This window comes from Paenibacillus sp. FSL F4-0100, assembly GCF_037993005.1.
GTDB lineage: Bacteria > Bacillota > Bacilli > Paenibacillales > Paenibacillaceae > Paenibacillus_AQ.
In genome coordinates, this window is the sequence record NZ_CP150303.1 from 317469 (window position 1) to 375139 (window position 57671).

Below are 57671 nucleotides of genomic sequence, written 5' to 3' on the forward strand. Positions count from 1 at the left end.
AACGAAAACTTGGCGAAGGGATCGTCCTTCGCGCTTTCCTTCGGGGCTCATGTCGGGATCGGTACACTGCCGATCGTGTTCTTCGGCACGACCGAGCAGAAACAGAAGTACCTGCCGGATCTGTCGACTGGCGCGAAAATCGCGGCTTATTGCTTGACGGAGCCGACCTCCGGCTCGGATGCGCTGGGCGCCAAAACGACGGCACGCCTGTCCGACGACGGAGACTATTATATTTTGAACGGATCGAAGCTATATATAACTAACGCCGGATTTGCGGATATCTTTATCGTCTACGCCAAGATTGACGGAGAGCACTTCACCGCGTTCATTGTAGAGAAGGAGATGGAAGGCTTTACACTCGGACCGGAGGAGAAGAAGATGGGCATCAAGGGCTCGTCGACGCGTCCGCTCTTTTTCGAAGATGTGAAGGTGCCGAAGGAGAACCTGCTCGGCGAGATCGGCAAAGGCCACCGGATTGCCTTTAACATCCTCAACATCGGAAGGTATAAATTGGCAGCTGGCACCGTCGGTGCGGCAAAGGAATCCATCGAGCTGAGCGCGAAATATGCTAACACCCGTAAACAGTTCGATACGCCCATCTCGCAGTTCCCGCTCATGCGCAAGAAGCTGGCCGAGATGAACATCACCACCTTCGTGATGGAGAGTATGGTGTACCGTACGGCAGGTCTGCTGGAGGAAGCGATGCAGGACATCGATTACAACAACGAGGATGCCGGAATCCACTCGGCTGCCGCGATCTCCGACTATGCCATTGAATGCTCGATCAACAAGGTGTTCTGTTCGGAAGGACTGGATAACGTAGCAGACGAAGCGGTGCAGATTCACGGGGGCTATGGGTATATCCAAGAGTATAAAGTAGAACGCATCTATCGGGACTCCCGCATCAACCGCATCTTTGAAGGCACAAACGAGATTAACCGGCTCCTGATTCCGGGTACGCTTGTGAAGAAGGCCATGAAGGGCGAGATCGCGCTCCTGCAAAAAGCGCAAGGTCTCCAGGGTGAGCTGCTGCAGCTGGTACCTGGTCAAACCTTTGAAGGCACACTGGAGCAGGAAGCGCACTTCCTGGACATGAGTAAGAAGATTTTCCTCCTCGCAGGCGGTTTGGCGGTACAGAAGTTCGGGACGAAGCTGGAGAAAGAGCAGGAGGCCTTGTCTAATCTGGCGGATATGATGATTGATATTTATGCCCTCGAGAGTGCGCTGCTGCGTACCCGCAAGCAAATCGAACGCACCTCGGAGGAAAAGGCAGCCAGCATGATCGAGATGACGCAGGTGTTTGCATACGAGGCGTTCCAGCGCATTGAAGCACTCGCAAAAGAGACGCTGGCCTCGGTGGAAACCGGTGATATGCTGCGCATGCAGCTGTCGGTGCTCAAAAAACTGACGCGTTGCACGCCGGTCGATACGGTGGCCCTCAAGCGCAGCATAGCCGCCCGTGTCGTCAAGAACGAACGGTACACGGTGTAGCATCCGGCACCGAAAGAGATGTGAATGTAGCCTGAAAAGAGAGAGATTTTTCTTGGAGTAGGAAAGAAGGAGCATTCCTTAGGAAAGGGTTGGTTTTGTATGGATACAAAGCCTTGGCTGCCGTTTTATCCGCCCGAAGTAGCCCCCGCTTTTGATTATCCGAAACAGAATTTGGCATCATTTCTCGTGACGTCGGCACAGAAATTTCCGAATCGGCCGGCCATGTATTTCATGGGCAAAACGATCAACTATAGGAGTCTGTTGGAGTCGTCCTATCGTATGGCGAACGCGCTCCGCAGCAAAGGGATTAAGAAGGGCGACCGGGTAGCGATTATGCTGCCCAACTGCCCACAGGTAGTGATTTCGTATTATGGCGTGCTGCTCGCAGGAGCCGTGGCCGTTATGACCAACCCGCTCTATATGGAGCGGGAAATTGCACATCAGATGAAGGATTCCGGAGCTAAGATCATCATCACGATGGATATGTTTGTGTCCCGCGTTGAAAAAGTCATCGAGGAGACGGAACTGGAGCATATGATCGTCACATCTGTGGCGGATTATCTGCCATTCCCCAAGAATCTCCTCTACCCGATCAAAGCCAAGAAGGAGGGTCCCCTTCCGGTCGTCAACTATGGAAGCCGCGTTCATGCCTTTAAAAAGCTGCTTGCCAGTGCGCCGAATGACCCGATCTGCGAATCCGTGAAGGCAGAGAAGGACTTGGCTCTGCTCCAGTATACCGGCGGCACGACCGGTGTTCCCAAAGGCGTCATGCTGACGCATATGAATCTGATCGCCAATACTGTGCAGTCTGCGAACTGGTGCTTTCAGGTGGAGGATGGGAAGGAGCGCTATTTAGCGGTTTTGCCCTGTTTTCACGTATTCGGGTTGACGGTGCTGCTTAACCAGGCGATCTACCGTGCCGGCATGCTGATATTGGTTCCGAAATTCGAAGTGACGATGATTCTGAACCTGATCAAAAAAATGAAGCCGACGCTCTTCCCGGGCGCGCCGACCATGTATATCGCACTGATTAATCACCCACGGATCAAGGAATATGATCTGTCTTCGATCAATGCTTGCGTCAGCGGCTCTGCCGGGCTTCCGGTCGAGGTGCAGGATAAGTTCGAGGAGCTGACCAAAGGGCGGCTGATCGAAGGCTACGGCTTGACCGAAGCTTCCCCGGTTACCCATGTAAATCCGATCTGGGGAAGGCGCAAAATCGGTACCATCGGCTTACCTGTCCCGGATACGGATGCCAAGGTGGTCGATCCCGATACGGGTGAAGAAATGCCGGTCGGCGAGCCTGGCGAGCTGATCGTGAAAGGACCGCAGGTGATGATAGGGTACTGGAACCGGCCGGAGGAGACGTTCGATACATTGCGCAACGGCTGGCTGTTCACGGGCGATATGGCTACGATGGACGAAGAGGGGTATTTTACGATCATTGACCGCAAGAAAGACATGATCATTGCAAGCGGTTTCAATATATACCCTCGGGAAATCGAGGAAGTGCTGTATGAGCATCCATCCGTGAAGGAAGCCGTTGTTGTCGGAACGAAGGACGATTACCGCGGCGAAACCGTGAGAGCTTATATTGTGCTGAAGGATGGCGCGTCTCCGGACCCTTCGGGCCTCGAGAAGTTTTGCCGCAGTCAGCTGGCTGCCTATAAAGTGCCGCGTGAGTACGTGTTCCGCGATTCGCTGCCGAAGACAATGGTAGGCAAGGTGCTGCGCCGCAAGCTGCTGGAGGAGGAAGAGGAAGGCAGAACGGGCTGATGCGCAGAATAGCGGAGTAGGCACGATAAGCGATTCATGTTATCCCGCTGGAATGGATACAGTACTAACGACGTCAGAAGAAAAAAGGAGGCGGCCTGATGAATCATACCAATGCCAATCCGGAGACGAAGGCCGGACAGCCGGAATTCGATCGGGAGGCGTACATTGAAGCCATGACCCAAGCGGCGGAGCCCACCTTCTGGGGATATCTCGGCTGCAAGCTTGCGTCTGCCAGCTCGGAGGCGGTTGTTGTGACGCTGGATGCCCAGCCTCATCATATGAATATGGCGGGCATCGTGCATGGCGGCGTACTCTCCTCATTGATGGATAACGCCATGGGCATTGCCGTCATGCTGGAGCGCCCTGGCGAATCAACGGTGACGAGCAATTTGAATGTGCATTTTGTCATGCCAGCCAGAGCAGGAATCCTCACCGTAACGGCAAGCATCGTGCATCAGACGCACCGTTCGGTCACGACGGAATGCAGAATTACGAACGAGAAGGGCGAACTTGTGGCGATCAGCACAGGGTCCTTCCGAGTGAAATAAAGCAGCCTTGGCTGCTATGAAACAGGTGGTCTGCCAACGCTGGAGGGGCAGGCCATTTATTTTTTTGGTGAGCTGGAAATTTTGTGGGTGAGTAGTTTGAGTAACTATTGGTCAGTAGCTTCCCGTCAATTGAGCTTATGACAGGAGGGGGCGCTAACCCCCGTCCTCTTACACCACCGTACATGCGGGTCCGCATACGGCGGTTCCAAAAGGTTAACAAAGCTCCAGATCCACCCGCTACGGGGTCTTCTTTATGGGATTAAAGCAAAGAAGCAGAGATGGCATGTTCGTGGTTGGAGTTATGAAGTGATTCCCCCTTACCCCTTGTCAGGTCGATAAAGCTGTGGTACAATGAGAATGCTGTTTTTCATGTAGAATCTAGAATGTCTCTTAAGATAATAAATTCAGATGTTTACATACGTAGGAGGTGGAAGTCATGGTTGTATTTTTTGAAGTGTTGCTTGTTATTTTCTCCATCGGGTTGATTACTGTCGTTCTTCTCCAAAAAGGGAAAAGCGCAGGTCTTGCCGGTGCCATCTCCGGCGGTGCGGAACATCTTTTTGGTAAAACAAAGGCTCGCGGTATGGATCTCGTACTGCAGCGTACAACGGTAGGTCTTGCAGCAGGATTTATGATTTTGGCCATCGTTGTTGCTATGTTGAAATAACAATGAACGTTACCCTCGCTTTTTCACTCTTGGAAGAGCGGGGGTTTTTTATTTGCCTGAATTTTGGAATACATAGGTAAGGGCGGTGTTCGGAAGGATACCGGAGATTAAATTCGTGTATACTAGGGTATGAGTATATGAAGGTAAAGAATGGATAGCGGAACGATGAAATTGCAGGTTCCCCGAGGTGATAATGATGATAACTGAAGAAATATTACTGAATTTTATGCGGGAAACTGCATACAAACCGATGACGTACCAGGAATTGGAGCAGCATTTTGCCATTAAGGATGCTCATGAATTCAGGGAATTCTTGAAGCTGCTGAATGAACTTGAACAATCCGGAAAAATCATTCTGACCAGCACCCAGCGTTATGGCGTGCCGGAACGGATGAATTTGCTGCGCGGACGTCTGCAGGCACATGCAAAGGGTTTTGCCTTCTTGATTCCTGATGATCGCGAGCACCCGGATGTGTACATTCATGCGAATGACTTGAAGAGTGCGATGAATGGAGATATCGTGCTTATCCGGATCAGTTCCAAACAGAACGATGGCGGCAAAATGGAAGGCGAAGTGGTCCGTATCGTGACGCGCGCCGTCACCCAAGTCGTGGGTGTATTCCAGAACCATGAAGCCTATGGCTTCGTGCTGCCGGATGATAAGCGGATCAACCGGGATATTTTTATTCCGAAGCATGCGATTAACGGAGCCGTTGATGGCGTGAAGGTCGTGGTGAAGCTGGTCAGCTATCCGGAAGGAAGAGCTGCGGCGGAGGGTGAAGTTGTGGAGATTCTGGGTCACAAGGATGATCCGGGTGTCGACATTCTGTCCATTATCCGCAAGCATCAGCTGCCGGAAGGCTTTCCGGAGGAAGTGCTGGCCGAAGCGGATGCAGCGCCCGATGCCATTACGGAAGAAGAAATCGTACAACAGGGCCGTCGCGATTTGCGCGGTCTGAACATCGTGACGATTGACGGCGAAGATGCCAAGGATCTCGATGATGCGGTGAATGTGGAACGTCTGCCGAACGGGAACTACCGTCTGGGCGTTCACATTGCCGATGTCAGCTATTACGTACGCGAGCGCTCCGAGCTGGATAAGGAAGCTTACGATCGCGGCTGCAGCGTGTATTTGGTGGATCGGGTCATTCCGATGCTGCCGCACCGTCTGTCCAACGGGATTTGCAGCTTGAATCCGCAGGTGGATCGTCTGACGATGTCCTGTGAAATGGAATTCAACGAGCAGATGAAAGTCGTGAAGCACGATATCTTCACCAGTGTTATTCGTACGAAAGAACGGATGACGTACAATAATGTGCGCAAAATCCTCGTCGATGAGGATCCAGAGCTAATCGAGCGCTACGGTGACCTCGTGGAGGATTTCCGTTTGATGCGCGAGCTGGCGTTGAAGCTGCGGAACCGCCGGATGCGCCGGGGCGCGGTGGATTTTGATTTTGTGGAATCCAAGGTCATCGTGGACGAGAACGGCAAGCCCGTGGATATCGTCAAAAGAGAACGCTCCATTGCGGAGCAGATCATTGAGGAATTCATGCTGGCAGCCAACGAAACCGTGGCAGAGCATTTCCACTGGCTCAAAGTACCGTTCATCTACCGGATCCATGAGGACCCGGATCAGGAGAAGCTGCAGAACTTTATGGCGTTTGCGGCCAATTTCGGGCATCAGGTGAAGGGACGGGGCAACTCGATCCATCCGCGCGCCCTGCAAAACCTGCTGGAAGCCATTCAAGGAACGAAGGAGCAAACGGTGCTCAGCACGATGATGCTCCGTTCGATGAAGCAGGCGAAATATGATGCGGAGAGCACGGGCCACTTCGGTCTTGCTGCGGAATATTACTCCCACTTCACGTCTCCGATTCGGCGTTATCCCGATCTGGTCATTCACCGGGTCATCCGGGAAGTGCTGGAGAGCGGCGGCGCACTCGATGAGAAGCGCCATGAGCATCTGGCCGGCCGGATGGCTGACATCGCTCAGCAATCCTCCGAGCGCGAGCGTGTGGCTGTAGATGCGGAGCGGGATACGGAAGCGCTCAAGAAAGCGGAGTTCATGCTGGATAAGGTCGGCGAAGAGTTCGAAGGCATTATCAGCAGCGTGACCAGCTTCGGCATGTTCATTGAACTGGAGAACACGGTTGAGGGCTTGATTCGTCTCAGCGCGATGACCGACGATTATTATCACTTCGATGAGGGCCATATGGCGCTGATCGGGGAGCGGACCTCGAAGGTATACCGCATCGGTGATGATGTGAAGGTTCGCGTGGCGAAGGTGAACATGGATGATCACACCATCGATTTTGAGATGGTGGATATGAAGCCGCGCCGTCAAGGGCGCGGCGATGGCGACCGCGGCGGCAACGGCGGCCGCGGATTTGGTGCCCGCGATGGCGCAGCCCGCGGGGGTAAGGGCCGCGGCGGTAAGCGCGGCGCGGCTGAAGGCGGCGCGCCAGGCGGACGCCGCAGTGACAGCGCCGGCGGCCAGGGTGGCCGCGGCAAGCGCAGCGGCGAGGCACCAGCTGGAGCGGGCGCTGCTGCTGGTGCTGGTGCAGACGAGCAGCAGGCGTCGAACTTCGCCTTTGGCTCCGGCAAAGGCGGCTACAGTTCCGCAGGCGGCGGCGCACTAGGCTTCGACCGCAATGCTCGCAGCTCTGGCGGTGCCGGCGGGAAAAACCGACGCAAGAAGACGTCGGGCAGCGGCATTTTCATCGGCGAAGGTCCAACGCCGGGCGGCAATGCTGGAGGCAATTCCGGCGGAGGCGGCGGTGGACGCAAACGGAAGAGTAAGGGCGGAAACGGTACAGCCGCTTTTGTCCGCAAGAAGAAAAAGTAACATTCTCCTCCTGACTAACGCTGGAGGTGCTTGCCCCACCTTGCTTTTGGAGGCTGACGTTTGATACAATGGACTTCTGGTGAGATTGCAATTGGCGGTCTGCCGGAAGTCCTTTTTCCATTATCATTGTTGATGACAAGGGGTGAGACCATGGGTAAGAAAAGTGACGGGAAGGTTCTGGCCCAGAACAAAAAAGCTTCCCATGATTATTTCATCGAGGATACGTATGAAGCCGGGATGGTGCTGACCGGAACGGAGATCAAATCCATACGGAACGGCCGTGCCAATATTGGAGATGCGTTCGCAACCATTCGGAATGGCGAGATTCATATCCATAACATGCATATCAGCCCGTTCGAGCAGGGGAATCGTAACAATCCAACGGATCCTACGCGGACACGGAAGCTGCTGCTGCATAAGGAGCAGATCCGCAAGTTGCTGGGCCTGTCCAAGCAGGACGGCTACGCGATCGTACCGCTGAAGATTTACATCCGCAACGGCTATGCCAAATTATTGCTGGGCCTTGGTAAAGGTAAGCGTCAGTACGACAAGCGCGCCGATGCCGCCAAGAAGGATGCACAACGCGATATCCAGCGTGCACTGCGCGAGAAGCAGAAGATTGCAAGGTAATGGTATTGGGTAATCGCTCATATACATGATGAAAGCTAAGTTTGAGCTTCGTACGAGGCAGTTGCCAAGAAATGTTTGAGCGACTAACCTGGATGGCAGCTTTTAGCTGTGTTACCTGCAATGTATATATCATTTTGATGTAAAATGTGATATACTAAGTGATGTAAGAGAGATCAATAAGATCTTTGACAATCAGCATACAGTTGGCGCATTCTTCTTTCTTGGAGGGAAAGAGTCTGCGGCATAGATCGACTGCTATGGCTGAATATTCTTGATTTAATCCGATAGCCCTTTTTGGCAGGAACGCTAAGGTGCGAAACACCGGCATTTCTCCAACTTAAGGGGGCGTTTTTGGATTCGACGGGGATAGTTCGGGCATGAGTAGCGGGTAGTGGGGACGCGTCCACTTCATCAACGCTAAAGCCAATTAAACGGCAAACAACAAAACAACTACGCTTTCGCAGCTTAATAACCTGTGAGCGTGCTCTCGCTCTGTATCGCCCATGTACCGGGATGAGGGCTCAACTTTAGTGGGATACGCTGTCTAGTCTCCGCCTGGGGCTAGCTGAAGAAGACAATCAGGCTGACCTGAAGGGAATCCGGTGACAGGGAGTCTCTAGGGTGACATCAAATCTGTCACTACACCCGTAGAAGCTTGTGTTGTCGTTATCTTCGGACAGGGGTTCGACTCCCCTCGCCTCCATACATAACAATGATAGAGCCATCAGCCAGTGATCTGGTTGGTGGCTCTTCTGTTTATGATATAATAAGCGTAATTAGAAAACTGGAGGGGACTCAGGATGGTTGCCAATCGAGAGCAGCTCCAAGAAATTCTGAAAAAAGCGAATCAACATGCACGCAAGCAGGCCAGAGAGTCAGGGGCATCCATTTACTATATCAAGAATAATAAACGAGTACGTGAGGATGCTAACGGTAATAAGTTCGAAATCATTTATGATGCAACCGGAAAACGACATGAGTTCGAATATCATGAATAAGCTAAAACCAGTTATGACGGTTTTTGCAGGAACAAACGGGGCGGGGAAAAGCACGCTCAGTATGCAGATGAGAGCATGGTTGGGCGAGCTGGTTGACCCTGATCAGATTGCCCGTGAGCTAAAACCAGATGATCCAAGAAGTGTCGATCTTTCGGCGGGAAGAGAAGCGGTCAAAAGAATCAGATCGCTGATAAAAAGACAGGAGCACTTTGCAATTGAAACTACCCTATCAGGTACATTTGTTCTAAAGCATATGCAAATTGCTAAAGAAAGCGGTTATGACATCGTCATGTACTATATTGGACTTCAAGATGTGCAAATGCATATTGACCGTGTGGCCTCTCGTGTCGAGCAGGGTGGGCATTGGATTGCAGAAGAGGATATTCGTTTTCGATACGGTCAGTCATTGCAAAATTTAAAGCCTGCACTAGCCATTGCAGATCAGGTTTTTATTATAGATAACACAAACCAACCAACGATTGTTGCTGAAATCACAGAAAGTAAGCTGATATATTGCATAGAGAATATACCTGCTTGGTCTGCGAATGTTATTAAGGATCATGGTTGGTAGTGTAGTTTGGGGTGTTGTTATGGCAATTAGCTTAATAACCTTGCACGTGTGCTCTCGCTCTGTATCGCCCGTGTACCAGGATGAGGGCTCAACTTTAGCGCGGGATACGCTGTCTTGTCTCCATGAAGCTGAAGAAGACAATCAGGCTGATCTGAAGGGAATTGGGTGACAGGGAGTTCGAGTATCGCTTACGATGTTAGCATTGTTTCGCAATGCTCTCAGGTGACATCAAATCTGTCACCACACCATAGAAGCTTGTGCTGTCGTTATCTTCGGACAGGGGTTCGACTCCCCTCGCCTCCACCATGATGAACACCATCCGTATGAGGATGGTGTTTTTGTTTTATATTAATACTATAGGCTAGAACATGTCTTACAGGTGGAGTGAAATCGATGAATCATAGTCATGATGGAGAGGAACCACTGATAACGGTACTCAATATGGATGGTCAACAACTAACACCATGTTTGCCCCATCGGGCTTGGCGGGAAGTTGAGCGATCTCGAGCTGTCTGGGTTGATGAGCAGACGATCCAATTACTTTATAATCCGTTCTTATTTCGGGACTATCGAAAAGCCGCACTGAAACGAGATCGTCACACTTGTTTGTGGTGCGGACGATACGCCACGACAGTGGACCATATTATCCCCGCAAGCAAAGGTGGCTCGGATCTTCCGTATAACCTGATCGCTTCATGCAGCGAATGCAATACAAAACGAGGAAACCGTTCTGCATTATCCTATCTCAAAGAAAACGCGAACTTTGTTCCAAATCTTATGAAGCTCTACTGGCGTATCTTTATAGCTAAATACAGACATCGTCAAATGAAAAAAGGGACACTTGAGTAAAGGCTTAGATTTATGATTTGGGAATCGTGATGCAGTGAGCTTCAATGATCGCAGCCGTCTGTTGACGATCGAATTGATGGTTAACCATATCCACTGTAAATTTTCGGCTTTCTTGCATCCATCTTGAAGTGCAGGCCATTAAAGCGTAGGAGTACAACCAGTAGTAGGATACGCTGTCACATCTCCGCCTGGGGTGTGCTGAAGAAGACAATCAGGCTGACCTGAAGGGAATCCGGTAACAGGGAGTTCCTAGGGTGACATCAAATCTGTCACTACACCCGTAGAAGCTTGTGTTATCGTTATCTTCGGACAGGGGTTCGACTCCCCTCGCCTCCACATACCATTAGAAAAGCGACCCGATGAGGCCGCTTTTTGTTTCTCAGCTAATGTTGAAACTATGCATACTTTCTTCGATACTACGTATTCGGTTAACACTCCTATAAAAAATGAATATTTTCCACTTTAAGGATAAGTCTTACGATAATCCTCTCTCTGAACTGTTTAGTTTCTCCTTAAGAATAATTCATCAATATCGATATCAAAGAATCGATGAATAATCCCCAGAAGAAAATCTTGAATGGATTTTCTCTACTTCTTGTATTAACTCTAGTGCTTCTTCATAGGCCCCAAGTTCTCTTAGTAATTCAACGTCCTTAATTTTATATACTAGAATTGACCAATTCTCATTATGTTCAGTGCATATATCTTTGTTTTTCTTGAATTCATTAAATCTCTTTTTACTTAGTTTTTTAGGAGATGGAGCCCAATCTTTAGTGATATTTAAATGCTCAAACATCGAGAGATCGTCAGAAATAGAAGCCATTGAATAATGAGGGTCTCCAGAGTCTTCGTAAATAAATTTATATTCACAGAGGGAAAGATAATTTATTACTTTGTTTTCTTCGTTTTCATATCCAAGTTGATTTAGAAATTCTTTAATTTTAGGACCAACGTATAGACGATTAAATTGAAGAGGATCTAGTTGTTCGTACATTCTATACAATTTTCCTTCCCAACCATAATTTTTAAAATAGTAGGTTCCGAAGTCAGCATAATAAATTCTTTTTTCTGTTCCTTTATCATGATTAATAGTAAGTTTTAATTTGTCAGAATTACTTCCTAATAGTTTTTCCAAATATTCTTGATGGAATTCCTCGGAATCCCCACCATTCCTGAACTCCATGCATGTTATAAAAGCATAACAGAAAGTATAGATAGGAATGTGAAGGAAACGGACCCATTGTGAATCTTGAAGGATCAGATTATCAAAGACAACTTTATAAAGAGCAGGATCGTTTTTAAAATAGTGATTATATATGTCGCTTGATAAAAATTCCGATGCACGTATCACAGGTTCATCTTGATACATAAATAATAAAAAAGCTTCAGTACAGAAACCGACTAGGTTAATATGCTGTAATTCTGTATTTTGTAGGTGTATATGTTGGATCATGATTAAGCATAAGCTACTTTCTTGTTCGGGTAGACATTCAAGATCGCCCATTGATGCGAAGAGTAGTTGTATTGATACCCTAGTTTGTAAATAGTCATGAATATAATGGGAATGATTATTTGTTAATATCTCCTTTAACTCTTTTTTTAGAGAGGATCGAAGATCAGACCAAGTTATGAGTTCTAAGATCTGCTCATCCTCGAGTTCGATCTCATTAGGTCCAAAAAGCCAACTTTCAGCATCCTGTTTAACAACTTCAAATGACTCTTCTTTTTCATCCTTATAAATACTGTAGTCTTTCGTAACTCCAATCTGCTTTTCTAATAAGAACGGTTTTCGGCCACACAAAGAGGCTACTTTTTCTCCGAATTGGTTAGTGTATCGAAGGTCGAAATGGTGGAGTGTTTCTGGAATGTTATCGACAAGAAGATCAAGCTCCATATCCATATTTAAATAGTCAAGTAATTCTATTTCGGCCAATAGTATCGCTTTTAGTTCTTTTTTTATCTTTTTAAAATAAGTGTCATGGTAAGTACTATAATCTTCTGGAAAGACTTCTTGAAACTTTTCCATAGCCATATAATGATGTACACTAAATGCTTCTTTATAAAATTGATTTAGAATATCTTTTCCTATAAACGACATACCTTTATTAGTACACCTAACTATAATATCAGGTAAGTTATGAAGATCTACGTACTGTGCTTTTATATTTCCATGCCCCATAGTTGAACAGTAATTCTTAATTTCTCTTTCTAAAAAGTTGAAAAGTGAGGAATGTAGATGCGGATCACAGCAACAAAGCAAATGAAAGAACCTATTAAGCTCCTCTTCCCCACTAGGTAAATCATTTACCAAGTCAGGCCCCCAATTCCAGCTGCTATCGGGTTCGTTATGATAGCTATAAGGATAATCTTCGTAATGTAATATACATTGCTGCTCTATCATTTCCATGACATGTTTACTGGAGCCCACAGAAAAATGTTCCAACAGAAACTGAAGTTGATTGTAGTAAGCACAGCATTGTAAAAGTTCAGGAATAAATTGTTCAGTATGTTCTTTGATATATGAATACAAAAAATCCTGCACAGAAGGCATGCTGAATTTTAATAAAACTTCGTCTTCTTCATCACTATAAAAAGACTTAATCATAGTTCTTTCAAGTTCAGAGATACTGTCACTTAGCTTTTTTATTTCCATTCTGTTTGTACGAGTATCTATAAACTTTGCATAGCAGCATTTCATATCTTCGAGGTACATGGGAGTTGAAGAGATTAGCAATAGCATGGCTAAAATCTGTGCCTCTTGAGAAAGCTCCAAAAAAATATCCTCCCAGAATGCTCCAGGATTATCAAAATAATCACAAAGATCAGTATAATAGTCTTCTGGGGCAGAATCTTTATCTGGTACCTTGTTTAGGTAGAGGGCGAGTACACGGGGATTATAATTCTCATGATTTATTATTCGACTGCAATTTTCGAATAAATAGGAAACGTATTCATATTGTAAATTTGATGAGTATAGGTGTTGAAACAAAATACTGGCCTTTTCAATATTGCTATATTCCTCCACCGTACAAATTAGAGCATATTGCTCTAATTTTTCCTTTAGCATAGGTTGTTTTTGTAGACCTTGACGAAGAACGTATTCCCTTGTTGTTAAGATAAGGCGTTTATTTCCACCAAAGTCTATTATACGTTGAATGAGTTTATGAAGCTGATTTTCATCATTTCTACGAGTGCTTTCATTGTGAAAAATACTCCCCCAGAAATCATCTAGAATAATGACTTGTTTTTTGTCATCCTCAAGCATATTATAGACATCTTTAATAGAGTATGCCCATATAAACCCATCTAAGTCGTCTGGTTGCAGGTATGCCAATGCTAAAAGATATGCTATCGTAGTTTTTCCAACACCAGGTTCTCCTGAAATAACAATTACATGATTATGAGACCATTTTTGTAACGCTTCACGATAGATTCGAGTGGGGGCGAACGTGTTAGATGCTTTCAATGCCTCTTTAAGTTCTTCAGCTGATTCTTTATACAGTGCGCGGTGAGTGGACTCTTTAAGGAATTTTTGAAACACATTAATGCTTGGTAACCAAAGTTTAGGATGAGCTAACTCTACCCATTTGTAGTTTGGTTCTTCTAATAGTCTATTAATATCTACTTTGCTTAAGATATCATTTGTACTAGTTATAAACCCCTCAAATAATTCCTGAATTTGTTCTTTTTCCCCTTGTTGAAAAGTAATTGAAACACCCAAGATATATCTGTCAGGTTTTAACTTTCGCACTTTAGGCAGTTCAATGTCTTTCAAGCTATTGTAAAGTTGTTTGAAATTTTGTTTATAGCGTTTTGCTTGAATAACGGTTTTTTTGCCGTGGAATATATAAGAACCGTCAATACCTGAATCACGACCTTCTTTATACATTTCTACAAAAAAACCTTCCCTTACTTGAACAATATCACAAATTAGTTTTTCAAATTCGAGGGGCTCTAGTAAATCATGAAAGTTATAGTTAGACATATATAAACCTCCATTCTCTTGAGGAATTAGCTATAGTCTAATTCTACATTTGACATAGGTCAGCGATTTTACGGGCAAAATATTTTAAATACTTGTCGTTATAGCTTTTCATTATAGATGTGAATACCTTCCCTCTCATCCACCAACTCAATAATCTCCCGAATATCACTTATATTCAAAGCCTCAGCGATTCTTTCAATATGACTGAAGCTGATACTTTCCCGTTTTCCATTGGCAAGTTCACTTAATGCAGCGTGCCGTACATCGGATATGCGGGATAATTCCCGCAAAGAAATATTATGTGCCTTGGTCAATTCCGAGATTTTAACGACAACTTTTTTCCTCATTATAATCACCTCTCAAAAGATCGATTTCAACTTGACTATACGCATAAGCGTACCGTATAATGATCTCAATGCTGGTACTCATATGCGTAACAAAATGCATTTATCAGTGTTTATCGATCCTTAAATCAGCTTTTAGAGAAGGAGAATCCCATGCCAAGCTTCCTGGAATCCCTATATTACGGGCAGTTGAATCCTGTAGAGAAGGCTGTTTCCACCGACCCTCAGTATCGCCAATTGAGCCGGCAAATATCCGAGTCCATGGATGCCTGGAAGAAGAGGCTTTCAGAAGATGAGTTTCGAGAGCTCGAGGATCTATTAGATTTATATCGACAAGTTCAAGGGCTGGAAATGGCGGCTTCTTTTACTGATGGATTCAGGCTGGGAGCGATGATGATCATCGAGGTGTACTCTGAGATCGTGTGATCAGTAAGAACACTTATAAAACTGCCATAAAGACACGAATCGTGTCTTTTTTAATACGCAAAATATTTGCTATCAGGACTTTCCGCTAACACTAAAAAAGAATTCACACTAACCGCCCGTAGATAAGGTATCTTCGCTCTAATAATCCTTCACACGGCAGGAATATATACCCAATTTATAGAAGACTCTGTCTAAAAATCGTTAAAGGTGATGACAAGACAGAGGATGCATCCTCATATGAAATGGATCCTCCAATAGTAAGGATTATATATAAAGGTTCTTCCAAGGCTTATCCTTATCAACTCAATGATATACAGTTACTGACGCCGACCGTTCAGGACATAACGGAGGATATGGCTGTTTTTCACGATGAGTATCCTTTTTATAATGTAAAACGGGTGCTAGATTTCGGTCCTTGAATTTGCCAAGCCACGGTTCGCCTCCATACATAAAACCCGCTCATTGAGCGGGTTTTTACATTTATATCTGAAACAAAGTATTGAGTATTAGATCTCCGAATTGGATTGATGCATCAGCTCTTTGATCTCAAGAAACTGTGAATTCGTTATTTGTTGGGATTGATGGACGGCGTTCAGCTTATATTCTATTCTTTCCATTCGAAGTTGCGTTTCTTTTTGGAGTTTCTCGGTCTGTTTTTGTGTTTTGGAGTTATCCATTACGACTAAGATGGTCAGACCCGCACTAAAGATCGTTAACCCTCTAGCGATTTGATTTAAATCGATTGAATTCATGGCAATCAAGCAGTCGGCAAATCCTGCTCCTATAAGTAGACCGCCGATCGTGACAATCCCCGTTCTTTTCCATTGTTCTGGGATGATATTTAATGGCTGTTTCATGTAGAGATCTCCTTCAGTTAGGTAGTAAACGTGAAATTAGGATAGCTTCATTCTATATTTAATAAAACACAAATCCTGGAACAATAAAAGGAAATACATAAAGCTTATTGCGTAAACATTAAGGATTCAGTTTGAGGAAATTTAGTGATCAGCGGTAACGTATTATTTGGGAATGACTTGGAAAGAGGAGGCAGGACTGATACTCAAAGCAAGAAGGAATTAGGAGACTTACGAAGAAATTTTCTAGTGGACATTATTTATATGAGATTAACCTGGGTCGACGGATCTTCGCTCACGCGATCAGGTTAAATATGAACTGTAGATTGGCTGGTGATCTGGAATGAGTGAACAATTCTGGTTAGTGGTACAGTATCCTCTGAAAAGTGCAAAAGGCAGCCAACGTGATCACTGGTTAAGAGAAAAAGTAATGGAATATTTAGAAATATCTCTAGCAGATGCTGGTTTAGGCTATGTAGATGGGTTTGACATGGGGAAATGCATTTCCGACCCGAAGAAATATGCGCTTAATATATTTTGTGTTGTTACGGAAGAAGAACGAAGTATTGCCTTGGTGAAAAGAGTGTTAAGAGAGGGTCGACTTGATTATACTCGAATAAAAATCGCTACAATGTCCTATGGGAATGAAGAAACATATACTCTGAAATATGCCTATAAGAAGGGTGTTACGGAATTTTCGCTATAGCATGTATTATATTATTGGTGTCGCTTTTGTAGCAGTCTAGTTTTAGGATAACAAGAAGGGAAGAGGTTTATGATTACCATTTATGACTGGTTTGGCTGTGAATTGCCCAATCAAGAGCGTTATCAGTTAATAAAAGAAGCTGGATTTGATGGCGTTTTAATATGGTGGAGTGATGGCTTTGGTCGTGACTGCTTTGGCCGAAACGATTATCGCAACGGGCCGCAAATCGCACGAGAAGCGGGTCTATTTATAGAAAATATCCACACACCAATCCAAAACGAAAACAACCTCTGGCTTGACAATCTGGATGGTGAAGCGGCAGCTGAATGCTATCTGCAATGTGTTGCAGATTGTGCTGAATTTGAGATTCCGACAATGGTCGTGCACTTGCCGGGCGAAGACAATCCATATAACGAATTGGGACTGGATAGAATCAAGAGAATCGCTGACAAAGCTGAACAGCTTGGTGTCAATGTTGCAATGGAGAATTTATGGAACTTTTCCAATTTGGCATATGTGCTGGAGCAAGTGGATTCCCTGCGTATCGGATTCTGTTATGACAGCGGACATCACTACCGCCATTACCCGGAGAAAGATTTATTATCCATGTACGGGTCTCGGCTGATGGCACTACACTTACATGATAATAACGGAAGTTATGCCCAGCACGGGTTACCCCTTGATGGCACGATTGATTGGTCTACAACCATGAAAAAAATTGCGGAAACGAACTATTCAGGCCCGATTGCAATCGAGGCCATGAATTGGGATTATGAGGATTTATCGGCACAAGAGTTTTTACATAGAGCGTTTGTGCAAGCCAAAAGACTGGAAGCGTTAAAAACTGATTCCTCAAAGACGACTGTAACAGAATGAAATTACTATAAAACTAGGCACTCTACATCCATCATGCAGAGTGCCTAGTTCATTTATGCCCTTATTCACCTTCCCAAATGGCGTTGAACCAGAGACTGTAGCTACTAATGTCGCGCCTTCCGTACACCTGATAGCCTGTTACACCCGCATTGTCCGTTGAATCATTCATGGGGTCACTTCAGAGGTTGTGGTTTTTTGCTGTGTCGATTAAAAGTGTAAAATCCTTAGCTATAAGTTTGCAAAGCAAGACACCTCGCTCAAAGAGTGTCAAATGCACGTTATGCTGAAGAAGGGCCTTAGAGGTCCTTCTTTTTTGCTTTCGGTCCTTTTTTCTGACATTTGTCATAACCGGCTTGTGACAACCCACACTAATTGAATCTCGCGCTTTTTCAATATAATAAGGACATCAAGTAACGAAGAAGAAATTAGCGGAGGTTAGGACAAAATGACAAAGGCGATTGAATGTATAAATCTAGTGAAGAAATTCGGCGACTACTGTGCCGTTGATCATATGAATCTATCATTTGAGAAAGGTCAAATATCAGCATTGCTCGGACCGAATGGTGCAGGCAAGACAACAACCATTTCCATGATACTCGGAATGATCAAGCCAACATCAGGAGAAGTCAGGGTCTTGGGGATGCCGTCCGGCACAAAAGAATTACGGCAACGCGTTGGAGCGCTTTTGCAGGATGTTAAAGCAGCAGATGGACTTACGGTCAAAGAAGTGCTTCAATTGTTCCGCAGTTATTATCGTAATCCGATGTCGCTAGAGCGATTGTTAGACATTTCGGGTCTCCACGCGGATCAGAAACGACGCGCATCCTCCCTGTCTGGAGGACAACGCCGTAGATTAGCCTTCGCCCAAAGTTTGGCGGGAAATCCAGAGCTCCTCCTGCTTGATGAACCAACCGTCGGAATGGATATTGAGGCTCGTGGTCGCTTTTGGGATACCATCCAAGCGCTGGCAAGTGACGGACGTACTGTGCTCTTAACTACACATCATTTAGAGGAAGCTGATGCTGTCGCAGATCATATCGCAGTAATCGCTAGAGGACAGGTTGTTGCGGAAGGGACTCCAGAACGTTTAAAGGCTCAAACAGCACTTAGAACAGTTTCATTTCGAGCAGCGAACGCGCCAGCTGAGCAGGAATGGCTCACATTACCTGGTGTGGAAAAGGCAGAGTGTAACGGCGAGCGAATTCGTCTGTATGCCCAAGAGACCGATGTATTGTTATTTACACTGATGCAGTCTGAATGGGGAATTTCCGATATTGATATACAATCTGCCAGCTTAGAAGATACATTCCTAAGTCTTACAGGGACACATAAACCAACGATTATACGATAAAAAAACATTTTTAGGAGGAAAATAGCCATGTTACATATGTTTATTGCCCAAACCAAAGCAGAAAGTATACGAATTATCCGCAGTCCATTTTTCTTACTCTTCTCCATTGCGATGCCGCTTGCTTTCTACTTTTTATTTGCAAGTATGAATGGGGTAGATAAATCGATTCAATCGACAACTTGGGGTGTCTTTTCATTGATGTCGATGACTGCATTCAGTTTGATCGGTACGGCCGTATCTCAATTCGGTATCCGTCTATCGTTCGAGCATCAAGATGGGTGGGTACGCCTGTTGAAGCTAACTCCACTATCTCCTGCAGTCTGGATTGGCAGCAAAATTGTATCGCAAATGGCTGTTCACTTGATCGTCATTGTTGTTATATTTTTATCTGCTGGCCTTGTTCATGATATACAATTGACAGCCGGGCAATGGATTTTATGCGGATTATGGTTATGGATTGGAAGCATATCTTTTCTGGCGCTTGGTGCCTTGTTAGGAACGCTTAAAAATGCGAATACCTCCGTTGCCATCGGAAATGTATTACAGATGGGGCTTGCCATTGTGGGGGGGCTTTGGATGCCGCTTAGTACTTTGCCAAGTTGGATGGGCTCGGTCGGGGAATGGCTTCCATCTCACCGTTACGCAAATGGGGCATGGAATATGATCGCTGGACAAACTCCAGCAAGTATCGATTTCATAATTTTGACAGGATGCGGTCTCCTCTTTATGCTACTATCAATCTATATATATAATCGACGGGATGCGGTCTAATTGAATAGAGAAAAGTGGCGTCTCTTTCCAAAATCGGAAGGAGCCGCTCCTTATATTTTATTAACAAATTTAATGATACCCATGTACTTTTTACTCTATGAGCCATCAAGTATACAGTGGCTTGGCTTTGTTCTGTTAGGCATATTCGTTCTATTGTTTCGACAATCTTACTTTTATGCAAAGTGGGCCTCGCCAATATTGATCGTTCAGGTGGGTATACTTTTAATTTTAGCAGCTGTATTTCACCCTATGTATACATTTATAGGTTTTATGATAGCTGCTCCGCTGAGCAAACAAAAGCTACCGATATTACTCTCTATAACGATCGTTTTCACTGTAGCTATGGGATTTATCGCTGTTCCTTACTTGGAGAGGATGGGCAGCCTAGTATGGATAGGGCTGGTGCCTATGTTTGGCATCTGTATTCTGCCGTATATTATACGAACATCGACTCGATTTCAACAGAAGTCTGCGCGGTTGCGGGCAGAAACTGCTGAACGAATGGCACAGCAGGAGGAGCGCCAGCGGATCGCACGTGAACTCCATGATACATTGGGCCATACGCTGTCATTAATCGCACTAAAAGGGGAAGTCGTTGAAAAATTGGTCAATCGCCATCCCGAGAGAGCGATAGAAGAGGCTCGTGAAATACGAGAAACGGCACGCGCAGCCTTGAAACAAATGCGTGAATTGGTTACGGAGATGAAAGTTACATACCTCGCTGATGAATATAAGCATGCTGTATCGTTATGTTCAGCAGCGGGCATACCGCTTTTTTTTCAATATCAATCGATTTCAGATCCCAGACCTTCTCATGTAGGGACGGAAGACGCATTAGTGAACAATCCGCTTCCGTTAACACCCTTGCAGGAGACGATTTTGGCGATGTGTTTTCGCGAGACGATTACAAATGTGGTTCGACATAGCCGAGCAACAAGTTGCAACGTTCTTCTCGACATTCAGGAAGGGGAAGTTCGTGTATCTGTACGTGATGACGGTATTGGGGCAGATATGGATCAATTCTATACTAGCAGTAATGGCCTCGCCGGATTACGGCAACGGTTGGTTATGATCGACGGTCGTATGTCGCTGTCTTCGTCCCCAGGCAAGGGGACTGAAGTCACCTTACATATACCTAGGGTAATACGAAATGAAAAGGTAGGTAGTGCTTAAATGATTCGTATTGTTTTGGCAGAAGATCAAAAGTTATTAAGGGGAGCACTGGCAACTTTACTCTCGTTAGAAGATGATATTGAAGTAGTCGGACAAGCTGAAAATGGGGAAGAAGTGATGTCCATGATTCAGCAATATGAGCCCGATGTAGCTGTTCTGGATATTGAGATGCCACTAAAAACGGGGTTAGATATTGCGGAATTAATTCAAAAAAATAAGTCAGCTTGTCGTGTCATCATCTTGACGACATTCGCGCGTCCTGGATATTTCCAGCGGGCTATGCAGGCAGGAGTTTATGGATACCTTCTTAAAGATACGGGCAGCGAGGAACTGGCTGATGCGATTCGTCGGGTCTATGATGGGAAACGTGTCATCAATTCAGAATTGTCGCTCGCGGTATGGGATGATCCATGTCCATTATCACCCAGGGAGCGCGAAGTCATGAAGTTGGCTGCCCAAGGCTTAGTTCTTCAAGATATTGGAGCACAGCTGTTTCTATCCTATGGAACGGTACGGAACTATATGTCAGAGGCGATTGGGAAGCTTGGGGCGAATACACGGATCGAGGCGATAGATATTGCACGTAGTAAGGGATGGTTGGATTAAGGAGAACTTCGAGGTATGGAGGTAAGCGGATCACCCCACTCAAGGGATGATGCAGCCAGCCCATAGAGAGCTTTAGAAGCTCTCTTTTTTTATGATCCGCTCCTTAGCGTACCGTAACCTAATCAATACACTCCGGCGAATTGTGGTTTTACACAACCACGGCTCGCCTCCACCATCAAAAACACCATCCGCATGAGGATGGTGTTTTTGCATTTTATTATTTTGAAATCATGATGCAATGATCTTCAATGATCGTAGCCGCTTGTTGACGATCAAATCGATGAGAAACCATATTACCTTGAAATCTTCGGTGAATATTTCCAAGAAAAGTAAACACGAGTTGCAAAGATGTCAACACCGAAAACCATCCGTGTTAACACTAAAAACCAATGGTATAATCCAAGATGGAGACTAGCTTTTAGATTTCTCCAGTCGTATTAAATAATGATTAATTACTATTATGTAAATATATGGCATAAAGACATAAAATTGTACTAGTAGCATGATTTGCATTAATTCTAATTGCAAAACATGCTATTTGTCGTTCCTCGGATCTCTCTTTGCAGCTCAAAAATTATAGCAAGCTAGGAACAGCAAAATGATTGTTTTATCCTTATAATAAGCTCAGAGGTGGTAGTATGCAGTACAACAAAATTATTGATCAGAGCATAACTTATATAAAAGACCACATAAACGAGGAGCTTTCCGCTGAAAAAATAGCAAATCAAGTAGGATATTCAACTTTTCATTTCTGTAGGATTTTTTCACTAGTAAAAGGGATTCCGTTAATGGAATATGTAAGGAAATATCGTTTGTCAACGGCAAGGATTGAACTTACTGACAACCGGAAAATATTGGATGTTGCCTTGCATTATGGATTTGAATCTGCAAGCGGATTTTCAAAATCATTTCGTCAAGAATTTGGGTATACTCCAACGTCATATAAAATCAGAATGGCGGATAACGATAACGCATTCGTTAAAAATATTCGAGAAGCATTGAATCCCCCCAAAATTGTTAAAAAAGGTGCTTTTAAGTTAGCTGGATATGGAATGCATACGAACATGGCAGATAATTATAGTCATCAATTTGCGGCTTATTGGGACTCATGTGATGAATCAAATTTAGAAGAAAAGCTTTATGAACAATTGAAACCACCAAAACATGGTGAAGTTGGAGTATGGCTGCCTTATCAGAACGAAGGAAATGCCATCTATCTATTTGGCGTTATTGTCAATGATTTCAGCCAAGTAACCTCTGATATGGTGGTTGCCGAAATCCCAAGCGCTACTTACGCCGTTTTCACTACTCCGCCCATCAACAATCTAGCAACTGCCACAACATACGAGAAAGACCCATTATCCATAGTCATTAAGGAGACCTGGAGATATATTTTTACAGAATGGTTTGATCAGAACAAATATGAGCTGGATGAATCTCATTTTCCATTTGAATATTATGATGAACGTTGCCATGCCTCTGAGAACTCAATCATGGAAATTTATGTACCAATAAAAAAAGCATAGAAAGAAGTTGACGATATGTTTACTGAATATGGTGAGTTGAGTACCAAGCTATATCAATTAACCAAGCCTGCCGGATATTCGATTGATGGTGATTTAGAGTATTATTTTGATCATTTGAAAAATACCAAAGGTAAAATACTGGAAGCCGGTGTTGGCACTGGCAGAATGATGATCCCTCTTCTCCAGAAAGGACTTAATGTAGAGGGTGTAGACGTGTCTGAGGATATGTTAAAACAATGTAGAGCAAATATGGTAGCTACAAATGTAAAAGGAACTCTGTATCAAGGAGATCTTACGAATCTTCGTCTGCCAGAGAAATACGAAGCGATAATCATGCCGACTGGCAGCTTCTGTCTGTTACCGCGCAATCGTGTTAAAGACGTACTACATTCTTTTTATCAGCATCTTGATAAACAAGGGAAAATTATTATTGATTTAGAATTACCAACAGGTTTTATTCCATATAAAATTTCGACAAGTCCATTTTCGATTGATGATGATTCTGGCATTCTATTTACCTCAACGACTCAGGGAATAGATTGGCATCAACAAAAAACTAGCTCCATTCATCGATACGATCTACTCAAAAAAGGCAAGATTCAACAAACGGAAATATCGAATTTTGTGCTCTATTGGTACGGAATCGAAGAATTTCAGCTTTTGCTAGAACATGAAGGATTTATATCTATTGAGTATCAACTTGGATACGGGAAAAACTCATATTCTTCACTTATCACCTTTTTTGCAAGCAAAGAATAATATTGGAAATTTTTTAATCTGTCACCCTACCGGTCGTTTTCCCGGTAAAGACCATTATTCATACATCAATACTGATGAAGACGATATACCATTCTGACAAAGGACCAGTGATCAATTTCTGATGACTGGTCCTTTTGCGAAATTGAAACTGAATTATTTGTCGGTGTTGACATTTATGGTTTGAGCGTTGACTTTTCTTGGAAATATTCAATCCTCGGCTTTCTCCGTATCCATCTTGAAGCTCAGACCACTATATCGCAGGAATATAACCAGTGTTGTAAAAGCAGTTCTTTTATTTGCGTTGTGAAAAGGAGGTTTTGGCCTAGTGATTCGAACAAAACCGCAGCCTTCTCAAAAATAGCGGGGTATGCATCTTCGCCAAAACAGAAGTACTCCTGTGCTATAATTAGATATAGCGCAGTTTCATTCGGAAAAATCACATTTCCTATATATAAATCCATTGGACAAGGAGTGCATTGACCAACCATGCACGATTATCAGGCTTTCTTGCACCACAAGTTAATTATTATCGGCGCAGGCGCATCAGGACTCATGGCCGCCGTGACTGCGCGGGATTTGGGTATTGATACCGCCATTCTGGAGGGTAACGACCGGATTGGGAAAAAAATCTCAATGACAGGCGACGGTCGTTGCAATATTACGAACGATTCCACTATGACGGGTACGGACGACGAAGCGGTGGTCTTATCGCGCAAATATCACAGCAGTCAGGCTAAATTTCCGTTGCCTGTGCTGCAGCAATTCGGCATTCGTCAAACCATTGATTTCTTTCACGTGCTCGGGCTGCCGCTTACAAAATTGAAAGAGGGCTTAATGTACCCGATGTCGCTACAGGCCGCATCTGTGGTGGATATTTTCGAGCTTGCTCTAGAGGAGCGGAACATTCCGGTATACCTTAACAACAAAGTGCTGGATGTCACCGTATCGGCAGATCATCCACGATTTAAGATTACATGCCGAAATGAAACAGAGGAGCAGGTTGTTTATACCAGCGATTATCTGTTTCTTTGTACGGGCAGTCTTACCGGCCAGAATGCGGGGACGGACGGGTCTGGGTATACACTTGCCCAGCGAATGGGGCACTCCTTGGTCGAGCCTGTTCCGGCCATCGTGCAATTGAAGGTGAAGTATCCATATCAGAAGGCGCTATCCGGCATCAAACTCCAAGGACGAGCCGACATCCTCGTGAACGGCAAAGTCGCCCGCTGCGAAGTCGGCGAAATTCATTTCACCGACTACGGCTTCTCCGGCCCACCGATTCTGCAGCTCGGGCGGAAGGCAGCCGTACATCTCGCGAAAGGGGACTCCGTTACCCTATCCGTAGATTTGATGCCGAACCGCACGGAGGAAGAGGTTATCGAATTTCTGGAGGCGAACTGGGGGACGTTCGCGCATCGGACGGTCGCGGAGTCCTTCGTCGGTTTTTTACACAAGAAACTGGTCTCCGTCCTGCTGAAGGAAGCGAAAATTGATCAAGAGCCGAACCTGCTCTGCCAAGATCTTTCGTTGAAAACCAAAAAGATCTTTTATAAGTTATTGAAGTGTTGGGAGTTTAAAGTAACCGAAACCCAAAGCTTTGAGTACGCACAAGCGACAGCCGGCGGCATCGCTACGAAAGAGCTCGTCGCAGATACGCTGGAATCCAAGCTCGTGCCTGGGCTCTATTTGGCCGGCGAGGTGATGGATGTCGACGGAGACTTTGGGGGTTACAACCTGCAATGGGCCTGGAGCTCCGGTTATGCGGCCGCGATGGCGTTAGGGAAACGCATTTTTAGATGAAGCCATTAGAAAAAGGAATGAATTCAACACCTATGTATAAGTCGAAATCTACTATGCACCACAAGCTGTTCATTATCGGTGCAGGCGCTTCAGGTCTTATGGCCGCCGTTACTGCGCGAGACCGAGGGATCGATACTGCGATCATTGAAAGCAACGACCGGGTCGGAAAGAAGGTACTAACGACCGGTAATGGGCGTTGTAACATTACGAACAAATCCACGGCGACGGGTACGGACGAAGCGGTCAATTTATCCAGTAAATATCACAGTAATCAAGCGGAATTTCCGCTACCTGTGCTGCAGCAATTCGGCGTTCGGCAAACTGTCGATTTCTTTAACACACTCGGCCTTCCGCTGATCGCTATTGAGAATGGCCGAATGTATCCGATGTCGCTGCAGGCTGCATCGGTGTTAGAAGTTTTCCGGATTGCACTGGAGGATCGGAATGTTCCGATATACTTCAAAACCAAAGTATTGGACGTTACCGTGTCGAAGGAACATCCGCGATTCACGATTGTGTGCCAGACGGAAACAGAGGAAAAGGTCACATATACCAGCGATTATCTCTTCCTCTGTACGGGCGGCCTTACCGCTCCAAAGACAGGAACGGATGGCTCCGGTTACACACTTGCCCAACGACTGGGACATACCTTGATCGATCCTGTACCCGGGATTGTTCAATTGAAGCTGGATAGCCCATATCTGAATGAACTTTCCGGAGTTAAATTCGAGGGATGGGGGAATATCATTGTAAATGGTGAGGTCATCCGGAGTGAGTATGGAGAGGTTCTGTTTACGAAATATGGCGCTTCTGGCCCGCCGATTCTCCAGTTAAGCCGAAAGGCTGCATATCAACTCGCAAGAGGAGAAACGGTGACCTTATCGCTTGACTTAATGCCAGACCGAACAGAGGAAGAGGTCGTCGATTTTCTGGATACGCATTGGGGAATGTTTGGACACCGGACGGTGGCTGCTTCCCTAATCGGGATTTTAAACAAGAAGCTGATCCCCATCCTCTTGAAAGAGGCGGGAATCGATCAGGACCAGAACCTGCTGTGTCAGGATCTATCGTGGAAAACCAGGAAAGCCTTGTGTCGTCTCATGAAGCATTGGGATTTCATCGTGACCGATACCAATGGTTTCCCGAATGCCCAAACGACAGCCGGCGGCATCGATACGACAGAGTTAAGAGAAGGAACGCTAGAATCGAAGCTCGTGCCTGGGCTCTATTTGGCCGGCGAGGTGATGGATGTGGATGGGGATTGCGGTGGCTATAACCTGCAATGGGCCTGGAGCTCCGGCTATTCCGCCGCGGTGGCACTTGCTGATCAACTTAATCTGAGCCAGGCCAGCCCCTAGTCTAAAGTCTAGGTTCAGATACCCCCTAAGACGGTTATGTCAGCCCAATAAAGCGGATATAATGGATTTATTACTCGGAGCGTGACTTAAGAAGCCATAAGGGGTGTTTGAATATGAAGGCAACAGAAGCGGCTGCAACGTCGCGGGCAGGCAAGGTGAATTGGGTGCTTTTTAATCCAAAAACCTATGCAACGATTCTCTATTTCTTGGTATCTCTCCCGTTAGGGATTATTTATTTTACAGTAGCGATAACGGGACTTGCACTATCCATCGGTTTGACTCCAATATTTATCGGAATACCGCTGTTTTTTGGAGTAGCCAAGTTGTTGAATGGGATTGTGAATTTTGAACAAAGCATGATAAGACAAATTTTGGGATTACCATCTCCTTCTGTATCGTATAATTACAATCAACAATCTGAAGCTGGGGAGAACTGGTTGAAGCGAATGGTGAGAGACTTTGAGGGTGGGTTATTCATTCGAAATCTGCTGCTTGTATTATTAAGATTTGTAACAGGCATTGTATTCTTTGTTATTATGGTAACGGCGATTTCACTAGGACTCGGATTAATTGCTCTTCCAGTCGTCCATATCATTTTGATGAATGAAATGCAGCTTGATATTTTAGAGAATAGCGTGTTTAGTTATTTTCATATAGATTGGACTTATAATCAGCAATATTTGCTGTATGTAGGCGTTGGCCTTATCCTGTTCTGGGTCGCGCTGCGCGTCGTGAATGGGCTCATGCAAATTCTTCGTAGAATCATGTATGTGGATGAGCCCTATCAGCAGCCGTCAGTGCCGCCAATGGAAGCACACATACATGCGCCCGTTCAGTCGCAATATTACGAGTACCCAGAGGATCACCCCACTCAAGGGATGATGCAGCCAGCCCAAAGAGAGCTTTAGAAGCTCTCTTTTTTTAAACTCCACTACTTGAAGCGTGATTTATTTGGACAACTGAAGAGCTTAACGAAATTCGTCTGACAGGTTTAAAAGATACGATGAAAAGCCCGACCGTGTGAGGCCGGGCTTTTGTCTATGCGATTGTATAACGATCCGTTCGAAATAATTGATTTTTACGCAATTTCCTTGTACCGTAGCAAAGGCACGGGCCACTAGAGCCGCATCCTTTTTAGGACTTGCGCTTGAGCCAATGATCTCTCGATGCAGCTGCTAATCTTTTTGTTTTGGAGCGGTAGAAATGGCGTGTGTTTTATTTATTAATTATTAAGCTGTTGATGAGATTTTCGAATGTAACAATTTTCATATATAATTGAACTGAAGTAATGTCATGCTGTCAACAGCGGTCGGAAGTCAAGTCTTTCGTATTGTGACTCTCCAGGTTCATCCGTAAATCTTTAGATAACTAAAATATAATTAAATGAGGGAAGCGAATGAATTTTTTGCGGGAGTTTTTTGCTAACAATATAGTAAGAAGAATTCTGTTCCTCTTACTTGTCGTTTTATTGCTGTATAGCTTAAGAGGTATGCTCAATTTGCTGTTATTGCTGTTTCTTGTTACCTTCGTCATGGGACGCCTAGAGCACTTTATTACGAAGAAAATATCTAAGTTGTTTCCTATATCGTCTATTGTCGTTAATACGATATTGTATGCGGCTTTAATATTTGGGCTTGTATACGGAATTGCCAATTATGTTCCGAAGCTCATTAATCAAATTTCTGATTTATATTTTTCCATTATCAAATTCGTGAATACACCTCAGTCGGATGAAATTGCCGAGCTTGTCTCCTCCGCGCTTAGTAAGCTGGAATTGGAGCAATACGGAAGTCAGGCACTGAATTATATTCTGAAGATAGGTAAATGGGCCGAGGTTATCATATTTGTTATTGTATTGAGCTACTTCTACTTAATCCAGAAGAAAACAGTCAATGACTTTACAGATAAGTTGAGCAAAAGCAAAATAAGCTGGGCTTACAATGAGTTTAAATATTTTGGTCAAAAATTCACCTCTTCCTTTGGTAAAGTGATCGAGGTTCAACTGATGATCGCCTTGTTCAACACGATTCTAACGACTATCGGGTTGTCGATTTTGGGCTACCCTTACTTGTTCGCTCTAACGATTATGGTATTTTTACTAAGCCTTATCCCGGTAGTCGGTGTTGTTATTTCCTTCATTCCAATCAGTATTATCGGTTATCAGATTGGTGGTATCTCAACCGTCATTTGGGCGATTGTCATGATTTTGCTCATCCATGCAGTTGAGACATACTTCTTAAATCCGAAGCTGTATGCTCACAAAACGAAGCTGCCGATGTTCTACACCTTTATTGTTCTTATTTTCTCCCAGCACTTCATGGGGATCTGGGGGCTTATTATCGGGATTCCGATCTTTATGTTCCTGCTCGATATTTTTGAAGTCGATCAAAGCAACGCAGTATCCTAAATATCCTGTCCGATTTGAGTAGACAATTGTAGACTGTTCCCTATGGAAAAGAAGAGACATTTACTCTGAAATATGCATATAAGAAAGGCGTTACTGATTTTTCACTATAGTATGGCATTGTGTCTGTAAGCACGATAACCGTATGTTTCATAAATATAAGATAAGAAAAATGACTACAGAAAAATTCTGTAGTCATTTTTTATAGAACTCAGAATATTAAGGAATGACTTTCCAAACGTCTGCATTTCCTGGAGTTTCACCTAACGTCCACCATTTCGCTTCATAGTTCACACCGTTATGGGTTACTTTGCTTCCACCAACATAAACCGTGGATGCATCCCAGGCTGGGTATGTAGCAGGTGCGCTAGGTGTCGTTAGATTGACAATATTGCTAGCAGCGGATACGTTACCAGCGGCATCAACTGCCTTTACCGTAAAGGAGTAAGCCGTATTTGGCGACAGACCCGTAACCGTGTATTCAAGCGCTGAACCCGAAACCGTAGCGACTAATGTCGAGCCTTGGAACACTTGATAGCCTGTTACACCCACATTGTCCGTTGAAGCATTCCACATTAAAGGCACTGTAGTAGATGTAGTTGTACCCATCACATGTAAGCTTGTAGGTGCTGAAGGAGCCTCCGTATCAGGACCTACTACAGCTAGTGTGGTAAAGGATGCAGGATTGCTGGCGGGTGATATGTTCCCAGCAGCATCTACTGCTTTAATGGTAATGTTATAGGTTGTATTCGGTGTTAAGCCTGTTAGATTGTAATTCAATGCACTTGTGGAACCGATTTGGGTTGAGCCGTTAAAAATACTGTAATTCGTAACGCCAACATTATCAGTAGCAGCATTCCAAGAAATTGTTGCACTCGTGGTTGCGACATTGGAAGCTGTTACTCCTGTCGGAGCAGTTGGCGCTGTTGTATCTGGATTTCCACCACCGGTGAAGTTCACATCGATAACGTTATAGAATGCATTTCCTGTGTCCGCAATTTCCCAGACTGCGAGGATGACTTGATATCCCGTTCTGCTCGGTACGTTACAAGTGTCGGAATAAGTATTGGACGGCATGCCCTTATACGGTACATTACAGAAAGGAGTTAAGTCGAAGGATGCACGAGTTAATGGTGCATTCGGGTCCCAATCCTGCTTGGTAATGTAGTATTTCCAGCTAGCTGTTGCATGAGGTACTTTTAACTTCCAGTCAAAAGTCGTTTGTCCAGGTGAAATGTTTACTTTTGTCCAACGAGTTGCGGATTGCTGATCAAGTGGAGCGAACAAGCCGTTAGCACTTGCAATTTTACCATCGGCTGGACCTGCTGCTGGGAACCCTTTTGCTGCTTCTAAGCTATACGGTTCATAAATAATAAGTCCGCAATTCGTATTGACTCCTCTGGCACATAAATCCGCACGGCTGGAAGGATTACTTACATATCCGTGAGCGGATGCTTTGGACTCGAATAAGAATAGAGCCATAACAGCGAGCGTCATTAATAGACCGCTAGCCAAGACCTTCTTAATTAGTCCGGAATTGGGAAAACGTAGGGTTAACATCAATAAAAAAACCTCCTCTTTTAGATAAACTATGCACGAAGAACCAAACGATCATTCGTACCTTGATTGCATAACGACGTACTTTCTCACCTCCTTCCAGGTCAATATGTATGCTCAATAAGTGAACATAAATAACTAATGGTTGGTGTAATAAATGATTGTGTTGGTGAATAAGAGGGGATTGCTGACGTAGGTGGTAAAATATAAGCGGATCACATTTTAGGATAATTATGGAATTAAAAGTAATTTAAAGACATTTTATAACAGGCTTTTGTACACTGCAATAGTTAATGAGAACCATAAGAGTGTGAAACATCCACATCTTCTCCCAGGATTAACTGAAGAGGACATTCAGGCTGACGTTACGGAGTGTCGGGGTTTCGCTTTCGATGCAGGGATTCGGCTCCCCTCGGCTCCATACATAAAACCCGCCTATAGAGCGGGTTTTCGCATTTCTTATGGTTAAAATGTAGTCCGAAACTGTGTGAAGTAAAATAGCCGTAAAGCCGACCGTATATCAAGATGCTGTTTCACCTCCGGAAACGCCAACCGGAATCGGGTAAATTTGAAAATGTCTGCGAAGGGAAACTAGACCTTATGCTTATGAAAACAAAGGTTCCGCTATAAATAAAGAACCCGACAGTACATCGGGTTGGATAAATTTGTGAATTGTAAAAAAATCCTCGCGTTAATCGGTTAAATGAACGGACTCATTGAAAATTTGGTCAGCTCATTATTACATCCAGCCACCCATACCTTTATAACGGTGCGCAAGTGCTTTATGGTAATATTCCTGCTCGGCATATTTATAAAAGAACGGAGGATTGCCCGCGCAAGCCATTTTCATTCGCTCAAAATGTTCAGCTTTCACAAAATGATAACCAGCCATTTGCTCAGGATCGTAAGACCTATTTTGTAAATAAACCGGTTCGGACAAAATAACACACTCCTTTTTAGATTTGGTGTTCGATCTAGGCAATAATAATATATGTCGATAGCCCGAAAATCTCCTATGATATTAGCCTAATCTAGGTGGAAATACTCGAGGAGATTGAAGAATTTACGCCCCTATCATCCAAACTTTATGAGGGGAAAGGATATCCCAGCTACGGCTTTCTTATTTTGCACAACACTTCTCTGGAGCACCACATAGGTATTTGTCATATGTTATATAGATGTGTTTTTCAAATTATGACAAAGGAGTATGCAACTCATGAATAGATTTATGTACTATGGCTATCCGCGACCATATGCCCCATTCCCAGCTCCGCAATATTATCGGAATGAAGACGTACAGCGCAAGGAAACTCCGGTATTACCAAAAAATGTTATGTATACGACAACTGTGGAACCCAAATTCACTGAGCATTTGATCCAGCACATAGGGCTAATGATTGCCATCACGACAACTGTCGGCAAATTGGTAGGTACTCTGGATGATGTTTTCATTGATCACGTAGCTCTTGTAGTCCATGGAAAAAAGCATCACATTCGATTATGTGAAATCGTTTATTTTGAAAAAGCAGAAGAGAAATAAACAATGGACGAGAGCCGATCTACGAGGCTTTGGACGAAATCTTCATCAAGGAAGGGCTAGGAGATGTAGATAAACACTACAGCCGCAAAGAAAATGTGCTGTTTCCTTTTCTCGAGAAATATGGGATCTATGGACCGACCAAGGTGATGTGGGCAGTAGATGACGGTATCCGATTGGGAATAAAAGAAGTGAAATCCAAACTCACTCACTTTGATGGCAATGCCGAGACCGTAGTGGATCTGGCAAAACGCGTCTTAACCGAAGTAACAGAAATGATCTATAAAGAGGAACATATCTTATTACCAATGGCTCTGGAAAAGTTGACGGAAGACGAATGGCTTCAAATTGCTGCCCAAAGCGAAGAAGTCGGTTATTGCTTAATTGCGCCCGATCAAGAATGGATTCCCGAAAGAGCAGCTGAACCTGGCTCAGATCAGGGATTGGGGTCTTCTCCGCTGCAAGAGGGATATATCCGAATGAGTACAGGCATTTTATCGGTCAGACAGATGGAATCCATCTTAAACCATTTACCAGTCGACCTAACCTTTATCGATGAAAATGATATCGTTCGATATTTTTCACAGGGAAAAGAACGAATCTTCGTTCGTACCAAAGCGGTAATCGGCAGAAGTGTTCAGAACTGCCATCCTCCGCAAAGCGTTCATGTCGTCAATCAGCTGCTTGCTGATTTCAAGGCAGGTGTCAAAGATGCAGAAGATTTCTGGATCCCGGTTAAAGATAAATTTGTTTACATTCGTTATTTTGCCGTAAGGGATGAAGAAGGAAACTATTTAGGTACGCTTGAATTCACTCAAAACATTAAGCCGATTCAGGAACTCACAGGTCAAAAACGGATACTCTCTCCGTAAGGAGAGAAGCCGGTTACAAGTCGAAACAGTCAGTGGCCGAAAACAATCGGACACTGGCTGTTTAGTTTTTTGTGTTTAAGAAGAAGTGTAATTACACCAAATCAAGCAATGGATTTTGCCGTATTCAGAGTGGAGTAACAACGGTAGATCGCATTCCATACAACTATACTGAGTTAGCCGAGTTAGCTTTTTAACTTGTGTTATTATGACCGCCCAATGGGAAATATTTTTAGCGCTATATGACTTGCTTTTCTTCCAAATAGGCATAGTTTTCCTCGCTTTCATATCTGGCACCTGGGAATTGGTTCCAAGGACCTAACGATTTTTTTACTATTCTGTTACTTGTTCCTTTTGTGAAGATTGATAACCTTTACTAGAATAATTACATTAATCTGTATATTGTTGAGGTGAGTGCCATGGGCAAAATATTAGTTCCTCCGGAAAGACTTATGGAGATATCCCAACAATTTGCACAGGCCAGGGAGATCGGGGTGCAAATTTGCAGCCACCTTACCCAGCAGATTCATATCCTTGAAAGTGGATGGGAAGGTACGACAAGGCAGCAATTCTATCAAAATTTCCAGCTTGCCCGTCAGCAAATGGATAATTTTACTGCAGCGGTGGGTTCGGTCAGCACGGAATTACATACGATTGTCAGCCGCTTTAAAGAGGCCGATTCCACTCAAGCTTCGTTACAGGCAAGGACGGCCGCCGATCCGATTGATCAAACCCAGAACGTGTTAGACAGCTCGCTTGAAGCAAGAGATAATCTGGAAAAGTGGGGAACTCTCCTTTACAGCTCTGTGGGCGCTTCCTTAGTCTTAAGTAAGACGGTACAATTCAGAGTAGATCCCAGAAATCCGTCCCGAGCCAAAATTCATAATGCGCCATGGGTTAAAGGCAAAGGTAACAATACGTTCTTGAAGAACCTGGCAAGAGGCATAAATCGCCAGATTGTGAACCCAGGCCTCATGATGAAAGGAATCAAAGGCTTTGATAGAGTGGCAAGCAAATTCGGTCTCAATTTTGGGTTAGGCTTTAGTCAAGCTAAGAACTTTCCTCAATGGACTAGACAGGTCATAGCCGGCGTAGAAAAAGGTAGATATGGGATTGCTACCAAGAAAATTCCAGGTATGATCGCCAAAAAGATATTCCCGATTAACGCAACCTTTAATGTGATCGGCGAGGCTTCCGGCCTTGTCAGTAAGTATCGTGAAGGCAAGCTTAACGGGGAAGAAGTAGCTGTAGCCGCATCCAACGTAGTTGTAAAAACAGCCGCGACCTATGGCGGGGCTGTAGCAGGCGGAGCCGTCGGTGCGATGATTGGTGGCCCGGTTGGTGCGGCCATCGGTTCCTATGTAGGTGGTACGGTTGGAGCTTTTGTCGGTGATGGCGCAGCTAAAGTTGTCGAAAAGGGAGTTCGCTGGATTAGCGGACTGTTCAAATAATTTCAGGAAGGCGCTAAATTATGAACGCAATATCTTATCGGAAATCCGTGGCATGGGGCAAATCACTTGGCAGTTTACTGTTTGTGTTGGCCTGCCTGTTTCTGCTGTACGCGGCTTTTTTTATGGATACTTCCTTTATTCGTAAGTTTTTTTGTATCACATCAGCCATAATAGGGATTCCGTTTTTTGGAGGATATTTGGTTGTCAGCTTGCCAAAGGCGCTGAAATCAGACACGCAGCTGCTCACCTACGATCAAAATTCCATTTCAGATGGAACGCGGGCCGTAGCCTGGGCGGAGATTACAAGCATCAGCTACAGCGGCCCTTCCATTCGGAAGTGGCTGCTTCCGAAATTTCCTGTGCTGATTTTTCATTTGAAAAACAGAGAGACCTGGACTGTGAATACGTATTATTTGTTGACCGATACCGAAATCCAGTCTGTCATGAAGCGCCTGCGGGGGCTGATCAGCCGTAACGGAAAGGAAACGAAATAGATCTGTACTGGAGGATTTGCTTACATGAGCGAGCATACCTATATATTTTCATTAGAAGAGCTGGGATACACCTTGGCCGTTCATCAAGGGGAGGAAATGGCTGCAGGACTTATGAAGGCATACTATGGAGACCTGTCTGAAGACAGATGGGAGCTTCTATTTCAGGCAGCTACACATAGCTTGATGTCTAAAGGCTTTATAGAATCGATTGATGAAGAGAACGGAGAGGTTCGTTTTACTTCCGAAATTACGCAAATGATTCAGCACTTGCTGCAGAGCAATTATATGCTGAGAGGGATTACCGATCGGAATTCTAGCAAAGTACTGACCATCCACGAGCTGCAGCAGCGGTATTTGTACCACTTGTCTGACAATAACACGCTTCATTTTCTATCCTGGACAGAGCCGCAGGATTGGGAGGAGGAGCTTGTACGTTTCTATGGAGTGAAGCCTTCGAAAGCTGAAGGGATGACTTTATCCGAATCCAAGGTTGTGATCACTGAAGAATTGTGGAACCGGCTGACAGCTGGTGAATCCCCTGCCTCCCCTCTCTATGACGAGCTTTCATCCGACCAACAGCAGCTGATTGCAGAATGGCAGCAGGATTTTCAAACCAATGCCCGTACCATGGACAATCTAAGCACGATAAGAATTGGAAGCGGAAACCAGACGGCAATCGAGGATATTTTGTTTGTACTTCCTGCTAAAGAAGGGTTCTGGATTGTATGTAATCGGGAAGCGGACAGAAATGCGGAACCACAGATTTGCATAGAGCTGCAATCCTTCTCTGCATGCAGAAAGACGCTCGGCTCTTTTGCTGGAGCTTTGACTTAGGGAAAACGGTAAGTGTAGTACTGCTCATCTGAAAGGTCTTCTATGCGATCAATAATCTTAGCACCCTTGGCCATATCGAATCAGACTAAGAGAGCACCCTTCCGGCGCTCTCTTTTGTTTTTCAAACAGACAGTCTTACACCTAGCTTATTCCAAATCAACCCATTGATGTCTTATCTTGGACTTTGCGTGGTAATAGAATTCAATTTATAATAATAGGCTAATCTTAAACTACGTCAGGAGGAAATAATGGACTTTATCAAAAACCAACTAGACGGATACGGCATGAGCGAACCAACCATTGGATATCTCTCAAATATGATCATGGTTGTTTTTATAGCCGTTGTCTCTATATTAGCCAATTTTTTAACCAAAAAAATCGTATTGAAGATCATAATTCATATTGTCAATAACAATCGTTATACATGGGATAATATCATTGTCGAGAAAAAAGTATTCCACAAGCTGTCACATCTCGTGCCGGCGATCATTATTTATTTTTCGGCGTCCATCTTTCCGCCCTATCAGATTCTGATTGAAAAGGCGGCAATGACGTACATGATTATCGTAACCATCACGGTGCTCAATGCGCTGCTTAATGCCTTTGATGACATCTATCGCTCGTTTGAGGTCTCCAAGATAAGGCCGATCAAGGGATACATTCAGGTGGTGAAGATCGTTCTCTTCATCATCGGCGGCATTGTGGTGATCTCAAACCTCATCGGTCAGAATCCGTTGATCATTCTCAGTGGGCTTGGTGCTTTATCGGCCGTGCTGATGCTAATCTTTAAGGATTCCATATTAGGCCTGGTGGCAGGCGTTCAATTATCGTCGAATGACATGGTGCGTGTCGGCGACTGGATTGAAATGCCGAAATACGATGCGAACGGCGACGTGATCGACATTACGTTAAACACGGTAAAGGTGATGAATTTCGATAAGACAATCACCATGATTCCGAGCTACGCTCTCATCTCCGACTCGTTCAAGAATTGGAGAGGCATGCAAGTATCCGGCGGCCGAAGAATTAAGCGAAGCGTCTATATCGATACGACCAGCATAAGTTTTTGTACGAAAGAAATGATTGAGGAATTCCAGAAGATTCACTACCTTACCGATTATGTCACGACAAAAATAAATGAAATTCATACGTATAACATCGAATACCAGATTAATACGGATAGTAAAGTGAATGGCCGACAACTTACGAATATCGGTGTATTCCGAGAATATATCCATCAATATCTGCGGCATCATCCGAAAATTCATCAGGATATGACGCTGATTGTCAGACAGTTAGCACCGGGAGATAACGGACTGCCGTTGGAAATCTACGCTTTCAGTAATGACACCGCCTGGGGAGTGTATGAATCGATTCAAGCGGATATTTTTGACCATATTTTTGCCGTTGCGCCGACATTTGGGCTGCGTGCCTTCCAAAACCCAACCGGCCATGATATCGTTCAACTCAAAGAAAGCCCGGAATATTCGCGAGGATATTGAAAATATGATCGGAGGTAAGTTGAAGCGATTTGTAAGCTGAAGGCATTACTAGAATAAGTTTGGCTACAAGCTAAGCCAAGGCTCTGCAATGACTTTCAGGTAACATCAAATCTAATAATGAAAAATAATAGAAATGATAATCAAAAACCATCCGCATGAGGATGGTTTTTTTTGCATTGTCGATAAGGTGTTATCTTTATTGTTCACAGTAAAATGGTTACCAGAGTCTAATCTGTAGTCGCCCGTTAAGATTTGGATTGTTGGCCCAGAGCTTTATCGAAGAGGTGTTTAGCAATTTCCAACTTGAATTTACGAAGAAAAATAAATTATAGGCATTTAAATCAGTAACAAGAGCGGAACTCGATTCATATGTTGTCATGGGTATTAAATTGGAGTTTATGCTGCCAGCAAAACGATTTATTAAAAATGGAGGTAAGATTATGAATGATTTCCAAAATGATTTAGCGAAATTGAATGTTTCCAAATTTAAGGCGAGTGAGATGACTCCTTGGAACGCTCAAAACGAACAATCGGCTCGTCTATGCTTCCTCAGTTGTTTTAATTGCTTCAATTGTTTCAATTGCTTCAATTGCCACAACTGTCATAACTGCCATAACTGCCATAACTGCCATAACTGTCATAATTGTCATAACTGTCACCACTGTCACCGTGGAGGACGATAAGGCAATGTTTTTGCCCATTATTGCTTAACTTTTCAACGGGAATAGTGGCTACTTAATGAAAAGAGAAAGGCTCCTGAACCAGTTTGATGTGTCCCCCCTAAAATAGATATTAGAGGAACCCCTGGTTAATCTAATCTAATTTAGGGGGTGTTTTGAGTTGGCAACGAAAGGACAGAAGTTTAAACGTTACAGACATGAGGGACAAATAGTTGTACATAAGATTCTTTATAAAGTGTAGGGGCAGATTGAGAAGCTTACGGAGGAGGAATAGAATGACAAATTTGAACCCCTCGATGCGTCTAAAGGTGAAAAGAGATACATTTTTTCTCCCTGATTCCAGCGGTGTGTATTTTCGAAACAATGTAAGCTCGTTCCGCATGGATGGAGAGGCGATCGATCAATGGATTGAAAAGCTGATACCGATATTCAATGGGGAGTATAGATTGGGGGATTTGACAGACGGATTGCCGAACCAACACCGAAACCAAGTATATGAAATTGCAGAAGTTTTGTATCGTAACGGCTTTGCTCGGGATGTGAGTCAAGATGCTCCACATCAATTACCAGAAGAGGTTCTCAAAAAGTATGCTTCTCAAATTGAGTTTTTGGATCATTTCGGTGATTCGGGTGCGTATCGGTTTCAGTCCTATCGTCAGGCCAAAGTATTGGTGGTCGGTTCTGGTCCATTTTTGATCTCGGCGATTTCTGCGCTGCTTGAATCCGGATTGCCCAATTTTTCTGTCTTGGTCTCGGGTTCAGATTCGACGGATCGGCAACGGATGTCAGAACTGGCGGCACATGCCTGTAAAACGGACTCCGAGGTGGCAATAGAGGAGGTTGTCTTGCAGAAGGAGGAGGCGCGTTGTTGGCGGGAGGTTGTAAGGCCGTTTGATTCGATTTTGTTCGTGTCACGGGAGGAGGATATCAAGGAACTTCAAGCTCTTCATGTCGCTTGCAGGGAGGAGAAGAAGGTGTTTCTTTCTGCTGTATGCTTGCAACAGGTAGGTCTGGCGGGGCCGTTAGTGCATCCGGACGCCCAGGGATGCTGGGAGTCGGCATGGCGACGCATACACCAATCTGCGATTTCTAAAGACCCGCAACTGCACACCTTTTCTTCCACAGCAGGAGCGATGTTGGCCAATGTGATCGTGTTTGAATTATTTAAAAAGATGACGAGAGCGGACGATTCGGAACAGAATAATCGATTTTATCTGTTAGATCTGGAGACTTTGGAAGGTAAGTGGCATTCGTTCATGCCTCATCCGCTTGTGACCGGACTTGGCGCACCTGAATGGATTCATGATTTCGATCTTCAGCTTGAACGGAGATCGAGCAAAAGTGAGAACGGATTGATTCCTTACTTCAACCGATTGACATCGGCGGAATCAGGGGTTTTTCATGTTTGGGAGGAGGGGGATCTAAAACAGCTGCCACTCTCTCAGTGTCGCGTTCAGGTAATCGATCCGCTATCAGAAGGACCGGCTGGGCTGCTGCCTGACATGATCTGTTCCGATCTGACGCATGAGGAAGCGCGGCGGGAAGCGGGGCTATCTGGGATTGAAGCATATGTGTCGCGAATGGCCGATTTGCTTGTTTCTACGCTGCCCTCCCATCAGGGAGTAGAGGACAGCAGGATGGAAACGCAAGAGTTTATTGGCATAGGAGCAGGAGAAACGTTTGCGGAAGGCATTTGCCGAGGGTTGCAAAGATGTTTGGAGGAAGTACTGGGTCAGCAGCACGCGTATCAGTTGCCTTTTGTCTCCCGGGTACAGTTAGGTGCGGTAGAAGATAAACACTGTCTTTTTTATTTGCAGGCATTGACGACAATGAAGGGAGAGCCACTGATCGCCTTGGGAGAGGAAGTGTCCGGATTTCCTGTGGTGTGGGTCGGTACGAGGGATGGTTGGTATGGCAATGTAGGCTTAAATGTGACAATGGCTTTGCGGAAGGCATTACATAAGGCTCTGCTAGCAGCACAAAACCAACCGGATGGCCTCAAATCGCAAGCATTGTCGTTTTCATCCGTGCATTTGGAAGAACAGGTACCCATAAGGCTCGAGATCCCTGCATGTGAAACAACGTTACAACCAGAGGTTCTACAGTCCGCCTTGCAGGTTTTGAATCGGAACAGTAAGAGGCTCTTGGCCCTCGATCTAACGGTAGAACCGTTTTTGAAGGAGGAAATAGCAGGGGTGTTTGGTGTGGTGCTGCAAGAGGAGGGATCCCGATGAGCGCTGTCATTGTAATTGTTGGAGAAGGGGTGTTGGCAGACTGCGTGTATGGGGAACTGTCAACCCAATTTGAGATCGTTCGTCAGATCGATTTCGAGGCAGGAGTACCTGAAACGGTGGATTTGGTTCTGGTGTTGCACGATGCTTGGCATCCTTACGTTCATCAAAAGGCAGAAGAGGTGCTGCAGCCGGCCGGCATCCCTTGGCTGCGCGGCTTCGTTGCATTTGGTGAAGGCGTGATCGGACCGTTGGTTCGTCCGGGTACTCAAGGTTGCTCCCAGTGTGCAGACACGCGGCGCCTGATGGCGGGACGTGAACGCAAGGAGATGCGGGAGCTGCAGCAGAGGCTGGTAACACATGGGGGGATGCCGAGTGATGCATGGGCGTCACGTACAGGACTTTTGCAGGTCGCTTACTTGTTGGTAGAAGAGACACGAAGGGTGTTACAAGGCAAAACGGTTCAATCGGCTGGGAAGGTGTTTTTGATCAACCTGAAAACGATGGAGAGCACACTTCACCTCATTCTCCCTGACCCGCTGTGTCCGGTTTGTAGTCAATTACCTGATGATTCATCGACAGCAGCCCATATTTCGCTGCAACCAAGCCCGAAGATTAGCGCAGATAGTTACCGATGCCGCCGGGTGGATGAGTTAAGTAAAGTTTTGACCAAAGACTATTTGGATTACCGGACCGGCTTTTTGAATGGGAAAATGGTAAACCTTGAATCACCATTTGCCGATGTGAGTGTGAATCTGCCGTTGTTCACAGAGGATGTGGGAACGGCAGGCCGGACTCATTCCTATGCGGCAAGTGAGTTGACCGCTATATTGGAGGGTTTGGAGCGGTACTGCGGTCTGGCACCCCGAAGCAAACGGACGGTAGTCCATGGCAGCTTCCGCAACCTGAAAGATCAAGCGCTTGACCCTGTTAAAGTAGGGGTGCATACGGAGGAGCAATATGCCAAGCCAGGGGCTCCGTTCACAAGGTTTAATCCTGACCACCCGATCCATTGGGTATGGGGCTATTCGTTTTTACAAGAGCGTCCGATTCTAGTTCCGGAGCAGCTCGCCTATTACAGCATGGGCTGTGGGCACAACTTTGTGTTTGAAAGTTCCAACGGGTGCGCTTTAGGCGGAAGTTTGGAGGAGGCTATCTTCTACGGCATATTGGAAGTGGTGGAGCGGGATTCGTTTCTGATGACTTGGTATGGGCAGTTGCCTCTCCCGCGCCTTGACCTAAACTCCGCTAATGACCAAGAATTGCGACTGATGATCGATCGTTTACAGGCAGTGGCGGGGTTTGATGTGCATTTCTATAACTCGACGATGGAAAATGGGATTCCAAGCGTGTGGGGAGTGGCGAAAAACAGGAAACAAACAGGAGTGAATCTCATCTGTGCAGCCGGAGCTCATCCGGATCCGATACGGGCTGTGAAAAGTGCGGTTCACGAGCTGGCCGGCATGTTACAGTCGCTTGACGAGAAACTCGATGCAAACCGGGAAGTATATGTTCGAATGTTCCATGATTCATCCCTAGTACAGGAGATGGAGGATCATTCACTGCTTTACGGATTGCCGCAAGCGCAGGAGCGCCTGCAATTTCTGCTGGATGAGAATCGCCCACTGCGAACGTTTGAAGAGGAATTCGAGCGGGGGAAAAGGCATAGGCATACTGATTTAACGGATGACCTGAAGGACATTCTTAATGCATTCCACCGACTCAATCTCGATGTGATCGTGGTGGATGTAACCGCACCGGAAATTAATCGAAATGGGCTGCATTGCGTGAAAGTGCTGATCCCGGGGATGCTGCCGATGACATTTGGACATCACTTTACGCGCCTGGCAGGGCTTCAGCGGGTGCTCCGGGTACCTGTGGAACTCGGGTACGTAAAGGGACCGCTTGAGCTAGAAGATCTCAATCCATATCCGCATCCATTTCCATAGGTATAAAAACGTGGCGTGGTTGACCACCCTCGTTCATATAAGGAGGAACAGGGATGAGTCTGGAAGCGTTTCTGCACAATCTACATTATGACATTGACAAGACTAAACCGCCGGACCTGGTGGTAGATTGGGAAGACGGACCGCTTGCATATAAGCTCTATCGCGGTTTGCCTGTGGTTCCGTTATCTCCGGAAGTACCGCTGACGCTCGAAGGTGGTGAAACGCCAGTAAAGCCCGACCTTCGCCTGATGGGTCATTTTCTCTGGTACGTATTCGGGCTCACTCAATTGTCCCAGTCCGTCCTTGCATCGAATTCCATGGTGCAAACAATGGGTCTGCTGCAGCTGTACCGGCGGTTTGCTCCCTCCGGGGGAGCGTTATATCCGAATGAATTATACGTGTATCTAAAAATAGAGGATTTGCCTTCGGGGGTATATCATTATGATGTGGCACATCATCGTTTGGTGTTGCTGCGAGAAGGCGACTTCGATTTCTATTTAGCCAGGGCTCTGGGTAATCGCTATGACGAGTCGGCTTGTTTTGGTGCTGTATTTGTATCGAGCATGTTTTGGAAAAACTTTTTTAAATACAATAACTTTTCCTACCGCCTGCAAGGACTTGATGCGGGTGCGCTGATCGGGCAGCTCTTGGAGGTAACTAAACGGTTTGGCTTTGAATCGGGGGTGTATTTCCAGTTTCTTGATCGAGCCGTGAATCATCTTCTTGGGGTATCCGAACAAGAGGAAAGCGTGTATGCGGTGATTCCGCTGTCGGTGGAGCCTGCGATCTCTTGGTTTGCCAATCGAAATGAGGAAGAGGAGGGTGTCTCTGCCATCGAATTATGCCGGGAGTTGCCAACGGTTCAGCATGATCATTACGTCCGGTCCCGGAGGGTCAAGGAATTTCCGATGTTAATCAAAATGAACGAAGCATCCCTATTCGAATCACTTCAGTCGATACCGCGAATTGCGGAAGAGAAAATCGTTCACTGCGAAGATCAAGTGGTGGCTCTGCCCCATGTGAATCGGTTGTTGTATGATCTGGCGTCAGTAAGCCGAAGGCGGTATTCGCCGGACAGTGATTTTATGATGAGTAAGGTAAGCCAGGAGAAGCTGGCCTTACTGCTGCGGGAGGCCACGGCTTCCTTCAGGTATTGGAATGATTTGGATGTGGACCATGAGAACTCCGTTTCCCGCGTCTCGCTGTACGTCTGTTTGTATAACGTTGAGGGTATTCCAGAAGGTGCTTACCATTATGACAGCGCTGCTCATGCGTTACGATTGATACGTCATGGGGATCATCGGCTCCAGCTGCAGCAAGGAATGCCTTCCGATAATGTGAACCTCTTCCAAGTACCGCTATGCTTTCATATAGCAGGGGACAAGGATCATCTTACAACAACGATGGGATATAGGGGATACCGCATCCAACAGATGGAAGCAGGGATGCTTGTACAGCGTTTACTGTTAGCAGCATCAGCTATCGGGTTAGGAGGACATCCGCTCCTCGGATTTGATGCCCGATTATGTGATGAGATCTACAAGATGACTTCGCAAGGATTAACCAGCCTAATCCAAATCCCGGTAGGACCCTATCGTCATAGCCCCCGCTTAACGGGAGGGTTGCATGGCTAGAAGAGTATGGGTTAAAGCTTTTGTGAATATTATGGTCGTTTAGGAACAGCAAATGAGACATAGTTAGAAAACATTCGAAGAGCGCCGTGTCAGGCGCTCTTTTAGTTTTGACACATAGTTACTTTAGACTAATGTGGATGTCTTCGCTTGGTCGCCAATCTGCGTAGAAAAAGGATTAGAAAATGTGTTTTTATTCATGCAATATAAGTTATTGGTCCAATACTATTTTCTCCTTCGATCATATGATACTTAGAATACGATTTAAGGGGGACTTATCATGGCTGAGCAAGTTAGAGTGAGCCCACGATTCAAGAGGCTTTGCAACCAATTTGGAAGAATCTTAGGCGGCGAATCGGAAATTGAAGATGGTCCGGTTTGTTTTGTCACGCGGATGACGAACTTAAGGGAGTCGATCTTGGGAAGAAGAACGCGTTCCCCTTTGGTTCAAATGCAAATGTTTTCGTTTGAATCGCTTGATAATTCAGGCCGCGCACTTTGTTTGGGTGAGACTGCCGTACATCAAAACCAGGTGAATCGATTAATGTCGAATCTCCGTAAACGTGGGATAAAAGTAACGGCGGTTCATAATCACTGGCTAAAAGAACAACCTCGCTTAATGTATATGCATTGGGAATCCATTGACAATCCGGTTGCGTTTGCCAGAAAAACCAAAGAATCCATTGCATTCTTGGGTTAATGCAGTTGAAATATCAGGGTGTATTTCTATCATTTCATGAGAGGATGATTTCGTATGGCGGAAGTGAAAGCAAGTCCTCGCTTTAGAAGATTATGTGACCAATTCTCAAGTATTTTAGGCGGAACGGAGCATGAAATTACAAAAGGCCCGGTTTGTTTTGTCTCCAGAAATAGAATAATTAAGGCATCTATTTTAGGCAGACGTACCACTTCCCCTTTGGTCCGTTACCAACTCTTCTCGTTTGAATCGCTGGACAGCTCCGGTCGCGCGCTCTGTTTGGGGGAAACGGCCCTCTTCCAAAGCCAAGTGAACCGTTTGCTGTCGAATCTTCGCAAAAATGGGATTAAAGTAACAGCCGTCCACAATCACTGGTTGTTTGAAAATCCCCGCCTGATGTATGTTCACTGGGAGTCCATCGATGATCCCATTGCATTTGCAAGAAAAGTAAAGCGTTCCATTGCGTTCTTGGGTTAATTATCCAATAAAATCATTAGAAAAAGCGACCATGATCGGTCGCTTTTTTGCGAGGTTACTCCCCTAATGATAGTTCTTGGATTCATTTTCCTTATATTTGCCGTCGCTGTCATGCAGCGCTTGTTTCCGGCGATCATTGCGGGCCTGCTGTTGCTGTTGGGCCTCCAGGCTGTTCACGGGTGTCTCTGCCAGTTGTTCCACCGTGTTGATCAGGTTCTTGTCTGGTTGGTTTGTGCTCAATTGAAAGATCCTCCTTGTATACTGGTATGGGTTGTAAAGTCTATTATGTGCTGGCCGTTGTGTGGATATACGTGTCGTATATTTACAGAGAGCATGAGGATTCTATTCCACCGATACACCATTGATGAAAGCCATCGTTTTATCTTTGAACTCAAGAATAAATGTATTTGAAGAACAAGATTATGTTATTGAGCACATAGAGCAGCGATTTCATTGCACGGTATGATGCTATCCTTCAAGTCATTGTATTTGAGAGGATTGTCATGGTTTATGGGCGATAGAAAAAGCCCCGAAATTTCAGGGCTTATATGCTATAATTTGGAATGTACAACACACCTTGAGTGGGCGCAACCTCCGAAAGGAGGTGATGCGATGAACATTTCGTTTGGTGAAGTGCTTACCTTCGGGTTATTCCTGTTGGCATTGCTAACTTACATCGATAAACGAAAGTAACCCACTCTTAGGTTGTCGCCGAAGTGGGTTACTTTCTGATCACACATGATCTTGGAGGGGATTCCACTCAAGATGTTGTACTGAGGACGGTTGGCACACCGTCCTTATTTCTATTCTTATCTTATCATACCCGTTTTTAGTCCTCAACGATTGTGTTTATTCAATAGACAAATTATTATCTGTATGATCCCTCAACCGAAACTGCACTCTTTTCAGCAACTTCAAGACTTTTTCACATATTCCTATACAGAATTTGTTACTATGATAGTACATAGATGCCTCATACCTAATGTTGGAATTCGTCAGGCATTTACTAATCTTTCTTCATTATCAATTGGATACAGGAGAAAGCAAACGGGAGGGAATATATTGAGTACACAGAGAATGGGAGCTCCTTTGGAAGGCTTTGCTGAGTTTAGCCGAAAGGTCGCTGCCGAAGGTGCCGTATTGTTAAAGAATGAAGGACAGGTGCTTCCCCTTCAACCGAACGAAACCGTTGCTGTTTTTGGCAGAACGCAAATTAATTATTACCGCAGTGGTACGGGTTCGGGCGGGAGCGTTCATGTTTCCCATACAACGAATCTGCTCGGCGGCCTTCGGGATAAGAAGAACATCACCGTCAACGAACAATTGGCAGCTGCCTATGAACAGTGGATTGAACAAAACCCTTTCGATAATGGCGGCGGCGGTTGGGCGGCTGAACCGTGGCATCAGAAAGAAATGCCTCTGACCGATGAGCTGGTATCCGCAGCAAGACAGGCATCCGATAAGGCGATTGTTGTCATCGGGCGAACAGCCGGTGAAGACCAGGATAATGCCAATGAGCCGGGCAGTTACCAGTTAACGTCTGAAGAAAAAGCGATGCTGCAGCAGGTGACAACGCACTTCGAGCACACGATTGTTGTCCTGAATGTGTCCAACATTATCGATATGAGCTGGATGCGCGATGATAGTTATGTGCACCCGATTTCCTCTGTGATTTATGCTTGGCACGGTGGAATGGAAGGCGGTAACGCGATTGCGGACGTACTAGTTGGCGAGGTGACGCCAAGCGGCAAATTAACCGACACGATTGCTTATGCGATCGAGGATTATCCATCGACCCGTAATTACGGCAACGAGCTCAAGAATGTTTATCAAGAAGATATTTATGTCGGCTACCGTTTTTTCGAAACGTTTCGACCCGCTGCCGTCCAATATGAATTCGGCTTCGGTTTGTCGTATACGTCGTTTGAAATCGAGCCACAAGAAGCCAGGTTGGTGGTTAGAGAGGGAGCGCAATACGTTGAAATCGGAGTAAACGTAAAAAATATCGGGACCACCTATACAGGTAAAGAGGTTGTGCAAGTTTATTACGAAGCGCCGCAAGGCGTCCTGGGCAAGCCTGCCAAAGTGTTGGCGGCATTCGGAAAGACGCAGGAGCTTGGGCCGGGGGATTCGCAGACGCTCACGATCAGCTTCCCGGTCCACGCCATGGCTTCCTATGATGACGCCGATGTGACGGGACAGGCTTCCGCTTATGTCTTGGAGGCCGGAACCTACCGTTTGTTTGTGGGAACCAGCGTGAAAAATGTGAAGCCTATCGGTTTGGATGGCCAAGATGGTTACGTTGTAGAAACGCTGCAAGTTGTGGAGCAGCTGCAGGAAGCCATGGCGCCAATGGAAGGCTTCACCCGAATGAAGCCGGGCAGTCGCAAGGAAGACGGCTCATACGAACTGACATATACAGAGGTGCCGCAGCGCAAGATTAACATGGAGGAGCGCATTCACCAAAACCTACCGCTTACCTTGGAGCAAACGGGCAATCGAGGTTATACCTTAAGGGACGTTTATGGGGGAAAAGTCAGTTTGGAAGCCTTTATCGCTCAACTAAGCGATCAAGATCTGGCGGTGATCGTCAGAGGGGAAGGCATGAGCAGTCCGCTGGTTACGGCGGGAACGGCCTCGGCTTTTGGCGGCGTGAGCGACAGTTTGCTGGACTATGGAATTCCGGTGGCTTGTACGGCGGATGGGCCGTCCGGGATTCGGATGGACAGCGGACAGCAAGCAACGCAGGTGGCTATTGGAACCCTGCTTGCGGCCACCTGGAACGCCGAGCTGGTCGAAGAGCTCTATGTTATGGAAGGCCGAGAGTTGCTCAGCTACAACATTGATACTTTACTTGGACCGGGTCTGAACATTCGGCGCAGCCCGCTGAATGGACGTAATTTTGAATATTTTTCGGAAGATCCGCTGATCTCGGGAGTATTTGCTGCTGCATGCACACGCGGGATTATGAAGGGCGGCTCCAATGCCACCCTGAAGCATTTTGCCTGCAACAACCAGGAGAAGCATCGCAGTAAAGTCGACGCTGTTGTGTCCGAGCGCGCCCTTCGTGAAATTTATCTGAAAGGCTTTGAAATCGCGGTGAAGCAGGGCGGGGCAAACTCCATCATGACCTCGTATAACCCGATCAATGGACACTGGGCGGCTTCCAATTATGATTTGAATACCACTATTCTACGGGGAGAGTGGGGATTCCAGGGCATCGTGATGACCGACTGGTGGGCCATTATGAACGACGTAGTGAACGGAGGCCCAGCCGATCGCAAAAACACGAACTGGATGGTCCGCGCCCAAAATGATCTCTACATGGTGGTTATGAATTACGGTGCGGAAATCAATGCATGGGAAGACAATACCTTGGCATCCTTGGAAAATGGTACGCTGACTCGTGGAGAGTTACAGCGTAGCGCCATGAACATTTGTCGGTTCCTGATGCATGCGCCGGTATTTTCAAGAAAACAGGTGATCGAGGAAGCCGTAGGTACTTTTAAATCCGCTCCTTCTCTCGCGCCGGAACAAGCACAAACTTTATCGAAGAGCACGCAAGTAAAGCCGGTTGCAGCGGGGTCGACTTATGTGAAGGTGGAAGCATCCGGCGAGTACCGGATCATTGTGCGCATTATGTCTCCGGAATCCGAACTGGCCCAAAGCGCGTGCAACGTAACGCTGAACGACCAACCGGTGACCACGATTCAAACGAATGGTACCGACGGCAGATGGATCAGACAGAAGCTTGTCAAAGTAGATCTGGAAGCGGGTTATTATGAGATGAAGCTGGATTTCATCAAGCCCGGCTTGCAGATCGACTGGATTGAATTTAAACAGGTGTAAATTTAGAAACAAAGGGGTATCCAACAGATCTAGGATCTTTTGGATACCCCTTTTTTCCTACTGATATCCAATATGTGTGACGAATGTCATCGAAGAAATATTTGAAATTTGAATAATAAGGGTGATGCAAGAACTTAAAGAGATGAAAGGGTGTGAGACGTTTGGCAGCAGCAATCCGTGAATGTGTGGAACAAGACTATGTTATTGAGCATGTGAAGCAACGATTTCATTGTACGGTATTATGGTGTGAAGGGCGTGCATGCCTGGAATATAACGGCGAGGAAGAGCTAGCGCGAATATCGGATTACGTAAAACAAACATTTGATAAAGAGCTGCTGGACGTATTTTTCACGGCTATTGAAAGCCTCCCGCTGGATGCTTAAAGTGTAAATGATACAGCTCAGAAGATCCCCCATACAGCAAAAGACACTGACCGCAGGCCAGTGTCTTCTTCATGTTCTGAAGCAGGAACATACTTATTAATGCATCAAGTCGTTAGGAACAGTGCTAACAAAAACACTCAGGTTGATCTGGAGGTTCATTTTGCTGCGCGTCGTCTGGGGAAGTTGTTGTGGTGTCATATGCAACTAATGCATGGGTGGCGTGACTAAGGATGGCACCTGCGCGAGTAGTCGTTGCTACGAATACAGCTTCAAGGATTTCTTCTCGTGTACCGCCTAATTGTTTGAATTTCTTCACATGAACGTCGATGCAATAAGGGCAACCTGTAACATGGGCGATGGCCACGGCAATCAGTTCTTTTGTCTTTAGCGGGATGTGATTGAGTGTCTGGTAGACGTCTTTTTCAAAGGCTAGAAAAGAGGCGGAGGCCTCAGGAGCAAGCTGCATGAGTTCGGGAATTTTCTTTAAGTTGGAAGAGTCGTAATAATGGGTCATAGCGGTCTCTCACCTGTCCCTCTCTTTATCCGGCAGGAATTGATCCCGAAAATACGGTTGATGAAGCAGATTCGAGTCAGTACATTAAACAATAAAACTAGCCCGATCAGACCGATGTACCTCCAGTTACTATCTAGATAAAAAAGAACAAACAGAAGAGGGAAACTCAGAATGAACCGGAATAACCGGTCGATACCGCCGACATTTTTCATATCATACCTCCGCATCATTGGAATTAACTCCATCTTAGCGGGATATCGATTTCTTTTCCGTGACTAAGTCACGATCGATATTGCTGAATAATCTCTTCCAGAGCGAATCGGTCGATGATTCGGATATTCCCTCTGGATAGCGACAGGATTCCTTGGTTTTGAAAGTCCTTTAGCATTCGACTAATGACTTCCCGGGCTGTTCCTAGCTCTACGGCTAACTGTTCATGCGTGATCTTCAATGCTGTTAGATCGTCATTCGTATTCGTATATAAAAAATGGGCAAGTCGATAGTTCATCGGTTTAAATGCAATGTCCTCGAGAAGGTTCGTAACGGCCGTTATTCTCTGCACAAATTGCTGATAAATAAATTGTCTAAGAGGTTTGTTATGATCCATCCATTCTCTAAATACGCCTACCGCAATAAGCAAAATTTCGCTTTCCACTTCAATTGAAGCCGAGGCTTCATATTCCGATTCTCCCAGAATACTTGCCATCATGAGCACGCAGCTTTGCCCGCCTTGGACTCGGTATAAGGTAATTTCTCTTCCTTGCTCACTAATCTTATGAATTCGGACGCTTCCCTTCACCATAAACATCGCATGCTGCAGCATATGGCCCTCTTGAATCCTATGCGGAGTAGAAGGGTCTATGGACACGAGCTCAGCGTGTTGCCAATCACGATGCGGAATCGTGGACAGGAAAGGGAGAATAGCGATTATTCGATCAATTTCAGAGGGATTCATAGGGGGCTCCTTTTACAATTGAATTCAGCGTCGTAAACCTGGATATGGTTAACTCTCATTATAGGCCTAATTAATATTAGATGGTGATTTTATGTGATTTCAGGGAAAGTGAAAGGGTGTAACGCAGACAAAGGCTTTGGCTTGTCGGGGCTGAGCTGTGGAATAGTGAAATGATCCCCAAACCTGTCGTTTGGGGATTCTTAATGAGGGGCATATGTAATGGAGGGTGTTTGAGGGCTGCAGGATGATTAGATAAACGACTCATGAAGTTCACGATTACTCACTTATGGTATCTAAGACCAGGGCCGTTAGCTGGTGCACGGTATGTTCGTTTAATGGACGTTGAATCTGGTACATAGCCATACTGCCGGACATGCGGGCCGTAATGTCAAAATGCCACTTCGTTAATCCGCTGCCGGATAGAAGTTGGTTTCGATAGGTATGACGATGCAACAGTGGCAGCTTCTCTAATTTATCAACCGCACGTATATGCAGTTGACGGCAATCCGTTTTAACGAGCTCAAAGATGCCAGCCAGCGGCAGGGGCTTGTTGGAGAATTGGGATGTAACGGGGATGGCGAACTTGGTTTCACGGTCGAACAAGGGCCGGAAATGACGGGAGTCCATTCCAAAAACTTCGAGGCTTTCCTGCCAAAGCTTTTGTTGAGGGTAAGCTGGCGTTACATAAGGAGTATTTTGCTGATCCAGCGTCACAGCGATGACATCATCCGTTACCAATTGATATCCTTTCTGCAGAAAGGCAGAGGCCAGCGTCGACTTCCCGTGTCCCGAGTGGCCGATGAAGGCATAGGCTTTATGGTCAATGACTACCGCACTGCCGTGCAGGGGGAGTATTTTACGCTGCATTAAAAGGGCGCCCATGCAAGATCCAAGCACGTACAGCCGGATTTTATCCTCTGCAGCGCCCTTCTCTGGGGAGACAGAAATGGTCGTCCCGCCCTCTATTGCAAAAACAGCGAGTTCAGGTACTCTGAACATGACCATATCTTTGGTACATAAGAATGTTTTATTTGACTTATCAGGTCTTCCAAGCCATCTTTCGGTCAGATCAGCATAACGGATGACAATATCGGCGAAAGCATCCGGGAGGACGACGGGCTGTAACTCAGGCAGGGGAATGTCACTATGGATGGAAAACCCGAAGGCCTTATATGCGGTTGGCTTAAACGTTTGAAGCATGGTCCTCACTCCAATGATTAATATGCGAATAAAAAAAGATAGCCCATATACCCGATCAGGCGTATAGGGGCTCTTTTTATCAGAACATGATGACTTTATATGTTAGCTGGTGTGAACCATTTCATCCGGATCCGGTTGCACTGCATCCGGAATCGCACTACCAGGACCAGCCATGGTCATTTTGATGTCAAGAACCTCCAAAGCAGGTACGCTCCATTCCTTTTTCATATAGATTCACCTCCTTTCAGAAATTTTTTTGTAGGAATCGATACAAAATTACGCTGCGCATAAGCAGTTTAATGGCGGGATTGTAGGCTTGATTCGGGCTGATCCCTTGGCGGGCTTCTGCTAAGGCATCGTGTATGACAGGCATGTTGATGATCTGCTGCATTCGGGAATCGTGGGATACACGGTCCAGTTCTGCTAAAAACACAGGCCAGTCACTTAGCATTCGGTGGATTGAATCTGCTGCTTGAATCCCTCTTGTTCGATGGTTGAGACGGATGGAATCAGGGAGCCAGCCTTTCGTAGAACGACGAATTAATGCACGATCCATCCCTTTCTGAACGAATTGCTCCATGGGAGTTGATAAACAGAAGCGGATAACCCTTAGATCATTCGAGGGATCATGGCTCCATAAAGAGTAACGAAGAGAAAGTTTACAATTACTTGTACCGGTTGCACTCCACATGTTGACTCTTTCGAAATGCACTCTTCTCGCTTCCAAGGGGTCGTCAGGCAGATCGTCTGTCGAGCCGATTCCCGTAAACGTAAGGTCATGGAGTTTCTCATAAATACCCACTCGTTTGGCGTAGTCGGAATTGATTAATTGTGGGAAATCGCCGGAAGCGATTGAAGAGCTTCGCTGTTTCAATACCGGGATAGCTTTACGACCGACAATGGAATATAGCCGTCTGCGACCCACTCCGACGTTCCTGCTATATCGTTTAATTTCCTGCGTTAGCTGAAGCCACTTGAGGTTCTTCAGGAGTTTGGTGTAATATTCGATCGCAGGTCCCCAAGAGATGCTATAATTTCCTCTGGCTCCATTAAGCAGAATCCCGATATCTCGTTGTTCTGCATGCTCGAAAATGCCCCTAAGCCAAAACGAATTATCAAAAAACTTATATGGAGACTCCAGGATGTCAAGCCAATCATCGATTTCCGTGAAAGCACTTCTTCCGGAGAAGTCCAAATATTGTGCGTTAATGTTCCCCACGAATTGTACTGTTTGCTTAATGAGAGGTCTCTCGTCTGCAAGTCTGTGCTTCGGCGTCCAATCCACAAATCCGGTTTCTGGCACGTAACTGAAGGTATGTAGCGAGCGGTTTTCATGCTCTAACGCTCTGGCCGCAAAACTAACCACCGAACCTGAATCCAATCCTCCGCTAAGGTGAGCTCCGACATTTCGATTCGTTCGCCGAAGCCGTGCGGTTACGGCTTTGTTGAATACTTCCCGGAAAGCCTCCTCATACTCTTCTGATGATGCCAATTGCAAAGGAATGACATCCGAGAGGCTATGGTATCGGGTAACCGATACGTTATCATTCTTAATGATGATTTTATGAGATGGCGGTAGCTGAAGGATGTTGTTGTAAATCGTAGTGGATACGTCTGGTGGTTCAAAAACGCCATGGATTGCCAGAAACTCAGCCAACCATGTTTCATTGATCTCTTTATGTATGAAAGGTAATGAAAATAAAGGATTGATGGCCGTACAGAAGCAGATCTGCTGCTCATTATGATGGTAATAGAGCGTCCTTGCGCCTGAGAAGTCCCTGGCTCCGAAAAGAAGCTGCTTTCTCTCGTCCCAAATGATGAAAGCGAAGTCCCCGACCAACCGTTCCGGCATTCGTTCGGACCATTTCTCATAAGCGAGGAGCAGAACTTCACTGTCTGTCATATGTTGCCTTGGATGATGCGGCACTTGCAATTGATCCATTAATTCATCGCGGTTGTCGATAATGGCGTCAGCCGTTATGGCAAGCCCCCGGTTCGAATCGTAGTAAGGTAAACATTCCTGGACGGATTGCTCCGTAATCCACTGTGCATGACAACCCAACATGATGTGATTCATGTTCCATAACCTGCTTTGGTTGGCCGGATATTGCCTCAAAGCCTCCATGATAAGTCCGCCATGCTCCGACTGGACCGCTTCCCCATTAAAACGATAAATACCGGCAATAGCACTCATAAGAATTTCCTCCAATTGGACCAGAACAATCACTACTTGATACCTATTGTATCGTAGTCATTATATAACATGATACAATACGTATCAATGTTTTTTTTCTTCGTGTTTTGGATGATTGGAATTGGTTGAAATAACAAGATTAACGTTTCGTTTCTGCCTGGAGCTTTTACGGAACAGGATGAGACAGCAAAAATAAGCCAGGAGAACACCGAAGGCGTCGTTAATCACATCATAGATCCGGCCACCCCGGAAGAAGAAGAGCTGGAGGATCTCCGTTAAGGCGGCGTAGATGATACACAAATAAAAAGCCGACTTATATTTACCGAAATTCGAAGCGAGCAGAGCAAGAATAAAGAAACCGATAAAATGACCTATTTTCCGCAAAATCCAGTCGTGGCTAGCCCATTGGAAATCAAGCTTTAACAATTCCGACCAATCGGGATTGGGATTAAGCTGGAAATCAATAATATGATATTGGATCAGCAGATTGAAGTTAACGGAGCAAGTGAAGATAAACAGGGCAAGAGCCCAGATAATCGTAAGAACGATGCGCATAGCAGAGCCTCTTTTCATGAAATCGCATTAAAAATTTGTAGATGTCTATCGAAGAAAGGAAACATAAATAGATACAAAATGTATCATACAAGTTAGTACATTATAGCAGTTTCTAAATGGTTTTCAAGTTTCGAATTAGCTGTGATTTCAAAATTGGGCGAAGGCTGCAAATTTCAGATGGGTATCTTCATCAAGCATTTATGAAATTGAATCACTACTATATCAGAAGGAGGAGATGAGCATGGCCAAACAACAAACGAAATACATGAAGATGAATAAATGGTCATCCACGGATACGATACTTCCACAAGATGTAAGCGCCAATTTCGATATGCTTGATGAGGAAATGAAGAGCCGTGGTATTAACGTTAAGTGGTTCGGGGCTGTTGGTGATGGCAAGACCGATGACACTGCATCATTCCATGCAGCAATGGCAATGTGTGACAAGCGTTATAAATTGTTTGTGCCTGCTGGTGAGTATCGAATCAGACAAACTATCGAGAACAACAGTCGTGGAATATATGGGGTTGGCCCTTATATGGATAGTGGACAAATGGGTACTAGAATTATCTGGGATCCCTTTGATACTACAACGGATTTACTCCCTTTAATTAGAATACGAAAAGCTGGAGTAAAAGCTGTATTCGAGGATTTCTCAGTTTATGGAATTTCGAACTACAGTTCGAAAAATCTTTCAGCTTGGATTAATAAAGAATTATTTGATCAAAGCTTATATGACATGTTTGCAGAAGGAACTGCAGCAATTGAAGTAGCAGGATCGGCGACACCAATATTTAGAAATATTGCAACTTCCGGTGTGAAGGTCGGGCAGTTGCTTAACAGCACCAATGGGCATGTATCTTCATACGACTGTACCTGGAGTGGATTGATTGGCGTATATTGTCGTATAAATTCTGGTGATTACTTTTATCAAGGCGGTAGTATATCTGGGGCGTTCTGCGGAATCATGCTGGGTACAATCTTAACAGCAGGACATCGAGGAGGCTTCCATGCTCTTGTTCATAGAACGCATCTTGGATTTTCACCATATGCTATTTATCAATGCATTGACAGTGGGTTAGATGATTACAATAGATCTTCATCAGTTATGGGGTTAAGTGGTATATACACAAATGCTCAATTTGAACAATGCGGAGAAGCGGCAATAAAATTGTTGACCAAATCCTCAACTATGAATTTTAGGATATTTGGATTCGGATTTTCCTGGTCAGTAACAAATTACTCGGGCAATTCTGCTTGGGAATTTCCATTGCCAGATAGTCTGAAAAAGCCAAGTGAGAAACAGCAGTATGCGGCTTGGTTTGGAACTATCACTGCGCCGACTATATTTAATGACGATCTTGGTAGACTGAGGAAATCAACAGCACAGGGTGCGATGGGGACAGCCTATATTGATACGTTAACCGGAGATAAGGAATCCGATTTGTCTGGATTAGAGTTTATGGATACAGTTATTCGGAGGAAAGTAACGCCAATATACAGAGCACATGATTTACAATCACGAATGCAGGAAAGAGAGCATCGAACACTGATGCCGGTTTCGGCACCGAACCTGCTTAAAAATCCGGAAGTGTTATCGAATTGGTCTGTATCAAACGGCTCCGTTAGTTTTGTTACTGCTGATCAAGTGCCTATCCCTATTAGCAATGAAATAAAGCAGGTCATTGGACACAATCCCGTGATTTTGAAGGTAACCCCAGATGGAGTCAATTCACCAAGCATTAGAATAAAATTCAATGCGCAAAGGTTACCGTATCAGGGAGATGCTAATCGGAACTTAGCGATGCAGTATTTTATTTTGGAAACGGAATATGAGAGTTCAAATTTCTATAAATCCATGGGACGTATTTCAGCTCAAAATGCGGAGTATATATTCAATGATGCAGTAACCTGGAGGGAGAAAGGATGGAAGCATCTTCGGGGGAGGGAGTTAGCGAGCAGGACGGGTTTGTTGAATGAGTTCAGCATTTCTTTTATACCGAAGATAGGTGAAACCTATATTGCAGGTGTTATGGTTACGTGGGATCATATCGGGGCGTACTCCCCTTACCCACATAGTTACATGACAGATTCACTGGAGATCGGTGGGTCAGGGAATGGGATTATATTAACTGATTCCGCTACAGGCATTAGATATCAGTTAACTATTGCAAATGGGCAACTAAAGATTAATCCTGCTATCTCGTAGACCATATAATCTTAAAATAAGTATCGTTGATCATTGACCAACGATACTTATTTTTTTTAATGTTTTTGGGACTTGATAATGGTGAAAGCATGAAATGAAAAATTGGTCCTGATTAAAGTAAGCGCTTTAATAAAATAATTCGATACAAAACGTCACAAACTTAAAGTATTTACACAATATAACCTTGACATGATACAAATTGTATCGTAAATTATGGGATATAAATTATACATATCGGAGAAAAACTGGATGTCGAAATAGCACCTAGATAATTGATGTATATAGTCCAATTTACATCTACTTTTAGAATTTTAGCGGGGGGATAAGCTAATGGAACTTAAACAGTATTTTAGGGTTTTGCAAAAGAAATGGTGGTTAATTGCGACCATTGTAATCGTTGCAATGGTTGCGACAGGAGTTAAAAGCTATTTCTTTACAACACCGATCTATGCGGCGAATGCCAAGCTTATCGTTAATCAGTCTTCAGGAGATGGAGGAGCAAGCCTCAATGCAAGCACGATCCAAACGAGTATTTTTTTAATTAATTCTTATAAAGAGATTATTAAATCATCGGCCATTATGAATAAGG

General features: G+C 45.0%; 49 protein-coding genes, 1 other RNA gene and 2 pseudogenes (2 of these 52 cut by a window edge). 38 read left to right on the forward strand and 14 right to left on the reverse strand.

Annotation, left to right across the window (positions count from 1 at the left end):
• The 10 genes from MHH48_RS01485 to MHH48_RS01530 all read left to right on the forward strand — a co-directional run.
• Nucleotides 1-1491 carry the 3' portion of an acyl-CoA dehydrogenase family protein gene (locus MHH48_RS01485; RefSeq protein ID WP_076322606.1) on the forward strand. 300 nt of this gene lie to the left of the window's left edge, so 1491 of the gene's 1791 nt are visible here — the last part of the coding sequence; its start codon lies beyond the left edge, outside the window; it ends in the stop codon at nt 1489-1491.
• Between the two features lie 99 nt (nt 1492-1590).
• A complete protein-coding gene (locus tag MHH48_RS01490; protein ID WP_076322605.1) occupies nt 1591-3267 on the forward strand; it encodes a long-chain fatty acid--CoA ligase in 1677 nt (558 codons plus the stop codon).
• A gap of 98 nt (nt 3268-3365) precedes the next feature.
• Nucleotides 3366-3815, forward strand: coding sequence for a PaaI family thioesterase (locus tag MHH48_RS01495; RefSeq protein WP_076322604.1), 450 nt, complete (start codon nt 3366-3368; stop codon nt 3813-3815).
• A gap of 436 nt (nt 3816-4251) precedes the next feature.
• On the forward strand, nt 4252-4482 hold the full coding sequence (gene secG / locus MHH48_RS01500; protein ID WP_009593367.1) for a preprotein translocase subunit SecG: 231 nt from the start codon (nt 4252-4254) through the stop codon (nt 4480-4482).
• Between the two features lie 196 nt (nt 4483-4678).
• Nucleotides 4679-7327, forward strand: coding sequence for a ribonuclease R (rnr, locus tag MHH48_RS01505; RefSeq protein WP_076322603.1), 2649 nt, complete (start codon nt 4679-4681; stop codon nt 7325-7327).
• Between the two features lie 150 nt (nt 7328-7477).
• Complete coding sequence (gene smpB / locus MHH48_RS01510; protein ID WP_009593386.1) at nt 7478-7957, forward strand: SsrA-binding protein SmpB; 480 nt, start codon at nt 7478-7480, stop codon at nt 7955-7957.
• Nucleotides 7958-8298: 341 nt separating this feature from the next.
• Nucleotides 8299-8663, forward strand: a transfer-messenger RNA (tmRNA) gene (gene ssrA, locus MHH48_RS01515).
• Between the two features lie 94 nt (nt 8664-8757).
• Nucleotides 8758-8955: a hypothetical protein gene (locus tag MHH48_RS01520; RefSeq protein WP_053490481.1), complete on the forward strand. Its 198-nt coding sequence runs from the start codon at nt 8758-8760 to the stop codon at nt 8953-8955.
• Nucleotides 8948-9526 (forward strand): zeta toxin family protein, encoded by a 579-nt coding sequence (locus MHH48_RS01525; protein WP_076322602.1) that lies wholly within the window; start codon nt 8948-8950, stop codon nt 9524-9526. The genes MHH48_RS01520 and MHH48_RS01525 overlap by 8 nt, the downstream gene beginning before the upstream one ends.
• Before the next feature lie 393 nt (nt 9527-9919).
• Nucleotides 9920-10375 (forward strand): HNH endonuclease, encoded by a 456-nt coding sequence (locus MHH48_RS01530; protein ID WP_076322601.1) that lies wholly within the window; start codon nt 9920-9922, stop codon nt 10373-10375.
• Nucleotides 10376-10913: 538 nt separating this feature from the next.
• Here the strand turns inward: MHH48_RS01530 and MHH48_RS01535 are convergent.
• On the reverse strand, nt 10914-14360 hold the full coding sequence (locus MHH48_RS01535) for an ATP-binding protein (RefSeq protein WP_076322600.1): 3447 nt from the start codon (nt 14358-14360) through the stop codon (nt 10914-10916).
• A gap of 98 nt (nt 14361-14458) precedes the next feature.
• Nucleotides 14459-14707 carry a helix-turn-helix transcriptional regulator gene (locus MHH48_RS01540; RefSeq protein ID WP_076322599.1) on the reverse strand — a complete coding sequence of 83 codons (249 nt, stop codon included), beginning with the start codon at nt 14705-14707 and terminating at the stop codon, nt 14459-14461.
• Between the two features lie 150 nt (nt 14708-14857).
• On the opposite strand from MHH48_RS01540, the gene MHH48_RS01545 reads away from it, so the two are divergent.
• On the forward strand, nt 14858-15130 hold the full coding sequence (locus MHH48_RS01545) for a DUF6809 family protein (protein WP_076322598.1): 273 nt from the start codon (nt 14858-14860) through the stop codon (nt 15128-15130).
• 506 nt (nt 15131-15636) lie between these two features.
• Here the strand turns inward: MHH48_RS01545 and MHH48_RS01550 are convergent.
• Entirely contained in the window at nt 15637-15987 is a 351-nt protein-coding gene (locus tag MHH48_RS01550; protein ID WP_076322597.1) for a hypothetical protein, read from the reverse strand.
• 340 nt (nt 15988-16327) lie between these two features.
• Here MHH48_RS01550 and MHH48_RS01555 point away from each other — a divergent pair, with 340 nt between their 5' ends.
• The 8 genes from MHH48_RS01555 to MHH48_RS01590 all read left to right on the forward strand — a co-directional run bounded on the left by MHH48_RS01555 (nt 16328) and on the right by MHH48_RS01590 (nt 23752).
• Nucleotides 16328-16690, forward strand: a complete 363-nt coding sequence (locus MHH48_RS01555) for a hypothetical protein (RefSeq protein WP_076322596.1) — start codon at nt 16328-16330, stop codon at nt 16688-16690.
• Between the two features lie 69 nt (nt 16691-16759).
• Nucleotides 16760-17566, forward strand: coding sequence for a sugar phosphate isomerase/epimerase family protein (locus tag MHH48_RS01560; protein ID WP_076322595.1), 807 nt, complete (start codon nt 16760-16762; stop codon nt 17564-17566).
• Between the two features lie 445 nt (nt 17567-18011).
• Nucleotides 18012-18917, forward strand: coding sequence for an ABC transporter ATP-binding protein (locus tag MHH48_RS01565; RefSeq protein WP_076322594.1), 906 nt, complete (start codon nt 18012-18014; stop codon nt 18915-18917).
• 27 nt (nt 18918-18944) lie between these two features.
• Nucleotides 18945-19688, forward strand: coding sequence for an ABC transporter permease (locus MHH48_RS01570; protein WP_076322593.1), 744 nt, complete (start codon nt 18945-18947; stop codon nt 19686-19688).
• Complete coding sequence (locus MHH48_RS01575) at nt 19689-20861, forward strand: sensor histidine kinase (protein ID WP_076322592.1); 1173 nt, start codon at nt 19689-19691, stop codon at nt 20859-20861. It abuts the gene before it with no gap.
• On the forward strand, nt 20862-21467 hold the full coding sequence (locus MHH48_RS01580) for a response regulator transcription factor (RefSeq protein WP_036664865.1): 606 nt from the start codon (nt 20862-20864) through the stop codon (nt 21465-21467). It abuts the gene before it with no gap.
• 638 nt (nt 21468-22105) lie between these two features.
• The gene (locus MHH48_RS01585; protein WP_076322591.1) at nt 22106-22993 is read left to right on the forward strand and encodes an AraC family transcriptional regulator; all 888 of its coding nucleotides are present in this window, start codon (nt 22106-22108) and stop codon (nt 22991-22993) included.
• Nucleotides 22994-23008: 15 nt separating this feature from the next.
• Nucleotides 23009-23752 (forward strand): class I SAM-dependent methyltransferase, encoded by a 744-nt coding sequence (locus MHH48_RS01590; protein ID WP_076322590.1) that lies wholly within the window; start codon nt 23009-23011, stop codon nt 23750-23752.
• Nucleotides 23753-23959: 207 nt separating this feature from the next.
• On the opposite strand, the pseudogene MHH48_RS01595 reads toward MHH48_RS01590, so the two are convergent.
• Nucleotides 23960-24135, reverse strand: a pseudogene (locus tag MHH48_RS01595) (type II toxin-antitoxin system death-on-curing family toxin); the annotation flags it as partial.
• Between the two features lie 103 nt (nt 24136-24238).
• Between MHH48_RS01595 and MHH48_RS01600 the strand changes: the two are divergent.
• From MHH48_RS01600 to MHH48_RS01615, 4 genes are all read left to right on the forward strand, one after another.
• Nucleotides 24239-25552 (forward strand): NAD(P)/FAD-dependent oxidoreductase, encoded by a 1314-nt coding sequence (locus tag MHH48_RS01600; RefSeq protein ID WP_083659648.1) that lies wholly within the window; start codon nt 24239-24241, stop codon nt 25550-25552.
• Between the two features lie 32 nt (nt 25553-25584).
• On the forward strand, nt 25585-26910 hold the full coding sequence (locus tag MHH48_RS01605) for an NAD(P)/FAD-dependent oxidoreductase (protein ID WP_083659656.1): 1326 nt from the start codon (nt 25585-25587) through the stop codon (nt 26908-26910).
• Nucleotides 26911-27023: 113 nt separating this feature from the next.
• Complete coding sequence (locus tag MHH48_RS01610; RefSeq protein WP_076322589.1) at nt 27024-27818, forward strand: sensor domain-containing protein; 795 nt, start codon at nt 27024-27026, stop codon at nt 27816-27818.
• A gap of 581 nt (nt 27819-28399) precedes the next feature.
• Entirely contained in the window at nt 28400-29317 is a 918-nt protein-coding gene (locus tag MHH48_RS01615; RefSeq protein ID WP_340390696.1) for an AI-2E family transporter, read from the forward strand.
• 216 nt (nt 29318-29533) lie between these two features.
• Here MHH48_RS01615 and MHH48_RS01620 read toward each other — a convergent pair whose 3' ends face one another.
• Nucleotides 29534-30874 (reverse strand): lytic polysaccharide monooxygenase, encoded by a 1341-nt coding sequence (locus MHH48_RS01620; RefSeq protein ID WP_076322587.1) that lies wholly within the window; start codon nt 30872-30874, stop codon nt 29534-29536.
• Between the two features lie 736 nt (nt 30875-31610).
• Nucleotides 31611-31811, reverse strand: a complete 201-nt coding sequence (locus MHH48_RS01625) for a hypothetical protein (protein WP_076322586.1) — start codon at nt 31809-31811, stop codon at nt 31611-31613.
• A gap of 276 nt (nt 31812-32087) precedes the next feature.
• Between MHH48_RS01625 and MHH48_RS01630 the strand changes: the two genes are divergently transcribed.
• The 11 genes and pseudogenes from MHH48_RS01630 (at nt 32088) to MHH48_RS01680 (ending at nt 45223) form a co-directional block, all read left to right on the forward strand.
• Nucleotides 32088-32411 carry a DUF2642 domain-containing protein gene (locus MHH48_RS01630; protein WP_076322585.1) on the forward strand — a complete coding sequence of 108 codons (324 nt, stop codon included), beginning with the start codon at nt 32088-32090 and terminating at the stop codon, nt 32409-32411.
• Nucleotides 32412-32422: 11 nt separating this feature from the next.
• Nucleotides 32423-33280, forward strand: a pseudogene (locus MHH48_RS01635) (DUF438 domain-containing protein); the annotation flags it as partial.
• A 416-nt stretch (nt 33281-33696) separates the two neighbouring features.
• Nucleotides 33697-34728 carry a WXG100 family type VII secretion target gene (locus tag MHH48_RS01640; RefSeq protein WP_076322584.1) on the forward strand — a complete coding sequence of 344 codons (1032 nt, stop codon included), beginning with the start codon at nt 33697-33699 and terminating at the stop codon, nt 34726-34728.
• 20 nt (nt 34729-34748) lie between these two features.
• Nucleotides 34749-35222, forward strand: coding sequence for a DUF5381 family protein (locus MHH48_RS01645; RefSeq protein WP_076322583.1), 474 nt, complete (start codon nt 34749-34751; stop codon nt 35220-35222).
• A gap of 24 nt (nt 35223-35246) precedes the next feature.
• Nucleotides 35247-36056 carry a hypothetical protein gene (locus MHH48_RS01650; RefSeq protein ID WP_076322582.1) on the forward strand — a complete coding sequence of 270 codons (810 nt, stop codon included), beginning with the start codon at nt 35247-35249 and terminating at the stop codon, nt 36054-36056.
• Between the two features lie 248 nt (nt 36057-36304).
• Nucleotides 36305-37558 carry a mechanosensitive ion channel domain-containing protein gene (locus MHH48_RS01655; RefSeq protein WP_076322581.1) on the forward strand — a complete coding sequence of 418 codons (1254 nt, stop codon included), beginning with the start codon at nt 36305-36307 and terminating at the stop codon, nt 37556-37558.
• A gap of 955 nt (nt 37559-38513) precedes the next feature.
• Nucleotides 38514-40472, forward strand: coding sequence for a putative thiazole-containing bacteriocin maturation protein (locus MHH48_RS01660; protein ID WP_076322580.1), 1959 nt, complete (start codon nt 38514-38516; stop codon nt 40470-40472).
• Nucleotides 40469-42418, forward strand: coding sequence for a TOMM precursor leader peptide-binding protein (locus MHH48_RS01665; RefSeq protein WP_076322579.1), 1950 nt, complete (start codon nt 40469-40471; stop codon nt 42416-42418). The genes MHH48_RS01660 and MHH48_RS01665 overlap by 4 nt, the downstream gene beginning before the upstream one ends.
• A 53-nt stretch (nt 42419-42471) precedes the next feature.
• On the forward strand, nt 42472-44052 hold the full coding sequence (locus MHH48_RS01670) for a SagB family peptide dehydrogenase (RefSeq protein WP_076322578.1): 1581 nt from the start codon (nt 42472-42474) through the stop codon (nt 44050-44052).
• Nucleotides 44053-44329: 277 nt separating this feature from the next.
• The gene (locus MHH48_RS01675) at nt 44330-44749 is read left to right on the forward strand and encodes a DUF1259 domain-containing protein (protein WP_076322577.1); all 420 of its coding nucleotides are present in this window, start codon (nt 44330-44332) and stop codon (nt 44747-44749) included.
• Between the two features lie 54 nt (nt 44750-44803).
• Nucleotides 44804-45223 carry a DUF1259 domain-containing protein gene (locus MHH48_RS01680; protein ID WP_076322576.1) on the forward strand — a complete coding sequence of 140 codons (420 nt, stop codon included), beginning with the start codon at nt 44804-44806 and terminating at the stop codon, nt 45221-45223.
• Between the two features lie 63 nt (nt 45224-45286).
• Here MHH48_RS01680 and MHH48_RS01685 read toward each other — a convergent pair whose 3' ends face one another.
• Nucleotides 45287-45463, reverse strand: a complete 177-nt coding sequence (locus MHH48_RS01685; RefSeq protein WP_179090628.1) for a hypothetical protein — start codon at nt 45461-45463, stop codon at nt 45287-45289.
• 822 nt (nt 45464-46285) lie between these two features.
• Between MHH48_RS01685 and MHH48_RS01690 the strand changes: the two genes are divergently transcribed.
• Nucleotides 46286-49072 (forward strand): glycoside hydrolase family 3 C-terminal domain-containing protein, encoded by a 2787-nt coding sequence (locus tag MHH48_RS01690; RefSeq protein ID WP_076322575.1) that lies wholly within the window; start codon nt 46286-46288, stop codon nt 49070-49072.
• 161 nt (nt 49073-49233) lie between these two features.
• Nucleotides 49234-49455 carry a hypothetical protein gene (locus MHH48_RS01695; RefSeq protein ID WP_076322693.1) on the forward strand — a complete coding sequence of 74 codons (222 nt, stop codon included), beginning with the start codon at nt 49234-49236 and terminating at the stop codon, nt 49453-49455.
• A 124-nt stretch (nt 49456-49579) separates the two neighbouring features.
• Here MHH48_RS01695 and MHH48_RS01700 read toward each other — a convergent pair whose 3' ends face one another.
• The 7 genes from MHH48_RS01700 to MHH48_RS01730 form a co-directional block, all read right to left on the reverse strand.
• Nucleotides 49580-49969, reverse strand: a complete 390-nt coding sequence (locus MHH48_RS01700; protein WP_076322574.1) for a carboxymuconolactone decarboxylase family protein — start codon at nt 49967-49969, stop codon at nt 49580-49582.
• Nucleotides 49966-50214 (reverse strand): DUF2892 domain-containing protein, encoded by a 249-nt coding sequence (locus tag MHH48_RS01705; RefSeq protein ID WP_339269546.1) that lies wholly within the window; start codon nt 50212-50214, stop codon nt 49966-49968. Before MHH48_RS01705 ends, MHH48_RS01700 begins: the two co-directional genes overlap by 4 nt.
• Before the next feature lie 35 nt (nt 50215-50249).
• A complete protein-coding gene (locus MHH48_RS01710) occupies nt 50250-50924 on the reverse strand; it encodes a Crp/Fnr family transcriptional regulator (RefSeq protein ID WP_076322573.1) in 675 nt (224 codons plus the stop codon).
• Between the two features lie 276 nt (nt 50925-51200).
• On the reverse strand, nt 51201-52124 hold the full coding sequence (locus MHH48_RS01715; RefSeq protein WP_076322572.1) for an aldolase: 924 nt from the start codon (nt 52122-52124) through the stop codon (nt 51201-51203).
• 102 nt (nt 52125-52226) lie between these two features.
• Nucleotides 52227-52352, reverse strand: coding sequence for a paeninodin family lasso peptide (locus MHH48_RS01720; protein WP_114149298.1), 126 nt, complete (start codon nt 52350-52352; stop codon nt 52227-52229).
• A 16-nt stretch (nt 52353-52368) separates the two neighbouring features.
• Nucleotides 52369-54318, reverse strand: a complete 1950-nt coding sequence (locus MHH48_RS01725; RefSeq protein WP_076322571.1) for an asparagine synthase-related protein — start codon at nt 54316-54318, stop codon at nt 52369-52371.
• An 84-nt stretch (nt 54319-54402) separates the two neighbouring features.
• Nucleotides 54403-54873: a VanZ family protein gene (locus MHH48_RS01730; RefSeq protein ID WP_076322570.1), complete on the reverse strand. Its 471-nt coding sequence runs from the start codon at nt 54871-54873 to the stop codon at nt 54403-54405.
• 241 nt (nt 54874-55114) lie between these two features.
• Here MHH48_RS01730 and MHH48_RS01735 point away from each other — a divergent pair, with 241 nt between their 5' ends.
• The gene (locus MHH48_RS01735; protein ID WP_076322569.1) at nt 55115-57082 is read left to right on the forward strand and encodes a glycosyl hydrolase family 28-related protein; all 1968 of its coding nucleotides are present in this window, start codon (nt 55115-55117) and stop codon (nt 57080-57082) included.
• 330 nt (nt 57083-57412) lie between these two features.
• Nucleotides 57413-57671 carry the 5' end (the start) of a Wzz/FepE/Etk N-terminal domain-containing protein gene (locus MHH48_RS01740; protein WP_076322568.1) on the forward strand. The gene runs 494 nt beyond the window's last position, so only the first 259 of its 753 coding nucleotides appear in the window; the start codon lies at nt 57413-57415; its stop codon lies off the right edge, out of view.

Bases quoted from the DNA above. Each gene is read 5' to 3' on its own strand.
- MHH48_RS01490 (WP_076322605.1), top strand. From the start codon at position 1,591: ATGGATACAAAGCCTTGGCTGCCGTTTTATCCGCCCGAAGTAGCCCCC.
- MHH48_RS01495 (WP_076322604.1), top strand. From the start codon at position 3,366: ATGAATCATACCAATGCCAATCCGGAGACGAAGGCCGGACAGCCGGAA.
- secG (WP_009593367.1), top strand. From the start codon at position 4,252: ATGGTTGTATTTTTTGAAGTGTTGCTTGTTATTTTCTCCATCGGGTTG.
- rnr (WP_076322603.1), top strand. From the start codon at position 4,679: ATGATAACTGAAGAAATATTACTGAATTTTATGCGGGAAACTGCATAC.
- smpB (WP_009593386.1), top strand. From the start codon at position 7,478: ATGGGTAAGAAAAGTGACGGGAAGGTTCTGGCCCAGAACAAAAAAGCT.
- MHH48_RS01520 (WP_053490481.1), top strand. From the start codon at position 8,758: ATGGTTGCCAATCGAGAGCAGCTCCAAGAAATTCTGAAAAAAGCGAAT.
- MHH48_RS01525 (WP_076322602.1), top strand. From the start codon at position 8,948: ATGAATAAGCTAAAACCAGTTATGACGGTTTTTGCAGGAACAAACGGG.
- MHH48_RS01530 (WP_076322601.1), top strand. From the start codon at position 9,920: ATGAATCATAGTCATGATGGAGAGGAACCACTGATAACGGTACTCAAT.
- MHH48_RS01535 (WP_076322600.1), bottom strand. From the start codon at position 14,360: ATGTCTAACTATAACTTTCATGATTTACTAGAGCCCCTCGAATTTGAA.
- MHH48_RS01540 (WP_076322599.1), bottom strand. From the start codon at position 14,707: ATGAGGAAAAAAGTTGTCGTTAAAATCTCGGAATTGACCAAGGCACAT.
- MHH48_RS01545 (WP_076322598.1), top strand. From the start codon at position 14,858: ATGCCAAGCTTCCTGGAATCCCTATATTACGGGCAGTTGAATCCTGTA.
- MHH48_RS01550 (WP_076322597.1), bottom strand. From the start codon at position 15,987: ATGAAACAGCCATTAAATATCATCCCAGAACAATGGAAAAGAACGGGG.
- MHH48_RS01555 (WP_076322596.1), top strand. From the start codon at position 16,328: ATGAGTGAACAATTCTGGTTAGTGGTACAGTATCCTCTGAAAAGTGCA.
- MHH48_RS01560 (WP_076322595.1), top strand. From the start codon at position 16,760: ATGATTACCATTTATGACTGGTTTGGCTGTGAATTGCCCAATCAAGAG.
- MHH48_RS01565 (WP_076322594.1), top strand. From the start codon at position 18,012: ATGACAAAGGCGATTGAATGTATAAATCTAGTGAAGAAATTCGGCGAC.
- MHH48_RS01570 (WP_076322593.1), top strand. From the start codon at position 18,945: ATGTTACATATGTTTATTGCCCAAACCAAAGCAGAAAGTATACGAATT.
- MHH48_RS01580 (WP_036664865.1), top strand. From the start codon at position 20,862: ATGATTCGTATTGTTTTGGCAGAAGATCAAAAGTTATTAAGGGGAGCA.
- MHH48_RS01585 (WP_076322591.1), top strand. From the start codon at position 22,106: ATGCAGTACAACAAAATTATTGATCAGAGCATAACTTATATAAAAGAC.
- MHH48_RS01590 (WP_076322590.1), top strand. From the start codon at position 23,009: ATGTTTACTGAATATGGTGAGTTGAGTACCAAGCTATATCAATTAACC.
- MHH48_RS01600 (WP_083659648.1), top strand. From the start codon at position 24,239: ATGCACGATTATCAGGCTTTCTTGCACCACAAGTTAATTATTATCGGC.
- MHH48_RS01605 (WP_083659656.1), top strand. From the start codon at position 25,585: ATGTATAAGTCGAAATCTACTATGCACCACAAGCTGTTCATTATCGGT.
- MHH48_RS01610 (WP_076322589.1), top strand. From the start codon at position 27,024: ATGAAGGCAACAGAAGCGGCTGCAACGTCGCGGGCAGGCAAGGTGAAT.
- MHH48_RS01615 (WP_340390696.1), top strand. From the start codon at position 28,400: ATGCTCAATTTGCTGTTATTGCTGTTTCTTGTTACCTTCGTCATGGGA.
- MHH48_RS01620 (WP_076322587.1), bottom strand. From the start codon at position 30,874: ATGTTAACCCTACGTTTTCCCAATTCCGGACTAATTAAGAAGGTCTTG.
- MHH48_RS01630 (WP_076322585.1), top strand. From the start codon at position 32,088: ATGAATAGATTTATGTACTATGGCTATCCGCGACCATATGCCCCATTC.
- MHH48_RS01640 (WP_076322584.1), top strand. From the start codon at position 33,697: ATGGGCAAAATATTAGTTCCTCCGGAAAGACTTATGGAGATATCCCAA.
- MHH48_RS01645 (WP_076322583.1), top strand. From the start codon at position 34,749: ATGAACGCAATATCTTATCGGAAATCCGTGGCATGGGGCAAATCACTT.
- MHH48_RS01650 (WP_076322582.1), top strand. From the start codon at position 35,247: ATGAGCGAGCATACCTATATATTTTCATTAGAAGAGCTGGGATACACC.
- MHH48_RS01655 (WP_076322581.1), top strand. From the start codon at position 36,305: ATGGACTTTATCAAAAACCAACTAGACGGATACGGCATGAGCGAACCA.
- MHH48_RS01660 (WP_076322580.1), top strand. From the start codon at position 38,514: ATGACAAATTTGAACCCCTCGATGCGTCTAAAGGTGAAAAGAGATACA.
- MHH48_RS01665 (WP_076322579.1), top strand. From the start codon at position 40,469: ATGAGCGCTGTCATTGTAATTGTTGGAGAAGGGGTGTTGGCAGACTGC.
- MHH48_RS01670 (WP_076322578.1), top strand. From the start codon at position 42,472: ATGAGTCTGGAAGCGTTTCTGCACAATCTACATTATGACATTGACAAG.
- MHH48_RS01675 (WP_076322577.1), top strand. From the start codon at position 44,330: ATGGCTGAGCAAGTTAGAGTGAGCCCACGATTCAAGAGGCTTTGCAAC.
- MHH48_RS01680 (WP_076322576.1), top strand. From the start codon at position 44,804: ATGGCGGAAGTGAAAGCAAGTCCTCGCTTTAGAAGATTATGTGACCAA.
- MHH48_RS01700 (WP_076322574.1), bottom strand. From the start codon at position 49,969: ATGACCCATTATTACGACTCTTCCAACTTAAAGAAAATTCCCGAACTC.
- MHH48_RS01705 (WP_339269546.1), bottom strand. From the start codon at position 50,214: ATGGAGTTAATTCCAATGATGCGGAGGTATGATATGAAAAATGTCGGC.
- MHH48_RS01710 (WP_076322573.1), bottom strand. From the start codon at position 50,924: ATGAATCCCTCTGAAATTGATCGAATAATCGCTATTCTCCCTTTCCTG.
- MHH48_RS01715 (WP_076322572.1), bottom strand. From the start codon at position 52,124: ATGCTTCAAACGTTTAAGCCAACCGCATATAAGGCCTTCGGGTTTTCC.
- MHH48_RS01720 (WP_114149298.1), bottom strand. From the start codon at position 52,352: ATGAAAAAGGAATGGAGCGTACCTGCTTTGGAGGTTCTTGACATCAAA.
- MHH48_RS01725 (WP_076322571.1), bottom strand. From the start codon at position 54,318: ATGAGTGCTATTGCCGGTATTTATCGTTTTAATGGGGAAGCGGTCCAG.
- MHH48_RS01730 (WP_076322570.1), bottom strand. From the start codon at position 54,873: ATGCGCATCGTTCTTACGATTATCTGGGCTCTTGCCCTGTTTATCTTC.
- MHH48_RS01735 (WP_076322569.1), top strand. From the start codon at position 55,115: ATGGCCAAACAACAAACGAAATACATGAAGATGAATAAATGGTCATCC.